Annotated in this window: 59 protein-coding genes and 1 pseudogene (2 of these 60 cut by a window edge); 29 read left to right on the top strand and 31 right to left on the bottom strand. The window is 68.0% G+C overall.

Annotation, left to right across the window (positions count from 1 at the left end; translation table 11 throughout):
- From ON23_RS25145 to ON23_RS25155, 3 genes and pseudogenes are all read right to left on the bottom strand, one after another.
- Positions 1–55 carry the start of a sugar phosphate isomerase/epimerase family protein gene (locus tag ON23_RS25145; protein WP_051043306.1) on the bottom strand. 809 nt of this gene lie to the left of the window's left edge, so only the first 55 of its 864 coding nucleotides appear in the window; the start codon lies at positions 53–55; its stop codon lies beyond the left edge, outside the window.
- A 50-nt stretch (positions 56–105) separates the two neighbouring features.
- Positions 106–354: pseudogene (locus ON23_RS39970) on the bottom strand (Rv0497 family membrane protein); the annotation flags it as partial.
- A gap of 1464 nt (positions 355–1818) precedes the next feature.
- Positions 1819–2814, bottom strand: a complete 996-nt coding sequence (locus tag ON23_RS25155) for a Ppx/GppA family phosphatase (RefSeq protein WP_051043288.1) — start codon at positions 2812–2814, stop codon at positions 1819–1821.
- 154 nt (positions 2815–2968) lie between these two features.
- On the opposite strand from ON23_RS25155, the gene ON23_RS25160 reads away from it, so the two are divergent.
- From ON23_RS25160 to ON23_RS25170, 3 genes are all read left to right on the top strand, one after another.
- The gene (locus ON23_RS25160) at positions 2969–3790 is read left to right on the top strand and encodes a DUF3109 family protein (RefSeq protein WP_174376525.1); all 822 of its coding nucleotides are present in this window, start codon (positions 2969–2971) and stop codon (positions 3788–3790) included.
- 99 nt (positions 3791–3889) lie between these two features.
- Complete coding sequence (locus tag ON23_RS25165) at positions 3890–4456, top strand: NADPH-dependent FMN reductase (protein ID WP_039781265.1); 567 nt, start codon at positions 3890–3892, stop codon at positions 4454–4456.
- 78 nt (positions 4457–4534) lie between these two features.
- Positions 4535–4849: a hypothetical protein gene (locus tag ON23_RS25170; protein ID WP_157170289.1), complete on the top strand. Its 315-nt coding sequence runs from the start codon at positions 4535–4537 to the stop codon at positions 4847–4849.
- A 115-nt stretch (positions 4850–4964) separates the two neighbouring features.
- Here ON23_RS25170 and ON23_RS25175 read toward each other — a convergent pair whose 3' ends face one another.
- The 6 genes from ON23_RS25175 to ON23_RS25200 all read right to left on the bottom strand — a co-directional run bounded on the left by ON23_RS25175 (position 4965) and on the right by ON23_RS25200 (position 11860).
- On the bottom strand, positions 4965–5654 hold the full coding sequence (locus ON23_RS25175) for a response regulator (RefSeq protein ID WP_030516181.1): 690 nt from the start codon (positions 5652–5654) through the stop codon (positions 4965–4967).
- On the bottom strand, positions 5651–6901 hold the full coding sequence (locus ON23_RS25180; RefSeq protein WP_030516180.1) for a sensor histidine kinase: 1251 nt from the start codon (positions 6899–6901) through the stop codon (positions 5651–5653). The genes ON23_RS25175 and ON23_RS25180 overlap by 4 nt, the downstream gene beginning before the upstream one ends.
- A gap of 405 nt (positions 6902–7306) precedes the next feature.
- Positions 7307–9358 carry a CocE/NonD family hydrolase gene (locus tag ON23_RS25185; RefSeq protein WP_039781194.1) on the bottom strand — a complete coding sequence of 684 codons (2052 nt, stop codon included), beginning with the start codon at positions 9356–9358 and terminating at the stop codon, positions 7307–7309.
- Positions 9359–9780: 422 nt separating this feature from the next.
- Positions 9781–10518 carry a phosphoglyceromutase gene (locus ON23_RS25190; protein ID WP_039781266.1) on the bottom strand — a complete coding sequence of 246 codons (738 nt, stop codon included), beginning with the start codon at positions 10516–10518 and terminating at the stop codon, positions 9781–9783.
- A gap of 78 nt (positions 10519–10596) precedes the next feature.
- Positions 10597–11391 (bottom strand): hypothetical protein, encoded by a 795-nt coding sequence (locus ON23_RS25195; protein ID WP_039781195.1) that lies wholly within the window; start codon positions 11389–11391, stop codon positions 10597–10599.
- Positions 11392–11476: 85 nt separating this feature from the next.
- Complete coding sequence (locus ON23_RS25200; RefSeq protein ID WP_030516176.1) at positions 11477–11860, bottom strand: hypothetical protein; 384 nt, start codon at positions 11858–11860, stop codon at positions 11477–11479.
- A gap of 149 nt (positions 11861–12009) precedes the next feature.
- Here ON23_RS25200 and ON23_RS25205 point away from each other — a divergent pair, with 149 nt between their 5' ends.
- The 5 genes from ON23_RS25205 (at position 12010) to ON23_RS25220 (ending at position 15254) form a co-directional block, all read left to right on the top strand.
- Entirely contained in the window at positions 12010–12546 is a 537-nt protein-coding gene (locus ON23_RS25205; protein ID WP_157170290.1) for an SLATT domain-containing protein, read from the top strand.
- Between the two features lie 114 nt (positions 12547–12660).
- Positions 12661–12822 (top strand): hypothetical protein, encoded by a 162-nt coding sequence (locus tag ON23_RS38565; protein ID WP_167331894.1) that lies wholly within the window; start codon positions 12661–12663, stop codon positions 12820–12822.
- A gap of 5 nt (positions 12823–12827) precedes the next feature.
- Positions 12828–13934, top strand: a complete 1107-nt coding sequence (locus ON23_RS25210; RefSeq protein ID WP_039781267.1) for a YeiH family protein — start codon at positions 12828–12830, stop codon at positions 13932–13934.
- Between the two features lie 92 nt (positions 13935–14026).
- A complete protein-coding gene (locus ON23_RS25215) occupies positions 14027–14947 on the top strand; it encodes an alpha/beta fold hydrolase (protein ID WP_039781197.1) in 921 nt (306 codons plus the stop codon).
- A gap of 85 nt (positions 14948–15032) precedes the next feature.
- A complete protein-coding gene (locus ON23_RS25220; protein WP_039781198.1) occupies positions 15033–15254 on the top strand; it encodes a DUF4287 domain-containing protein in 222 nt (73 codons plus the stop codon).
- Positions 15255–15319: 65 nt separating this feature from the next.
- Here ON23_RS25220 and ON23_RS25225 read toward each other — a convergent pair whose 3' ends face one another.
- The 4 genes from ON23_RS25225 to ON23_RS25240 all read right to left on the bottom strand — a co-directional run bounded on the left by ON23_RS25225 (position 15320) and on the right by ON23_RS25240 (position 19131).
- Positions 15320–16276, bottom strand: a complete 957-nt coding sequence (locus tag ON23_RS25225) for an ROK family protein (RefSeq protein WP_039781200.1) — start codon at positions 16274–16276, stop codon at positions 15320–15322.
- Positions 16277–16355: 79 nt separating this feature from the next.
- Entirely contained in the window at positions 16356–16859 is a 504-nt protein-coding gene (locus ON23_RS25230) for a type III secretion system chaperone family protein (RefSeq protein WP_369974801.1), read from the bottom strand.
- Positions 16856–18208: a D-inositol-3-phosphate glycosyltransferase gene (mshA, locus tag ON23_RS25235; protein ID WP_039781202.1), complete on the bottom strand. Its 1353-nt coding sequence runs from the start codon at positions 18206–18208 to the stop codon at positions 16856–16858. The genes ON23_RS25230 and mshA overlap by 4 nt, the downstream gene beginning before the upstream one ends.
- 98 nt (positions 18209–18306) lie before the next feature.
- A complete protein-coding gene (locus tag ON23_RS25240; protein ID WP_039781203.1) occupies positions 18307–19131 on the bottom strand; it encodes an alpha/beta fold hydrolase in 825 nt (274 codons plus the stop codon).
- Between the two features lie 58 nt (positions 19132–19189).
- Here ON23_RS25240 and ON23_RS25245 point away from each other — a divergent pair, with 58 nt between their 5' ends.
- Positions 19190–19924 (top strand): SDR family NAD(P)-dependent oxidoreductase, encoded by a 735-nt coding sequence (locus ON23_RS25245; RefSeq protein WP_039781205.1) that lies wholly within the window; start codon positions 19190–19192, stop codon positions 19922–19924.
- Positions 19925–19946: 22 nt separating this feature from the next.
- Here ON23_RS25245 and ON23_RS25250 read toward each other — a convergent pair whose 3' ends face one another.
- The gene (locus ON23_RS25250; RefSeq protein ID WP_245556103.1) at positions 19947–21188 is read right to left on the bottom strand and encodes a L,D-transpeptidase; all 1242 of its coding nucleotides are present in this window, start codon (positions 21186–21188) and stop codon (positions 19947–19949) included.
- A 69-nt stretch (positions 21189–21257) separates the two neighbouring features.
- Positions 21258–22298 carry a UDP-N-acetylmuramate dehydrogenase gene (locus ON23_RS25255; protein ID WP_051043308.1) on the bottom strand — a complete coding sequence of 347 codons (1041 nt, stop codon included), beginning with the start codon at positions 22296–22298 and terminating at the stop codon, positions 21258–21260.
- Between the two features lie 92 nt (positions 22299–22390).
- Here ON23_RS25255 and ON23_RS25260 point away from each other — a divergent pair, with 92 nt between their 5' ends.
- The 3 genes from ON23_RS25260 to ON23_RS25270 are packed head-to-tail and all read left to right on the top strand — an operon-like array spanning position 22391 to position 24249.
- Positions 22391–22876 (top strand): DUF2505 domain-containing protein, encoded by a 486-nt coding sequence (locus ON23_RS25260; protein ID WP_039781208.1) that lies wholly within the window; start codon positions 22391–22393, stop codon positions 22874–22876.
- Positions 22877–22913: 37 nt separating this feature from the next.
- Complete coding sequence (locus tag ON23_RS25265; protein WP_039781209.1) at positions 22914–23429, top strand: DUF2505 domain-containing protein; 516 nt, start codon at positions 22914–22916, stop codon at positions 23427–23429.
- Positions 23430–23463: 34 nt separating this feature from the next.
- Positions 23464–24249 carry a hypothetical protein gene (locus ON23_RS25270; RefSeq protein WP_039781210.1) on the top strand — a complete coding sequence of 262 codons (786 nt, stop codon included), beginning with the start codon at positions 23464–23466 and terminating at the stop codon, positions 24247–24249.
- 42 nt (positions 24250–24291) lie between these two features.
- Here ON23_RS25270 and ON23_RS25275 read toward each other — a convergent pair whose 3' ends face one another.
- Positions 24292–24915 carry a hypothetical protein gene (locus ON23_RS25275; RefSeq protein ID WP_039781211.1) on the bottom strand — a complete coding sequence of 208 codons (624 nt, stop codon included), beginning with the start codon at positions 24913–24915 and terminating at the stop codon, positions 24292–24294.
- Between the two features lie 115 nt (positions 24916–25030).
- On the opposite strand from ON23_RS25275, the gene ON23_RS25280 reads away from it, so the two are divergent.
- Positions 25031–25786, top strand: a complete 756-nt coding sequence (locus ON23_RS25280; protein ID WP_083904222.1) for an LmeA family phospholipid-binding protein — start codon at positions 25031–25033, stop codon at positions 25784–25786.
- A 10-nt stretch (positions 25787–25796) separates the two neighbouring features.
- On the opposite strand, the gene deoC is transcribed toward ON23_RS25280, so the two are convergent.
- The gene (gene deoC, locus ON23_RS25285; protein ID WP_039781212.1) at positions 25797–26471 is read right to left on the bottom strand and encodes a deoxyribose-phosphate aldolase; all 675 of its coding nucleotides are present in this window, start codon (positions 26469–26471) and stop codon (positions 25797–25799) included.
- 109 nt (positions 26472–26580) lie between these two features.
- Here deoC and purU point away from each other — a divergent pair, with 109 nt between their 5' ends.
- Complete coding sequence (purU, locus tag ON23_RS25290) at positions 26581–27468, top strand: formyltetrahydrofolate deformylase (protein ID WP_039781213.1); 888 nt, start codon at positions 26581–26583, stop codon at positions 27466–27468.
- A gap of 217 nt (positions 27469–27685) precedes the next feature.
- Here the strand turns inward: purU and ON23_RS25295 are convergent, their stop codons facing one another.
- The 6 genes from ON23_RS25295 to ON23_RS25320 all read right to left on the bottom strand — a co-directional run bounded on the left by ON23_RS25295 (position 27686) and on the right by ON23_RS25320 (position 33153).
- The gene (locus ON23_RS25295; protein ID WP_039781214.1) at positions 27686–28702 is read right to left on the bottom strand and encodes an alpha/beta fold hydrolase; all 1017 of its coding nucleotides are present in this window, start codon (positions 28700–28702) and stop codon (positions 27686–27688) included.
- 255 nt (positions 28703–28957) lie between these two features.
- Positions 28958–29986, bottom strand: coding sequence for an alpha/beta fold hydrolase (locus tag ON23_RS25300; protein WP_039781215.1), 1029 nt, complete (start codon positions 29984–29986; stop codon positions 28958–28960).
- 84 nt (positions 29987–30070) lie between these two features.
- Entirely contained in the window at positions 30071–30367 is a 297-nt protein-coding gene (locus ON23_RS25305; protein ID WP_030516156.1) for a DUF2516 family protein, read from the bottom strand.
- A gap of 117 nt (positions 30368–30484) precedes the next feature.
- Positions 30485–31165: a heparin-binding hemagglutinin gene (locus ON23_RS25310; RefSeq protein ID WP_039781216.1), complete on the bottom strand. Its 681-nt coding sequence runs from the start codon at positions 31163–31165 to the stop codon at positions 30485–30487.
- Positions 31162–31779 (bottom strand): helix-turn-helix domain-containing protein, encoded by a 618-nt coding sequence (locus ON23_RS39425; RefSeq protein WP_051043290.1) that lies wholly within the window; start codon positions 31777–31779, stop codon positions 31162–31164. The genes ON23_RS25310 and ON23_RS39425 overlap by 4 nt, the downstream gene beginning before the upstream one ends.
- Before the next feature lie 117 nt (positions 31780–31896).
- Complete coding sequence (locus ON23_RS25320) at positions 31897–33153, bottom strand: DUF445 domain-containing protein (protein ID WP_086006981.1); 1257 nt, start codon at positions 33151–33153, stop codon at positions 31897–31899.
- A gap of 318 nt (positions 33154–33471) precedes the next feature.
- Between ON23_RS25320 and ON23_RS25325 the strand changes: the two genes are divergently transcribed.
- The 3 genes from ON23_RS25325 (at position 33472) to ON23_RS25335 (ending at position 37004) form a co-directional block, all read left to right on the top strand.
- A complete protein-coding gene (locus tag ON23_RS25325) occupies positions 33472–34194 on the top strand; it encodes a TetR/AcrR family transcriptional regulator (RefSeq protein ID WP_039781217.1) in 723 nt (240 codons plus the stop codon).
- 99 nt (positions 34195–34293) lie between these two features.
- On the top strand, positions 34294–35736 hold the full coding sequence (locus ON23_RS25330; RefSeq protein ID WP_039781218.1) for an ABC1 kinase family protein: 1443 nt from the start codon (positions 34294–34296) through the stop codon (positions 35734–35736).
- Between the two features lie 20 nt (positions 35737–35756).
- Complete coding sequence (locus tag ON23_RS25335) at positions 35757–37004, top strand: saccharopine dehydrogenase family protein (protein WP_039781219.1); 1248 nt, start codon at positions 35757–35759, stop codon at positions 37002–37004.
- On the opposite strand, the gene ON23_RS25340 is transcribed toward ON23_RS25335, so the two are convergent.
- A complete protein-coding gene (locus ON23_RS25340) occupies positions 36952–37974 on the bottom strand; it encodes an AurF N-oxygenase family protein (RefSeq protein ID WP_063821330.1) in 1023 nt (340 codons plus the stop codon). The two genes, ON23_RS25335 and ON23_RS25340, sit on opposite strands and share 53 nt — an antisense overlap.
- Positions 37975–38134: 160 nt before the next feature.
- Between ON23_RS25340 and ON23_RS25345 the strand changes: the two genes are divergently transcribed.
- The 8 genes from ON23_RS25345 to ON23_RS25380 all read left to right on the top strand — a co-directional run bounded on the left by ON23_RS25345 (position 38135) and on the right by ON23_RS25380 (position 43381).
- Entirely contained in the window at positions 38135–38458 is a 324-nt protein-coding gene (locus ON23_RS25345) for a DUF4873 domain-containing protein (RefSeq protein WP_039781221.1), read from the top strand.
- Entirely contained in the window at positions 38455–39090 is a 636-nt protein-coding gene (locus ON23_RS25350) for a class I SAM-dependent methyltransferase (protein WP_039781222.1), read from the top strand. Before ON23_RS25345 ends, ON23_RS25350 begins: the two co-directional genes overlap by 4 nt.
- A 139-nt stretch (positions 39091–39229) precedes the next feature.
- The gene (locus tag ON23_RS25355) at positions 39230–39616 is read left to right on the top strand and encodes a hypothetical protein (protein WP_039781224.1); all 387 of its coding nucleotides are present in this window, start codon (positions 39230–39232) and stop codon (positions 39614–39616) included.
- Position 39617: 1 nt separating this feature from the next.
- Positions 39618–40190 (top strand): hypothetical protein, encoded by a 573-nt coding sequence (locus tag ON23_RS25360; RefSeq protein ID WP_039781226.1) that lies wholly within the window; start codon positions 39618–39620, stop codon positions 40188–40190.
- The gene (locus tag ON23_RS25365; RefSeq protein WP_039781228.1) at positions 40190–40915 is read left to right on the top strand and encodes an ESX secretion-associated protein EspG; all 726 of its coding nucleotides are present in this window, start codon (positions 40190–40192) and stop codon (positions 40913–40915) included. The genes ON23_RS25360 and ON23_RS25365 overlap by 1 nt, the downstream gene beginning before the upstream one ends.
- A gap of 54 nt (positions 40916–40969) precedes the next feature.
- Positions 40970–41818, top strand: a complete 849-nt coding sequence (locus ON23_RS25370) for a polyphosphate kinase 2 family protein (protein WP_039781230.1) — start codon at positions 40970–40972, stop codon at positions 41816–41818.
- Positions 41819–42032: 214 nt separating this feature from the next.
- Positions 42033–42818, top strand: coding sequence for a DsbA family protein (locus ON23_RS25375; RefSeq protein WP_223273544.1), 786 nt, complete (start codon positions 42033–42035; stop codon positions 42816–42818).
- The gene (locus ON23_RS25380; protein ID WP_051043292.1) at positions 42815–43381 is read left to right on the top strand and encodes a vitamin K epoxide reductase family protein; all 567 of its coding nucleotides are present in this window, start codon (positions 42815–42817) and stop codon (positions 43379–43381) included. Before ON23_RS25375 ends, ON23_RS25380 begins: the two co-directional genes overlap by 4 nt.
- Here the strand turns inward: ON23_RS25380 and ON23_RS25385 are convergent, their stop codons facing one another.
- Positions 43382–44494: a S1C family serine protease gene (locus tag ON23_RS25385; RefSeq protein ID WP_051043294.1), complete on the bottom strand. Its 1113-nt coding sequence runs from the start codon at positions 44492–44494 to the stop codon at positions 43382–43384.
- An 82-nt stretch (positions 44495–44576) separates the two neighbouring features.
- A complete protein-coding gene (locus ON23_RS25390; protein WP_039781280.1) occupies positions 44577–45308 on the bottom strand; it encodes a ZIP family metal transporter in 732 nt (243 codons plus the stop codon).
- A 133-nt stretch (positions 45309–45441) separates the two neighbouring features.
- Here ON23_RS25390 and ON23_RS25395 point away from each other — a divergent pair, with 133 nt between their 5' ends.
- Positions 45442–46494 carry an NAD(P)-dependent alcohol dehydrogenase gene (locus ON23_RS25395; protein WP_039781234.1) on the top strand — a complete coding sequence of 351 codons (1053 nt, stop codon included), beginning with the start codon at positions 45442–45444 and terminating at the stop codon, positions 46492–46494.
- Here the strand turns inward: ON23_RS25395 and ON23_RS25400 are convergent.
- Positions 46472–47782, bottom strand: coding sequence for a phthiocerol/phthiodiolone dimycocerosyl transferase family protein (locus ON23_RS25400; protein WP_039781235.1), 1311 nt, complete (start codon positions 47780–47782; stop codon positions 46472–46474). The genes ON23_RS25395 and ON23_RS25400 overlap by 23 nt on opposite strands.
- An 85-nt stretch (positions 47783–47867) precedes the next feature.
- Between ON23_RS25400 and ON23_RS25405 the strand changes: the two genes are divergently transcribed.
- Entirely contained in the window at positions 47868–48431 is a 564-nt protein-coding gene (locus ON23_RS25405; RefSeq protein ID WP_039781236.1) for a TetR/AcrR family transcriptional regulator, read from the top strand.
- A gap of 85 nt (positions 48432–48516) precedes the next feature.
- On the opposite strand, the gene ON23_RS25410 is transcribed toward ON23_RS25405, so the two are convergent.
- Positions 48517–49488 carry an SMP-30/gluconolactonase/LRE family protein gene (locus tag ON23_RS25410; RefSeq protein ID WP_157170291.1) on the bottom strand — a complete coding sequence of 324 codons (972 nt, stop codon included), beginning with the start codon at positions 49486–49488 and terminating at the stop codon, positions 48517–48519.
- Between the two features lie 449 nt (positions 49489–49937).
- Between ON23_RS25410 and ON23_RS25415 the strand changes: the two genes are divergently transcribed.
- Both ON23_RS25415 and ON23_RS25420 read left to right on the top strand, forming a co-directional pair.
- Entirely contained in the window at positions 49938–51569 is a 1632-nt protein-coding gene (locus ON23_RS25415) for a GMC family oxidoreductase (protein WP_039781237.1), read from the top strand.
- Entirely contained in the window at positions 51566–53065 is a 1500-nt protein-coding gene (locus ON23_RS25420) for an aldehyde dehydrogenase family protein (protein WP_039781238.1), read from the top strand. The genes ON23_RS25415 and ON23_RS25420 overlap by 4 nt, the downstream gene beginning before the upstream one ends.
- Positions 53066–53135: 70 nt before the next feature.
- Here the strand turns inward: ON23_RS25420 and ON23_RS25425 are convergent, their stop codons facing one another.
- The 3 genes from ON23_RS25425 to ON23_RS25435 form a co-directional block, all read right to left on the bottom strand.
- Positions 53136–53333 carry an Rv0909 family putative TA system antitoxin gene (locus ON23_RS25425; protein WP_036506129.1) on the bottom strand — a complete coding sequence of 66 codons (198 nt, stop codon included), beginning with the start codon at positions 53331–53333 and terminating at the stop codon, positions 53136–53138.
- A gap of 43 nt (positions 53334–53376) precedes the next feature.
- The gene (metE, locus tag ON23_RS25430; protein ID WP_039781239.1) at positions 53377–55680 is read right to left on the bottom strand and encodes a 5-methyltetrahydropteroyltriglutamate--homocysteine S-methyltransferase; all 2304 of its coding nucleotides are present in this window, start codon (positions 55678–55680) and stop codon (positions 53377–53379) included.
- Between the two features lie 286 nt (positions 55681–55966).
- On the bottom strand, positions 55967–56719 hold the 3' portion of the coding sequence (locus ON23_RS25435; RefSeq protein WP_039781282.1) for a 3-hydroxybutyryl-CoA dehydrogenase. 114 nt of this gene lie beyond the right edge of the window; the window shows 753 of its 867 coding nt (coding positions 115–867); its start codon lies beyond the right edge, outside the window; the stop codon is at positions 55967–55969.

Here is a 56719-nt window from a genome sequence, read left to right on the forward strand (position 1 = left end):
ACCGGAACGCCGCCTCGGTGTTCTCCGGATAGACCGACGCCGTCGACAACCCCACCTGAACGGTGGTCCCCACCTGACCGCTGTACCCCACTTGCTGCTCCCTGCTCAGTTCGTGCTGAGAAGAAAGGCTAGCGGTCCGAGCGTCACGAAGATGCCCACAACGACCGCGATCACCGTGCTGAGGATGTCGTCGGTGCGGCGGAGCACCCGAACCAGCGCGACCAGACCGAGGATCACGACCATCGCCAGTACCAGGGCCACGAACGGCATGATGTCCCACATCTGCTCGAAACCCTTGAACAGCAACATTCCCGCGACCGCCGCGCCGACGGCCTGGCCGCCGAGGATCATCCACTGCCGGCGGTTGAGATCCTCGACCGAGCCACGGCGCGGAGCCGGGCGGCTCAGCTGCGGCAGTTTGTCGCGCAGCGAGAATCCGCGCGGCGCGGCCCGGCGCCGACGCGGGGTGGCCTCGATCTCCTCGTCGTCGAGCAGATCGTCGTCGTAGTCGTCCTCGGGTTCGTCGAGTTCGACCGGTGCGTAGAACTCGGTGCGCGCCTCGGCCGGATCGAGCAGATCGATGACCCCGCGACGCGGCCCGCGATCCCGGCGCGCCGCGGCTTCGCGCCGCTCCTCACGAGCTCCGGCGTCGCGCAGCAGATCTCCGGCAACGGTCTGGCCGGACAGCAGCGGCTGCTCACGAGCGGCCAGCGACCATCCCGGCGACCGATCCTCGGCCGGCTCGTCCTCGTGGCCGCCCGGTCCGGATTCGTCGAAATCACGAGGAGCCGAAACCGGAGCACCCGGCCGCCGCCGCGCCGACCACGCGGGGAGACCCCCGCCCGCGTCGGCGCCGTTGCGACCGCCCGCGGGACCGTCGGGCGCATCGGCTCCGTCGCGTCCCGGCTTCGCGCCGTTGCGGCGCGGCAGGTCGGCGCGACCCGGTGTGGGGTACTCGGGGGCACCGAATTCGCGGCCTGCCGGAGCCCCGAATTCGCGGTGCGGCGAAGGAGTTTCGGGCGGGCGCGGCGGCGCCCAGGCAGCAGTCGGCGGCGTGGCGTCGGTTCCCATTCCGCCCCGGAACGGCGGCACCATCACGGTGTTGCGCTCGTCGGGCTCCGGCCGATGCCGGCGCCCCGACCGGCCCGAATCCACCGGCGCCTCCGGTGGGGCGAACGACCCCGCCGCCTCCCGCTCGGCCAGCGCCTCCCGCAGTTCGCGGCGGGCGCGGCGGCCGGTGGGCGCCGGCGCGGAATCCACGCCGTAGGGGGCGGGCGAGCCCTCCGGCGCGGCATGCCGGGTGGAATCGGGCTGGACGTCGTATCCGGGAGCGGCGTATCCGGGAGCCGCGTATCCGGGAGCCGCGTATCCGGGTGCCGCGCCGAACTCGGGCGACGAGCCGTATCCGCCCGGCGATTCGAACGAGGCGGGCGGTAAGCCGGTCGCCTCGTATCCCGGCTGCTCCCAGGAGTTCGGCGCGCTCGGGGCCTCCGGAGCGGCGGCCAGGGGATCGTAGAAGCTGATCGGGCCCGACAGCGGTGACTCGGCTTCGTACCCGGGTACCGAGAGTTGGAAGTCGGGCATCGGTTCCGGATCCGGCTCGGCCTCCGGGGCGGCGTGCGAGGAGGAACCCTCCCGGACCGCCGGCAGGTCGCCGGTCAGGTCGGTGACCGCGATGCCGCGTCCGCCTCTGCGGCGCCGTCCGCCGCCCGACGCCGGAACTCCCTGGCCGTTGCGCGCCAGCAGTTCGGCGACCGACAGCTGGGTCGAATCCTCACTCATGCCGGCTCCTTTCCGATAGACCGCTGCCCGAATCGATCATCCCGATACGGCCTCGGTCGGGCCCGGCACTCCGATGGGCCGAGTACTACCCGGACCCGGATCGGTACCCAGGTCGGTATCCAGTTTGCGCAGGATCAGTCCTTCGCGCAGCGCCCACGGGCAGATTTCGAGCGTATCGAGGGACAATGCCCGCATACTCGCCTCCGCCACGAGTGCGCCGGCCACCAGTTGCTGGGACCGGTCGGAACTGACACCTTCCAATTCTGCGCGATCGGCGGCGGTCATCCGAGAAATGAATGCGATCAACTGCCGCAGACCGGAACTGGTGAGACTACGCCGCACGCGCGGTCCCGCGGCCGAAGGGGCGGCTCCGGTCAGCCGGGCCAGCGAGCGGAAGGTTTTCGAGGTGCCCACCGCCAGATCCGGGCGCCCCACCTCCAGCAATTGTTTGGCCGGGATCACCAACTCGGCGTCGAGCCAGTCCCGCAGCACCGCCACCCGCCGCTTCCCCGGCGGGTCGCCGTTCAGCCAGTCCCTGGTCAGCCGGCCGGCACCCAACTGCAGCGACAGCGCCGCATCGGGCGCCTCGTCGCAGCCGTTGCTCATCTCGAGCGATCCCCCGCCGATGTCGAGATTCAGAATGCGCCCCGCACTCCACCCGTACCAACGCCGCACCGCCAGGAACGTCAGCCGGGCCTCGTCGACGCCCGACAGCACCCGCAGATCGACACCCGCACGCGCGCGGATCTGTGCCAGCACGGCATCGGAATTGGCCGCCTCCCGCAGCGCCGAGGTCGCGAAGGGCATCAGCTCCACACAGCCGGAAGTCTTTGCGATACTGGCGAATTCGGTGATCGTCTTGGTGAGCTTGGCCGCGCCCTCGGGCGTGATGCAGCCCGCGTCGTCCATATTCTCCGACAGCCGCAGGGTGGCCTTCGTCGAGCTCATCGGCATCGGGTGCCCACCCCGATGCGCGTCCACCACGAGCAGGTGGACGGTATTACTTCCCACATCGAGAACACCGAGCCGCACATGAATACGGTACCGGGGTCGGTGCGAGCACCGGAGGACGAATCCGAACTCCCCCGACCCAGCAGCCCGGGAGTGGGCTCGAGCGGGGAAGCTGTTAGCGTCTGGCGATGTGACCGCAGGAGCATCGCCGACCGGGCTGCGACCAGCTGCGAAGATCGATCCGGCACCGGAGGTCGATCTCGACTTCCCGCGGGAGTGGATCGAATTCGTCGATCCGGCAAATGCCGAGCATGTGATCGCGGCCGACCTCACCTGGCTGCTGTCGCGCTGGACCTGTGTCTTCGGCACGCCGGCCTGCCAGGGCATCATCGAGGGCCGCCCGGACGACGGCTGCTGTTCGCACGGCGCCTTCCTCTGCGACGACGACGATCGCAAGAAGCTGGCCAAGGCCGTGAAGATGCTCACGCCGCAGGACTGGCAGCTGATGGACGAGGCGCGCGACCGCGACGGCAAGGTCCGCAAGAAGCTGTATCTGGAAGAGGACGAACTCGACGACGAGCCGGCCATCCGCACTCGCCGCTACGAGGGCGCCTGCATCTTCCTCAACCGTCCGGGCTTCGCCGGCGGAATCGGATGCGCCCTGCACACGATGGCCCTGCGCAAGGGCATCGAGCCGCTGACGGTGAAGCCCGAGGTGTGCTGGCAGCTGCCGATCCGGCGCACCCAGGACTGGGTCGACCGGCCCGACGGCGAACAGATCCTGCGCACCACCATCACCGAGTACGACCGGCGCGGCTGGGGCCCGGGTGGCCTGGATCTGCACTGGTACTGCTCGGGTTCGCCCGACGCGCATGTCGGGAGCCGCCCGGTCTGGCAGTCCTACGCGCCCGAACTGATCGAATTGATCGGGCAGCCGGCCTACGACGAACTCGCCCGGCACTGCCGCCGGCGCGAAGGGCTGGGACTGATCGCGGTGCATCCGGCCACGACCGCCGCCCGCGAGAAAGCCGAAACCGACCAGGCCGGGAATATCTGATCCGCCAACCCATTTCGTACGAATATGGGTATTGCGCCGGGTACGCCGGCATCCGAGTCCTCCGTCGCCGATTCCGACTCCGCGGGAAACGATTCCGCGGTGGCATCACGCCCCGGCGCACCTCGAATCCTGTTGATTTCCGGAAGCACCCGGCCGGGATCCACCAACACCGCCGCGTTGCGCACCTTCGCCGAAATCGCCGCACCGGACTGCACCGCGGAATTGTTCACCGAATTGGTCGATATCCCGGCCTTCGTGCCCGGCGATCAGCCCGCCCCGCCCGCGGTGCGCGCCTTGCGTGAGCGACTCGCGGCCGCCGATGCCGTGGTGTTCTGCGCACCCGAATACGCCGGCTTCATTCCCGGCAGTCTGAAGAATCTACTGGAGTGGACCGTCGGGGCCGCGGATCTGCACGAGAAACCGGTGGCCTGGATTTCGGTGGCGGCCCCGGGCCGCGGGGAAGGTGCGATCACATCGCTGCGCACGGTGCTCGGATATGTCGGCGCGGTGGAAATCGAATCCGCGTGCCGGCGAATGACCGTGCTGGGCAGCATGGTCGGCACCGACGGAACGATCGCGGACGCGACGGTGCGACAGGCTCTGGCCGAATCCGTCGCCGCGCTCGGCGCCTATCTTTCGGCCGCGGCAGCGGCACGGGAATTGTGAAGTATCTCTGTACGGTCATCGCCTCGCCATGCGCGCTTCACGTACCCGTGATAGGCATAAGCCATGATGAGGAAATTCTTGGCTACTGCAGCACTCGCCGCCGGTGCGGCCCTGACGCTGGCTCCCGCCGCGCACGCCGACCCCGCCACCGATCCGGCGCACTACTCGCTGCAGAACGACAACTTCGTCGTCTACAACGACCCGTCGGTGCTGTCCGCGAAGGAGAACGGCAAGCAGGTCATCGTGAGCCCCTACGGCACCTCCCGCCCGATCGCGTGCCACGACGACACCGCGCCGCTGGACGACTGCTGGCAGCGTGACGACTTCGGCTGGTTCCAGCTGCAGAAGCAGGAGCTGCCGCAGATCGGCACCGCGTGGGTGCACGTCGTCTAGCGGACGGCACCGGCGTCGATTCGAGAAGTCGGCACGAAACTCGATACGGAAAAGCCGCGAGACCCGTCGGGCCTCGCGGCTTTCTCGTTTCCGCGACGTTCTCGTTTCCGGGAGATCAGGCCTCGAGCTTGTACCCGAGTCCGCGCACGGTCACCAGATGTTCGGGCTTGGCCGGATCGGCCTCGATCTTCGACCGCAGCCGCTTGACGTGGACGTCCAGGGTCTTGGTGTCGCCGACGTAATCGGCGCCCCAGACACGGTCGATCAGCTGGCCGCGGGTCAGCACCCGGCCGGAATTGCGCAGCAGGTATTCGAGCAGATCGAATTCCTTCAGCGGCAGCGTCACCGACTTGCCGTTGACCTGCACGGTGTGGCGATCCACATCCATGCGCACCGGGCCTGCCTCGAGCACGCCGCTCTCGCCGGACCCGTCCATCTCCTCGCCGGCGCCGCGGCGCAGCACGGCCCGGATGCGGGCGATCAGTTCCCGTGAGGAGTACGGCTTGGTGACATAGTCGTCGGCGCCCAGTTCCAGCCCGACGACCTTGTCGATCTCGCTGTCACGCGCGGTCACCATGATCACCGGCACACTGCTGCGGGTGCGCAGCTGCTTGCACACATCGGTGCCGCTCATCCCGGGCAGCATCAGATCCAGCAGCACGATATCGGCACCGGAGCGGTCGAATTCCGACAGCGCGGATGGCCCGTCGCCCACGACCGTGACCTCGAAGCCCTCCTTGCGCAGCAGGAACGCGAGCGGATCGGCCAGCGACTCCTCGTCCTCGACGATCAACACACTGGTCATCGGGTTGCCTCCACACCGTTTTGTCCGGTCCGCCGGCGCGGACCGTCGTCGTTCTTGCCCACCCCGATTGCGGTGGGGCTCTTCCTCTCCGCCGGGGCGGCGGAATTCTGGTTGCCGGATTCGACCGCGGGAATACGCAGCGTGAACGTGGAACCGGTACCCAATTTGCTCCACAACGTGATTTCCCCATTGTGATTGGCGGCCACGTGCTTGACGATAGCCAGCCCGAGTCCGGTTCCGCCGGTGGCGCGCGAACGCGCCTTGTCCGCGCGGAAGAAACGTTCGAAGACCCGTTCCTGGTCTTCCTTGGCGATGCCGATGCCGCGGTCGGTGACCGCGATATTGACGTGGCCGTTGCGCAGCGAACGGCTCACCGACACGTGCGAACCCTTCGGCGAATAGTTGATCGCGTTCTCGACCAGATTCGACAGCGCCGTCACCAGCAGGGTTTCGTCGCCGAGTATCTCGAGGCCGCTGTTGGCGTCGGTGCTGACGGTGATGCCGGCGGCCTCGGCGGCGGTTCGCGACCGTTCGATCGCGGCATTGACCACGGTGTCGACGTCGACCGCCTCGAGCTGTGGCAGCTTCTCGGCCCCCTGCAGCCGCGACAGCGCGATCAGCTCGGTGACCATCTTGCCCATCCGGTTCGACTCGCTGACCAGCCGCTGTCCGAAATGCCGCACCGAATCCGGATCGTCGGCCGACTCCAGCATGGCCTCGGCGAGCAGACTCATCGCGCCGACCGGGGTCTTGAGCTCGTGACTGACATTGGCGACGAAATCGCGGCGGGTGGCCTCCATACGGGCCTGTTCGGAGTCGTCGTCGGCGAACAGCACGACGAAGTTCGAATCGCCGCGCGAGAGCGGGCGGGCCACACCGCGCACGGCGATGCTGTTGCGGCCCGGCAGCGGATTCTTCAGCGTCTGGTCGAACTCGACGTCCTCGCCGGTCGCGATCACCTTCTCCACCGCCGCCCAGGCGCGTTCGTCCAGCAACCGGTTGCGGACCAGGCCCAGTTCCTCGGCGCGCGGGTTGACCAGCACCACGTCGCGATATTCGTCGACCACGGCGATGCCGCTCTCCGAGGCCAGCACGATCAGATCCAGTACCTGCGACATGGTCAGGCCGGATTCGGCCGCGCGGCGCTCGGCTTGCCGGGCGTTCATGTACGGGATGACCAGGCCACCGACGGCCAGACCGACTACGGCCGCGAGGACTGCAAGCAGCACGGCCTGGGGAACGCTCACATAGAGAATCGTACGGTCGCGGACACGTACTCCAAACCCGGGTTGACGAAGTTTCGCGCAGGTCACGGCTGATTCCGCGATCGTTGGCCGGGTGTTCACACAAAGTTGGCCGAGCCCCGGATCGGCCTCGACCGGCGGTTTTCGGCCGCCTGGCAATGATCGCGCGAACAGTTTGCCTTGCGGCACCGCACATCTGGAGGTCGCGCGAATCGCGAGTGAACACCTCCGGCGTGTCGGTCGGCCGAGTCGCTGGGCCCCGCGGCATACGCCGGTTGTGAGGTGCGCCTCAATTCCGCGCCGCAGGCACCGGCGGCAGACGCGTCGCGCGGACCGGCGGAAAACGAAAAGTCCCGGGTACGTACGCCGTTGTACGTTCCCGGGACCGTCGGGGAGTCCCCTACCGGATCACCAGCCGGAGTCTCCCTCGAGCGGGATGTTCACGAAACTCGGGGCATTCGGATCCAGTTGCAGATGCTCGGGTTTCAGGCCGGTGTCGGCGAGCATCGGCGCGATCGGCAGGCCCTTGGGGAAGTTGCCGGCGAACACGTCCACCCGCAGCCGATGGCCCGGCGCGAGCACGGCCCGGGTGGCGGGCAGGGCGATGTTCAGCTCGGTGACCTCACCGGGAACCGTGGGCAGGCGCTTGTCCAGCGAGGTGTAGGCGCGCGGATCGGTGTAGTCGCCGTTCTCGGAACGCGTGCTGTTCGCCTCGTCGACCTCACGCAGCGAGGCCATCAGCTGTCCCGAGGACAGCACCGTCGACTGCCCGTCGGGCGCGACGTCGTTCACCGTCACCGTCCAGTAGCCGTCGGCGGCGTCCTGAACCGTGTTGAGCCGCACCGCGATCGGGCCCGAGATCGTGGTCTCGCCCGCGACCGGCGCACTGGTGAAGGTGAGCGCATCGGTTTCCGCGATGCGCGAGTCCGCGGCGCAGCCGTTGATGATCGCGAGCACACCGGCGGTGGCCTGCGCGGCATCGTTGGAGCACACCGTGGTCAGACCGGGCGCCACCGTCAGACGCGCCGGCGCACCGGTGAATTCGGCGGTCAGCGAGCCGTCGTAGACGCTGTTCGCGGTGCCGCTGCGATCAGCGGACAGGTACATGCGGCGATACTTCGCCGCCTCCTCGGCCGGCGCCGACGGCCCGAAACCGCCCTGGGTGACCCAGCCGCCGCCCTGTTCGCGCAGCGTCACCGGACCGTAGGTGTCGATGCCGTTGTCGATTCCCTTGAGCCACTTGTCGAACCACGCGCGCTGCAGCACGTCCAGCCGCGGCGGCAGGCCCGGTTTGCCGTACTCGTTGCCCGAGTTGAGGTGGTAGGTGTTGCCCATGAACAGCTGCTTCTGCCCGGGCGGCAACGGGATCTGGTTGTAGATCTTGGATTCGGAGTAGGTGAACAGATCGTGCCAGCCGCCGGTGACGAAGGTCGGCACCCGGATTCGGCCCGGATCACCGATCCACGCCTGCCGTTGCGCGGACATGTCGTTCAACATGTCCTTCACCCGCGGATCGAGGGTGTTCATATCGGTGTTGGTGTAGGCGTTCAGCAGGACGTCCATATAGGTGTACGGATCGCTGATCCGGTCGTTCAGCCACGTGGTGTCGAATTTGCCGGTCACGATCGACTGCACGTCCGGAACCCATTTGAGGGTGTTGATCGCGGTGAGCCACAACGGAATGAAGTTGAAGCCGAAGCCGCCGCCCGGAGCGAGCACATCGTCGACCAGATCGCTGCCGGGCACCACCGGGAAGATCGCCTTCAGCGCGGGCGGCTGCTTCTCCGCGACCTGGACCTGATTGATGCCCGAATAGGAAATGCCGGTCATCCCGACCTTGCCGTCCGACCACGGTTGCCGCGACGCCCAGTCGATCACCTCGACGGTGTCCTGCTGCTCGCGCTGCCGCAACATATCCCATTCGCCCTGCGAGAAGCCGGTGCCGCGGACATCGACGACGACCTGGGTGTAGCCGCTCTCGATCAGCTGCCGGTCGACGGAGAAATTGCGGAGCTCGCCGCCGCCGAAGGCCTTGGTCAGATCGGTGACGCCGGACAGCGGGGTGCCACTCATATCGATCTGGCGGAACAGTCCCAGCAGCGCGTCGGACAGACCCGGCACCGAGCCCGCGTGATCGGCCAGATTCGACACCAGCTTGGTGTAGGGCGTCATGTTCACGACGACCGGGGTACGGGTGTCGACCGGGCGGCTGGCGGCGTCGGCGGGGCGGTACACATTGCCCTTCAGCACCGTGCCGTCGCTCATGGTGATCGGCACATCCCAGTCGATGTGGATGTTCGGATACTGCTGCGGGCCGTCCTCGGTAGCGGTCCACGCGGCGCCGGCGGCGCCACCATCGGGGCCGGTCGCGACGGGTCCGGCCTGAGCCCCGGGGGCGAAGAACGGGACGGTCACCGCGGCGGCGACGGCGGCAACTGTGGCGCGTAGCGCGTACTTCATCGAACGTGATCCGCCTCTCGAAATGGTCGAACGACCGAGAGTGTATCTACTGCGGAGTAAGTTGCAAACCAGCGGTTACAACTTCTGCACGAAGAGTTTCTCAACTTCTCAGCCTCTCATCCACGTCGATGACCAGCGGAAAGCCCGGCGGTTTACCTGCCGGGAGTTATCCACACCACTCCTCACCGGCCCGGACGCCACTATCGGCAGGGCAATTCGGAATACGAACCGCCACAGGGGCAATTCGATAGCTACGAATCGGCAGAAGAGATGCAGCTCACAGAATGCCGAGTATCGCATATTCGCAGGCGGCAGCGGCGGAACTTCGACATCCGGAAATCGTTCGCACGCAGCGCCTTCGAGATACGACGATGCGCCGCGGTCGATAACCGCGGCGCGTCGGAAAGTGCGAAGAATCCGGCCTATTTACCGCCCTGGCTCGCGACCGCCGCCGCACCCGCGGCTGCCGCCTCGGGGTCCAGATACTCGGCCGGACCGATCGGACGCAGATTTTCGTCCAGTTCGTAGCGCAGCGGAATACCCGTGGGAATGTTGAGGCCGGCGATATCCTCGTCGGAAATCCCGTCCAGATGCTTCACCAGCGCGCGCAGTGAATTTCCGTGCGCCGCAACCAGAACGGTCTTTCCGGCCACCAGTTCGCGGGAAATCGTGGACTCCCAATACGGGACCATGCGGGCGACGACGTCCTTCAGGCATTCGGTCGCCGGCACGTCGATGCCGGCGTAGCGCGCGTCGCCGTTCTGGCTGTATTCGCTGTCGGCCTCGATCGGCGGGGGCGGGGTGTCGTAGCTGCGACGCCACATCATGAACTGGTCGTCGCCGTACTGATCGCGGATCTGGGCCTTGTTCTTACCCTGCAGCGCGCCGTAGTGCCGCTCGTTGAGCCGCCAGTCCCGCACCACCGGAATCCAGTGCCGATCCGCGGCGTCCAGGGCGATATTCGCGGTGCTGATCGCCCGGCGCAGCAGCGAGGTGTAGACGATATCGGGCAGAATGCCGTGTTCGGCCAGCAGCTCACCGGCCCGCTTGCCCTCGGCGACACCCTTGTCGGTCAGGTGCACATCCACCCAGCCGGTGAACAGATTGAGAGCATTCCATTCGCTTTCGCCGTGGCGCAGCAACACGAGGGTGTACGTCATGCAGGTCATGCTAGCGGTGCCGTGCCGGCGAATTTCAGCTGCGCCGGATCGCAGGCTTCCGACCGCCGCGGACGCGACCTACCAGCTCACGGTGAGATCGTAGGCGGTCAGGATCGCCTGCAGAGCGGGGTTGATCGGCGGGGGCAACACCTCGGCGCCCGGATCCGCCGATGTGACGAGTCCGTTCGAGGTGTGCGCGAGACCGGTCCGGCGCAGCCAGATGGCCCAGCAGTCCCATTCGCTCCCGTGCCGCGAACCGTAGGCGATGCCGTGTGCGAGGCTGTCGTCGTCGAGTGTGATCTGCCAGATCCGCGTGGAGATCGCCGTGGTGAGCCAGCGTTCGCCGCCGCGCAGTTCGGCCACCGTGACCTCCCGCAGACCGCGCTCCACGAGTGCGATCGGGGCATACCGCGCGATCGCCGACAGGCTGGAGGCCGCCTCGATATCGATGAACCATCCGTGCGTCGGCAGCGTCAGGTGGTAGAGCCGGTATTCGCTGAGCCACAACATGTTCAGCTCGCGAGGCGGCCGATATCCCGAGCTCTGCCATTCCTCTTTGATCAGCGATTCGAGCTCGTCGTCGGAGGCGACATCGTCGAAATAGTGGGACGCGCGCCGGGGAAGTTTGGGTTTGAGCGGCGCGAGAAGCTCACCGTACGCGCCCTGTTCGGTGCTGGCGGCGTACACGGTCTGCTGGCCTTCGACGTCGTAGCGGTTCCAGTCCGCCCGTGATTCGTCGCTGGAGATCCCGCGCTGGAGCGGATTGAGCGGCCCGTAGGACGGTTTCGCCAGCCGATAGACCTCCCGAGAGGCTGCGGGCAGAAGCGCGAATCCGGTCTTGGCGCAGCGCCGAGCATTTCGGATTTCGCGCACAGACACCGGTCTCCCTCTTCCGATAGCTTCCCAAAGAGAAAAGTTTATCGAAAGAGGGCTTCACCGCGCGCCTCGGTCGACCCGCTCAGTTGTCCGAGCCGTCGACGAATGCCACTGCGGCAGCGATGGTCTCGCGAAATCGGTCCGCACGGATGGCCAGCGCGGGCGACTCCTCACCCAGTCGCGGATTGGCTCCGATGAACCACGACCGCGCCACATCACTGTCCTCGGCGGTCGCCAGGATGATCCAGCAACGATGCGCGACCTGCAGGCGAGCCAGGGCGGCATCCCTGGGCGTCGGACCTTCGGCATGGGACCACTTGTGCGGCAGCTTGCGGTCTCGGACCCCGGCGATCAGCGCCACCAGGGTCGGACCCAGATGCTGTACGAGCTGCCGCGCGAGCTCCGCCGGACGCAGCTTGGCCGTATCGACATGACTGGTGATGGCGAGAGCGTTCGCAACGGTCATCGGTCTCAACCCTCCAGTGCACGAGCCTGCCGCAACACGGCGGTGAGATCAGTGTAGCTGAAAATGCCACCCAAATGCAACCACTTCTGCTACCTTATCCACCTCCGTATCAACCCAGCACCGCACTCCCGCTAGGACCTCCCTGTTCCATGCGACTGTCGAGAAATACGCGCGGAAGTCACTCCTCGGGGCTGCACAGTCCCCCTTCGCCACCCAGCGACGCCGACGCCCTGACCGTGAGCCTGCACTATCTGATCTATTACCGGAACGAGTACGAACGCTCCCGCCTGGTCGTCAAGACCCGGGCCAAACGGGTGGTCGTATGGACCGCCGTCGCCAACGGTGTCATCGCCGTGCTCGGTACCGCGGTGGCGGTCTTCCAGGCGCCGTGGATCGGCCTGCTCAGCACGGGACTCGCGGCCTCGATCGGCGTGGTCACCGCCTGGGACGGTCTGTATCGCCATCGGGAGATGTGGATCCAGCGCAGTGTCATCATCGGCCAGCTCCAGACATTGCTGCGCGGCGTCGAACTGCGGCGAGCCCAGCACGAGGACCGCGACCTGCTCGCCCGCGAGGCGATGATCGAACTCAACGCGATCCTCGCCGAAGATCTGGAAGCGTGGACCTCCATGCGCCGAACCCAGCCGCTGGCACGCGAAGTCACCGACCCGGGCAAGGAACGCTAGTCCCGTCCTTCTCGAATCTTGTTGATTCGATTACTTTCCCGCCGACTCGACGCCGCTCATGATGACGCCTGATCGCCGAAGTCACCGCGATCGACGGCTATGAGGGAGTCGGCCATGAGTGAACCGGGTGTGGTACCCGACCGGGAAGGTTCGGGGGCATCGGCCCCGGAACCTTCCGTCTTCCGGCGGATCGGTGTCGACTGGTGGGCGGTGATCGTCGCGGGCGCGTTCGTGCTGCTCGCCGTCGCCAACGCCCTGCCGAAGATTCCGTGGTGATCGCCATGGCTACCGAAACGACAACCGCGACAGAGGAATCGGCAAATCTACGCGGCGCTCTGGCCTATCTGCCGGGCATCGCCCTGCTGGTGGCGGTCGGCTTGCTCGGCAAGTACACCCAGATCTGGGTGAACGACTTCGTCCACGATCACCACTGGCGCTTCCCCGATATCGAATATGTCCTCTGGGCCATCGTCTTCGGGTTGATCATCGCCAACACGGTTGGGGTGCATCGGATTTTCAAGCCCGGTATCGGCACCTACGAATTCTGGTTGAAGGTCGGCATCGTGGCGCTGGGATCCCGTTTCGTCCTCGGGGACGTGGCGAAATTGGGTGGCACCAGCTTCGTGCTGATCCTCATCGATATGACGGTGGCGGGCGCGATCATTCTCACCGTGGCACGGCTGCTCGGCCTGTCCGGCAAACTGGGATCACTACTGGCCGTGGGCACTTCGATCTGCGGCGTCTCGGCGATCGTGGCCGCGCGCGGAGCCATCCGGGCCCGCAATGCGGACGTCGGCTACGCCATCGCGGCGATTTTGACGCTGGGCGCGGTATCGCTGTTCACGCTTCCCGCGATCGGCCACGGCCTCGGGCTGACCGATCACGAATTCGGCCTCTGGTCGGGTCTGGCCGTGGACAACACCGCCGAAACCACCGCGACCGGCTACGCCTACTCCGACGCCGCCGGCAAACTGGCGGTGCTGGTGAAATCGACCCGCAACGCGCTCATCGGATTCGTGGTGCTGGGCTTCGGCCTGTACTGGGCCTCCCGCGGTGAGGCCGACACCATCGCGCCCGGTCTGCGCGCGAAGGCGGCCTTCGTGTGGGCGAAGTTCCCGAAGTTCGTCCTCGGCTTCCTCGCGGTCTCCGCGCTGGCGACCGCCCACTGGATCGACAAGGCGCAGCTGGCCAACCTGGCCAATCTGTCGAAATGGGCCTTCCTGCTCACCTTCGCCGGCGTCGGTCTCAACACCGATTTCCGGGAACTGGGGCGCAGCGGATGGCGGCCCCTGGCGGTGGCGGTGGTCGGCCTGGTCGTGGTCGCGACGGTCTCGCTGGGGCTGGTGCTGTTCACCGTCCGGGTGTTGCACTGGGGCGTGGTCGACTGACGGACAGCCGGTAGCGGCCGACATTTCTACAAGACGCGCACCCGCGTCCTCCGGGACAGTCATGGCATCCGCCATCGTCCTCAGGAGGAGATATGAGAACTGCCGCTGCCGGAAGAGCGAAACGCGCGATGCTGCTGCTGGTCACCGCGCTCACCGCACTGCTCGTCGGGAACACCGCAGGGGTCGCGACGGCCGCACCGGACGATTCCGTGGACCGGACGGTGCGGCTACCGGACGGCGATATCCACGTCGTCACCAGCGGGGCGCCGAGCGACCGGGCGGTGGTGCTGATCCACGGGACCGGCGGCTCGGTCTCGTGGTGGGATCCGGTCCTGCCCGCGCTGACGGACTTCTACGTGGTGCGCGTCGACCTGCTGGGCCACGGCCGATCGGCCAAACCGGACAGCGGTTACGGCATGGCCGAACAGGGACATCGCGTCGGAGCGGTCCTCGACCGGCTCGGCGTGCGGAGCGCGATCGTCGTCGGGCACTCCACCGGCGGATACGTGGCGACCGAACTCGCCGCCCAGCGCCGTGACCTGATCACCGCGATCGGACTGATCAGCACCGGGTCGCGACTGGACGCCTTCACCGACAACGGTCCGCTCGGCAACCTGCTGTTCGTCCCGCAGATCGGGCAACCGCTGTGGCCGCTGCTCCCGGATGCCGCCATTCGATACGCCATGAGCAGCGCGTTCACTCGCGACGTCGCGATTCCACAGCGGCTCGTGGACGACTTCCACGGCATGACGTACCGCAGTATCACCGCGACCTCCGACGCGTCGGACGTCTATCTGCGCGAACGCCGGGAACCGGACCGCCTCGCCGATCTCGGGCTGCCGAGCCTGGTGCTCTACGGCTCCGGAGACCACCGCTGGCCGGCGGCATCGTTCCAGGACTACCGGAACGTGCCGGGAGTGCGGATCGAATCGCTCGACTGCGGGCACAGCCCGATGATCGAGGAGCCCGGGCCCACCGGAGAACTCCTGCGCGACTTCGCCGAACAGCACTGAGCCACCCGATCGGCAGTGCGGCAGATGTGTCTCACATCACTTTCCAGCGTGGATGAGTTCCGCCGGTCGAGACCGTCAACCCACCATGAGCACACAGAGCACCCCCGCGGTGAAGGGGCCCGCGTCCTACTTCCCCGCCATCGAGAAGAAGTACGGACGGCCCGTCGAGGACTGGTTCGCGATCATTCGCGGCTCCGAGCTGGCCAAGCATATGGAGCTCGTCGCCTGGTTGAAGAGCGAGCACGGCCTGGGGCACGGGCATGCGAATGCGCTTGTGGCGCATGTGCGCAGTATCGACAACGGATAGCGGCGCAAGACCGGCGCGGCATCGCGGGGCGTGAGTGGCGTCGGCCCGCGAACGGTCACCGGTCCTCACTCGCTCGCGAGAGCCGCCGCGCCCACCAGCGTAGCTCCGTCCGTGATCGGCGATTTCAGGATTTCCAGCTCGCGGATGAAGCCGAGGCGGGCATGTCTCGCCACCGCCGCGCGCAGGGGCTCCCAGAGCGGGCCGCCGGATTCCGCGAAACCGCCGCCGATCACCACACGGTCGATGTCGAGCGTCGCGGCCGCCGACGAAATAGCTTGTCCCAGTGCGGTTCCCGCGCGAGACAATGCTGCCAGGGCGATCGGGTCACCGGCTTCGGCGGCACGCGCCAAATCCAACCCGGTGGTCCCCGGCCAGCCTTGTTCGCGCGCCCAGCGGACCGACGACATCCCGCTCGCGACAGCCTCCACACATCCGGCCCCGCCGCAGGCGCACGGCACATCCCAGCCGGGCACCACGATATGCCCGACGTGCCCGGCATTTCCGGTGCGCCCCGACACCACTCGGCCGTCGCTGATGATGCCGCCACCGATACCGGAGGAGACCGTCATCGCCAATCCCGAACGGACACCGCGTAATCCGCCGACCCGATACTCCGCCAACGCCAACGCCGCGCCGTCGATCACGAATCGAATATCGGCCGCGGGGAACAGTTCCCGCACGGCGGCGACGATCGGGAATCCGTCGCGCCACTCGGGAATGTTCAGCGGTGCGGTGCTGCCGGTACGGACATCCACCGGTCCGGCGGCGGCGATACCTACCACCGTCACCTCGAAATCCGCACCGCCACACGCCTCGTCGGCCGATGCGGCGCCGACCACCCGGCGCAGCAGCTCACGGCAGGTCTCCCACACGTCGCGCGGGGGGACGCCCACCTGGTGGATATGCCGCAGTGCAGCCGGTCGCGCGGCGGTGGACTCGTCGCCCGGCACCGCGCCGATCGGCGATATCGCGACGGCGGCCGCGAATTTGGTCGCGCCGATATCCACAGCCAGCACAGCCATTTCGCCACCGCCTCCTCAGCGCATCACCCGATCGGATGCACGGTACCCGGCGCCGGGCATCGGGCGGGGCGGACGGTCCTCAGGATTCCTCGGTGTCGACCAGATGCTCGAACGCCCGCAGATTCTTCAGCGATTCGCCACGCGAGACGCGCCATTTCCATTCGCGCCGAATGGATTCCGCGAAACCGAGCTCCAGCAGCACGTTGAAGTCGCCGTCGACCGCCTCCAGGATCTGACCGAAGACGCGGTCCAGTTCGTCCGGGGTCACGGCATGGGTCGCGATGCGGCCGACAAGATAGATGTCGCCGACCCGGTCCAGGGTGTAGGCGACACCGTAGAGGCGGCGGTTGCGGCGCAGCAGATATTTGTAGACGCCCTCGAAGTTCTCGTCGGGCTTGCGGCAGACGAAGCATTCGACGCGCACGCCGTGCTTACCGACCGTCAGCATGACCGTCGTCTTCAGCTTGCGCTCACCGGGCAGCACCACGACGAAGGTGTCCCGGCCCTCGCGGGTGTAGTCGATCTCGCGCTCACGCACGGTGTCGTCGATCAACTGCGCGGTCTGCGCGATGGTGTCACTCACCGGCGTACCACTCCCATCCGGCGCCGCCACAGCGCCCGCGACCTGGCTTGACTGCCCTCTGTCAGCAACGTACCCGGCATTCGCGAACGCACACCCCGAGGTCCGGCCAACGCCTCGCCGTAGCAGTCGAGCAAACCGTCGGCCGTGTGTTCCCAGGAAAAGCCGGCCGCATGATCCACCGCGGCCGCGCCCATCCGCCGTAACCGTTCCGGATCGTCGAGCAGTCCGCGCAGGGCCGCCGCCCACTCGTCGGCCTGGTGGCCCGAGACCAACGTGCCCGAAACTCCGTCTCGCACAGCCGTACTCAACCCGCCGACGTCGGCGGCCAGCACCGGCGTGCCACTGGCCTGCGCCTCGATGGCGACCAGGCCGAACGACTCGTTGTAACTCGGCACCGCGACCATATCCGCGGCCCGGTACACCTGCACCAGACGATGCGGCGGCTGCGGCGGCAGGAACGTCACCCGATCCGAGATACCGAGCGTGGCGGCCAGCTCGATCAACGCGTCGGGACGATCCAGACCCGTCCCCGAGGGCCCGCCGACGATGAGCACCCGCAGTTTGCGCTCGGGTTCGGCGCGCAGCACCTCGGCCGCGGCGAACACGAGCACATCGGGGGCCTTGAGCGGCTGGATCCGGCCGACGAAGGCCACCACCTGCTCGTCCGGCGCGATACCGAATTCAGCGCGCGCGGCCGCCCGGTCACCGGGCCGATAGCGGGACAGATCCGCACCCGGCGGCACCACGTCGATCCGCCCGGATTCGGCGCCGTACAGCTCGACGAGCTGGCGGGCCTCCTCCGCGGTATTGGCGACCAGCCGATCCGATTCGGCGATGATCTGCTTCTCGCCCACCACCCGCGACAGCGGTTCCGGCGCATCACCCTCGGCCAGGTATGCGTTCTTCACCGCGGCCAGCGTGTGCGCGGTATGCACCAGCGGCACCCGCCACCGATCCCGGGCCAGCCAGCCCACCTGCCCCGACAGCCAGTAGTGCGAATGAATCAGGTCGTAGTAGCCGGGCAGCTGCCGGGCCTCCTGGCGCAACACCTCCGCCGCGAACGGACACAGCTGAGTCGGCAGATCGTGCTTGTCCAGCCCCTCGAACGGTCCCGCCACCACATGCCGGACCAGCACCCCCGGCGCGGCCTCGACCACCGGCTCGTCATTGGAGGACGTCGCCCGCGTGAAGATCTCCACCTCCACGCCGCGGCGAGCCAGCTGGAGCGCCGACTGCAGCACATAGACGTTCATTCCGCCCGCATCGCCGGTACCCGGCTGCGCGAGTGGAGAGGTGTGCACCGACAACACCGCGATCCGATGCGGACGTTGATCCGGGCGATAACTCACACACTCCAGTGTGCACGCCTCGGCGCGTCAACCGTTATGCGCGCGGGGCTCGAGTGAGCGTAGTCACACCCAAGGCTGGGAGGTGGGTGTGCGCGGGATCACCGTAGCGACGCAACGAATTCGGTCAGTTCATCGGCGAAGCGCCGGGGGTCCTCGACGAACAGGCCGTGCTGGGCGTCGTCCCAGAACGAGGTGCGCGACTCGGGGGCCTGTTCGGCGATGTAGCGGCCGTTCTCGACGGGCACCACCGGGTCCGCGGTGCCGTGCATGACGAAGACCGGAACGTCGAGGTTGCGCAGCGTCTCGGTGTTGTCGACGGTGCGGTAGAACAGCGCCTTGCGGACCCGCGGCGGGGTCGCAAGGCTGCCGCCGAACAGGCGCTGGGCGTCTTCGCCCTTGTCCCGGCCGGGCCCGGTGTTGGCATTGCCGAAGGCGGCGAATCCCCGCATCGCCCGGCCCGCGCTCTCCTCGAAGACGTCCGGAATCGCCTTCTGCATCGCCGGCCCGGGCTGGGAACCCTCGACGCCCCGGCCGATACCCGCCTGCGATCCGCAGTACACGACCCCGGCCAGGGCACCGGTGCCGTACGCGGTCAGATAGTCGCTGAGCACGATGCCGCCGTAGGACCAGCCCAGCAGCACCGCGCCGGCCGTGATGTCCTCACCGGCCAGCACCGCGGCGACGTCGGCCGCCCAGTGCTTCGGATCGTCGTAGCCGGCCTCGGGGGCACCGGAGTAACCGTGCCCGCGCAGATCGACGGCGATCACCCGGAACGTCTCGGCCAGAATCTCCGCCGCACGACCCCAGCACCGCAACGTGCCGGCCCACCCGTGCAGCAACACCAGCGGACGTCCCTGCTCGGGCCCGGAGACCTGATACACGATATTGGTTCCGTCCGCGCTGACCACTTCCCGAATCGCCATGCTCGTCAGGCTAACGGGCCGCGATTGCGGCAATGCCCGCACGCTAGGCTCGGTTCCCATGAGCACCCGTCATGCCGTCGTCACCGGAGCGAGTTCGGGAATCGGTGAGGCTACCGCCCGCGAGCTCGCCAAACAGGGCTATCACGTCTACGTGGGAGCGCGCCGGATGGATCGGCTGCAGGCACTGGCCGACGAAATCGGTGGTACCGCAATCGAATTGGATGTCACCGACGAGTCGTCGGTGCGCCTGTTCACCGATGCGGTCGAACGCGCCGACGTACTGGTCAACAATGCGGGCGGGGCCAAGGGGCTGGCACCCGTCGCCGAGGCCGATCTCGACGACTGGCGGTGGATGTGGGAAACCAACGTCCTGGGCACGCTGCGGGTGACCAAGGCGCTGCTGCCGAAACTGATCGACTCCGGTGACGGGCTGATCGTCACCGTCACCTCGGTCGCCGCCCTGCAGCACTACGACAACGGCGCCGGCTACACCTCGGCCAAGCACGCGCAGGCCGTGCTGCACCGCACGCTGCGCGGCGAACTGCTGGGCAAGCCGGTGCGGCTCACCGAAATCGCGCCGGGCGCGGTCGAAACCGAATTCTCGCTGGTCCGGTTCGGCGGCGACACCGAGCGCGCGGCCAAGGTCTACGAGGGTATCGACCCGCTGTTCGCCACCGACATCGCCGAGATCATCGGCTTCGTCGCGAGCCGCCCGCCGCATGTCAACCTCGACACCATCGTGGTGAAGCCGCGCGACCAGGCCGACGCCGGCCGCTTCGCCCGCCGCAGCTGAGCCGGGGCGGTGAGCGGGTTCGCTAGCTCCCGCCGCGAACCGGCCCCGGCGCCACCGGGGTCGCCGACACCACCGGTGCGGGCTCGCCCTGGATCGCCGACATGGTCTTCCAGGTGTCCCAGTCGATGGTCCAGTCGTAGAGGTCGCCGTCGGCGGCGGACAGGGCGATCGATGTGCCGGTCACCTCGACCGGATCGCCGTACATGGCCGTCGGGAAGTACTGCTGGGCGTCGCCGGTGCTCAGGTTGATGCAGCCGTTGGTGACGTTGGTATTGCCTTGTGCGGACGCCGATTCCGGGTTCGCGTGGATGAATTCGCCGTTGTTGGAGATGCGTACCGCCCAGCGTTCGCGAACGTTGGTGTAGAACGGCGGATTCGACATCAGGAAGTCTTCGTACTTCTCGGTCACCACGTGGATACCCGAACGCGTCACATTGCGCGCCTCGTTGCCCTCGCCGTAACTGCACGCGAAGTCGAACAGCGTGGACCCGTCGCGGATCACCTGCACCCGATGGCTGGGGGCGTACCCCTTCACGATCTGGCTGCGGCCGATGGTGAACTGCGAGGACAGATCCGAGTTGCCGTAGGCGCCGCCGCCCAGATCCAGGCCGTACAGCTTGGCCGCGAAGGCCACCGTCGTGCCGGGCGCCCAGTAGTTGCGCGGGCGCCAGTGCGCGCGGGAGCCGCCGTTCTCGTCCGGCAGCCAGGCCCAGCCGCCCTCGGCTGCCGGGGTGGTCGTGACGGTCAGGGCCTTCTCGACCGCTTCCTTGTTCTCGACGTGCTTCTTGAACTGCAGGATGATCGGCGCGGCGATACCGACCTCCTGACCGTCGCCGATATTGATGGTGGCCGGCACGGTCTGCTTGGGGGCGAGGGTGGTGAATTTCGACTCGATCGTCACCGGCTTGTTGTCGGTGCCGACCGCGGTGCCCGACCAGGTGTAGGTGACGCCGTAGCCGAGCGGCTCGGTGACCTTGAAACTGCTCCCGTCGGGCGACAGGGTGCCGGTGACCTGCTTACCGTCCGGATTGGTCAGCGCGACCCGGTCGATGCGGCCGCTGGTGATCGTCACCGAGACGGGCGCGACCGGGTTGACGTCGGCGGCTCCACTACCGGGCTCGAATGTCAGCTTCGCGACCGGGCCGGACTCCTTCGGCGCGGACGAACCGCTGCCGCCACTGCCCGAACATCCGGCCACCAGCGCGGCCACCGCCAGCTGGCCGGCCCCGGCCAGTACGGCCCGGCGGCCGGCAATTCCTCGAATGTTCACTTCCGCGAATTTACCGCGCTCCTCCGACAGCCCGGCCCGATCGCGACGTGGCGCACGCCACCCCTAGAGCTGGAGACCGACGGTCACCGGTTCGGGTTCCAGCCTGATTCCGAAGCGCTGTTCGACGCCCGCCCGCACGATGCGCGCCAGGTCCACCAGGTCCGCGGCGCGGGCAGAACCCCTGTTGGTCAGGGCGAGCGTATGTTTCGTCGACAACCGGACGGGAGCCTCCGGACCTGGGAAACCCTTACCGAAACCCGCTCGTTCGATCAGCCAGCCCGCGGAGAATTTCACCCCGCCCTCGGCGGCATAGGTCGGAATAGTGATATCTCCCACATGCGCCCGGATCGCGTCGAGGACGGCCGGCGCCCGATCGTGCGCCACGACGGGGTTGGTGAAGAACGAACCGGCACTCCAGGTGTCGTGGTCGGCCGCATCGAGCACCATGCCCTTACCGGCCCGCAGCGCGAGCACGGCCTCGCGCACGGCCGCGGCGGGACGGGATTCGCCGTCGGTGGCGTCGAAGGCGCGGGCCAGTTCGCCGTATCGCAGCGGAGCGCTGGCACCGTCCGGATTCACCGCGAACTCCACCGCCAGCACCACCGCGCGATCGGAATGCTTGAGCACGGAGGTGCGATAACCGAAGCCGAGTTCCTCCGGTGCGGCCCAGCGGATTTCGCCGCTGGCGCGATCCAGCAGCCGAATCCGGCGCAGCACCTGGGCCACCTCGACGCCGTAGGCGCCGACGTTCTGCACCGGCGTCGCGCCGGCCGAACCCGGAATTCCGGACAGGCATTCGAGTCCGCCGAATCCGGCCGCGACCGTCGCGGCGACCACACCGTCCCAGTCCGCGCCCGCCTCGGCCGTCACGCTGCCGGATCCGAGTTCGACGGCGTCGGTGGCGATGCGGACGACCACGCCGTCGAACCCGCCGTCGGCGATCAGCAGATTGGAACCACCGGCGATCAGCAACACCGGAACGCCCGCGGCGTCGAGGGTGCGCACCGTCTCGACGAGTGCCTCCGTGGTGCGACATTCCGCGACCGTCGCGGGTCCGCCGACCCGCAGCGTGGTCAGCTGCGCCAGCGGCACCGATTCGCGCACCTGCGCGCCGGTCGCGCTCAGCAACTCACGCACGTTGTCGAATGCCACCACTCGAGATGTCTGCACATCGAAAGACGGTAGCGTGTCACACCATGGCGACACCCCTGGCGTACACAGCTCACTACGCGCACCCCGCCGCGGCGGTGCGTGCTGCGCTCGCCGACGAGCAGTACTGGAAGGACCGCGTCGAGGAGGTCGGCGGGCCCGGTGCGCGGCTGGACTCCTTCTCGGCCGACGGTGATCGGCTCCGCGTGGAGATGGTGCAGACCATCCCCGCCTCCGAACTGCCCCCCGCCATCACCTCGGTGCGCCCGGGCGATCTGATCATCCCGCGTACCGAGAACTACGAGGGCCTGTCCGGCGTTTTCGAAGCCCACGTCGAGGGTGCGCCCGCGAAGGTGCGCGGCACGGTCACCCTGACCGGTTCCGGCACGGCCTCCCAGGCTGTCGTCGACGGCTCGGTCGAGGTGACGATCCCGTTGTTCGGCAAGAAGATCGAGGCCGTGGTGGCCGAGAAACTGCTGGAACTGCTGGCCTCGGAGACCGAGTTCACCAACACCTGGATCACCAACCACTGATCCGGACGCGCGCCGGGGACCAGTACCCTGGTCCCCCATGGCCCGCCGACTGGACTATTCCGCTCGCTACCCGCTGCACACCACCGAAGAGGTGTACGCGGCGCTGTCCAACCGTGCCTACTGGGACGCGCGGATGGAGGAGATGCGCAAACACTCGCCGAACGAGGTGGTCCACCTGCAGGCCGACGGGGACGGCATCGAACTCGAACTCCGCCACATCCTGCCGCGCGACATGCTGCCCGAGATCGCGCAGACCGTGATGCGCAAGGATCTCGTGATCACCCGCAAGGAGAGCTACGGGCCGTTCGGCCCCGAGGTGGAGGGCGAGTTCAGCGCGTCGGTTCCGGCCGGTCCGGGCACGCTGACCGGCACCGTGCGCTTGTTTCCCACCGAGACCGGCTGCACCCTGCGCACCTCACCCGTGGCGAAGGTCTTCATTCCGATGCTGGGCCCCAAACTCGAGCAGATGATGCTGGTCAACCTCGTCGACCTGTTCCGCGCCGAAGCCGAATTCACCCAGCAGTGGCTGGAAGAGCAGCGCCCGACGGCCTGAGTTCGTTGTTCCACCGCACACCCGCGTCACCGCGATGAGACCGCATGCCCGGACCGCGCCGGTGGGCGCCATCACGCGCGGAACCACCGGAATCAACCGGCTGCGCCGCAGCGACCGCTGGCTGATCCACGACCCGCTGGTGGTGCGGCGACTGCGATCGGCCGCGGATCCGCTGGTGGTCGACCTGGGCTACGGGGCGAGTCCGGTGACCACGCTGGAGTTGGCGGCGCGGCTCCGCCGGGTTCGCGGCGATATGCGCGTGGTCGGTCTGGAGATCGATCCCGCACGCGTCGTTCCCGATCGCGACGGCGTGCGCTTCGCCCGGGGCGGATTCGAACTCGCGGGCCTGCGGCCGGTACTGGTGCGGGCGTTCAACGTGCTGCGGCAATACGACGAGAGCGAGGTCGCGGGAGCGTGGGCGACCATTCTCGGCGGATCCGCGCCCGAGGGTCTGCTGCTCGAAGGCACCTGCGACGAACTGGGCCGGCGCTGCGCGTGGATTCTGCTCGACCGCGAGGGCCCGATCTCGCTGACGCTGGCCTGGGATCCGTTCGCCGTCGACAAACCCTCCGATATCGCCGAACGCCTGCCGAAGGCGCTGATCCACCGCAATATCCCCGGCGAACGCGTGCACACGCTGCTGACCGCCGCCGACCGGGCGTGGTCACATGCCGCGCCGATGGCGGTGTACGGTCCGCGCGTGCGCTGGCGGGCGGCGGCGCAACTGTTGCGCGAGCAGGGTTTTCCGGTCCGGAACTATCGCCGCCGGATGCGTGACTGTGTGCTCTCGGTCCCGTGGGAGTGCGTGCGGCCCGGCTGATTTCGTGTCTCCCGCGGCCGCACGACGAGGGTGCTGCTCGCCCTAGGCCGCGGCGAGGGCGCGGCGCACCCGCGCGGCCGCATGCGGCGCCAAACCCGCACTCGCCGAAGCGATTTCGTGTGGAATGCAGCGATGGATGGCGACCGCGTCGGCGACCACCTCGTCCAGCGCGCCCTGACCGATCCCGGTCTCGGCGAGATCGAGGACGGTCCGCACGGGCGTGGTCACCAGGAACGCACCGGCCGATTCCACATCACCGCGGTGCAGATCGCGGCGCAGGACCACCAGCCGGGGCGCCGCGGGCGGGCGGCCCGCACTCGCGGACAGGTGCAGGAAGCGCGGGCGCAGCCGGCCCAGGCCGTGCAGTTCGGCGGCACTGTGGTGGGAGACGGCCGCGGCGCCGTCGAACCAGGCCGCCCACATGGCGTATTCGTCGAGTGGGCCGTCCGGCCAATCGGCCATGCGCAGGATGCCGAGGCCGACGCGGATCACCGAACCGTCGGAGAGGGCGCCGCGGATGCGCTGCTCGCATCCGGCACGCAATACGATGCGCGTGGTGAAGTATCCGGCGTGCCGATCGGCGAGCCGGCGCAGCACCCACCACCCTTGCTCGGAATCCCCCGGTCGGCGCGCAGCCGCGGCATCTCCTGGATCGTGCGCGGACATGGGGACCAGGTTACGCCGGACCGATGTGCCGCATGTCACAATCGGAACTCTCTGCATGACAAGCCTCACAGGCTCCACAGAGCGGGCTCAGAAAGCTCGGGAAGAATCGGTTGCCATGACCACTCCGGACACCGCGGTACCCGCTCCCGCACCGGCGGGTGAACCCCGACGCCGCAACGGGCGGCGCATAGCACTGATCGTCGGACTCGTCGTGCTGCTCGCACTGGTCGGCACCGCGGCGGGCGCCGAAACCTATCTGCGGCACAAGAATCAGCAGTGCATGGCCTCCCAGGTCGAGAAGGAGCTGGGGTCGAAGGTCGATGTGGGATTCGGGCCGAAGCCGTTGCTGCTCACCGCTGTCGACCACAAGGTCCAATACATCACCGTCGACAGCGACGATGCGAAGTTCGGCCCGGCCGTGGACATGAAGGTGCACGCCAAGCTCAACGACATCACCCTGCTCGACGGCGGGCGCGGCGGCGCGAAGGTCGGCAGCAGCTCCGCCGACGCGACCTGGAGCAACGAGGGCATCGCCCAGACCCTGACCGGTCTCGTCTCCGGCGTGGAATCGGACCCGGCCGGCGGCACCCTGGACGTCAAGGTGCTGGGCGGGATCGCCGATCTGAAGGTTCAGCCGCACATCGTGAACGGCAAGATCGAGGTCAGCACGCAGTCGGCGTCACTGCTCGGGCTGGGGCTGCCCACCGATCTGGTCGACAGCATCGTGCAGTCGATGACGCAGAGCCTGCAGAACTACCCGCTGGGTATGCAGCCGACCAGCGTGAAGGTCACCGACAACGGGATCTCGGTGTCGTTGCGCGGCGGGCCGACCACCCTGCAGGGCGGTGGCGACACTCAGATCCGCTGCTGATCGCCGGGCCCTACTCCGGGAAGCCGGCGAGGACGTCCGCCGAGCGGGACAACCCCAGCCGGGTCGCACCGGCGGCGATCAGTTCGGCGGCCGCGGCGGCGGTGCGAATGCCGCCGCTGGCCTTGATGCCGAGCCGCCCGCCCACGGTCTCGTGCATCAATCGCACGGCCCGCACCTCGGCTCCGCCCGCGGGGTGGAATCCGGTGGAGGTCTTCACGAAGTCGGCGCCGGCGCGTTCGGCGGCGCGGCACACCTCGACGATCGCCGCATCGGACAGCGCCGCGGATTCCATGATCACCTTGAGCAGCGCCCGGTCCTCGACCGCCTCGCGCACGGTGACGATATCGGCGAGCACCGCGTTGTAGTCCCCCGCGATCGCCGCGCCGACATCGATCACCATGTCGACCTCGGCCGCGCCCTGCTCCACCGCGAATCGCGCCTCGGCGCCCTTCACCAGGGAGTGGTGTTTCCCCGAGGGGAAGCCCGCGACCGTGGCGACCGCCAGCCCGGGAGCGGTCACCGGCAGCATCGACGGCGACAGGCACACCGCGTAGACGCCCAGTGCGCGAGCCTCGGCGATGGTGTTCGCGACGTCGGCGGCGGTCGCCTCGGGGGCCAGCAGCGTGTGATCGATCATCGCGGCGACCTGGGCGCGGGTGTAGGCGGTGGGGGCGGTGTCGGACATGAGGACCAAGTCTGGCACAGCACGCGAATTCGATTACCCCGGACCGGCTTTGCGGCCCGCCGCCCGGGTGCCGTGATCGAACTGGGCGCGACCTGCGAGGATCGTGCGCATGAGTGGCACCGTGTCAGCCGATGATCGGCGTTTCGTCCTGAGCCTGGGCTGTCCCGACCGACCGGGCATCATCGCCCGCATCACCTCGTTCATCGCCGAATTCGGCGGGTCGATCGTGGAGGCCGGTTATCACTCCGACCCCGACACCGGCTGGTTCTTCACCCGCCAGGCCATCGCGGCCGCGACGGTGCCGTTCGGCATCGACGAGTTGCGCGAGCGGTTCACCGTCGTGGCCGCCGAACTGGGCCCGCAGACCGACTGGCAACTGCTGGATTCCGGGCGCCGCCGTCGCGCCGTCCTGCTGGTCAGCCGCGACGGGCACTGCCTGCACGATCTGCTCGGGCGGGCCGCCAGCGGTGAGTTGCCCGCCACCATCGAAGCGGTGATCGGCAACCATCCGGATCTGGGCGAGATGACCCGCGCACACGGTATTCCGTTCCACCACGTGCCCTTTCCCGCCGATCCGGCCGAACGCGGCCCCGCCTTCGAGCAGGTACGCGAGCTCACCGACGCCCACGATCCGCATGCGGTGGTGCTGGCGCGGTTCATGCAGGTGCTGCCGGCCGACCTGTGTGAGCACTGGGCCGGGCGGGCGCTGAACATCCATCACAGCTTCCTGCCCTCGTTCGTGGGGGCGCGGCCGTACCATCAGGCCTTCGCGCGCGGCGTGAAGCTGATCGGCGCCACCTGTCATTACGTCACCGCCGATCTGGATGCGGGGCCGATCATCGAACAGGACGTCAGCCGCATCGACCATGCCGACACCGTGCGTGACATGGTCCGGCAGGGCCGCGACATCGAACGGGTGGTGCTGGCGCGCGGACTGCGCTGGCATCTGGAGGGGCGAGTACTGGTGCACGGGCGGCGCACCGTCGTGTTCTCCTAGCGGACCTTCTCGTTACGCGGCGGGCCAAGACCGGGCGCCCTTGACCGGCCTTGGCGGACAACACGATTCAGCGTCGTGTTGCCGTCCTCGCCGCGCGGAGCCGGCAGCGCGGCTCCGCTACGACAGGTCTCGTGGCGACTTCCCGATCCGAACGTGGGTCACCAGGATGCACCCGCGTCGCGGGTACGTCCAGCCCCGGCGGGCCGTCGCCGGGCGCTCAGCCCGCCACCGCACGGCGGCCGAAGCGAGTGACCTCGATCAATCGGCGCAGTTCGGCGTTGAACTCCGCGCTCGCTTCGATATTCGCCAGGTGTCCGGTGGCGAGGACCGAATAGCGATCCAGATTTCCCGCCGCGGCGAGCTCGTCGGCGATCTTGCGCGACATGCTCTCCGGCAGCAGATTGTCGTAGGCGCCGGCCATGACGCTGGTGGGGACGCACAGATTCGCTGCGGCGCCGTGGATTTCGAGTTCGATCAGCGCCAGTGCGTATTTCGCCCGCACCAGCGGACGGCACGAGCGCACGATCGAGAGGCCGAAATCCACCTGGTCCGCCGTGGCGTACCGATTCATGATGCGCGCCTTGAAGATTCCGCGCACCGGGGCGCCGGCCGGGAACGGCACGGGCTGGCCGAACAGGGCACGTCCCAGCCAGTTGGGGGCGGGGACGATGTCGTTGAAGATGGGGAGTACTCGCGTTTCGGCGGCGATATCGCCCGCCGTCGTGGTGAGCAGCAGGGCCGCGCTCGCGCGCTGCGCCACCTGCTCCGGGTGGAATTTGGCCCAGGCCTGAATCGTGATGCCGCCCATACTGTGTCCCACCAGCACGGCCTTACGTCCCGCGGGCACCGCCGCGTCCAGGACGGCGCACAGATCGTCGGCGAGTTGTTCGGCGTCGAACCGGCCCGTTCCCAGGGTGCTGGCACCGTGACCGCGCTGGTCGAACGCGATGACGCGGTGGTCGCGGGCGAAGGCGTTGATCTGCGGGTTCCAGTACTCGAGGCAGCAGGACCAGCCGTGCACGAAGACGATCACATCGCCGTCGGCCGGGCCGTACGCGTGGACGCGCAGCCGGGCACCGTCGGTGGTCGTGACCGAGAGGACCTCGGCGTCGGGTGCGCAGTTCAACTCGGCCGTGCGGTAGGTCCGCGAACGCATCTTCGCGCGATATCCGCCGGTCAGCGCGCCGATGCCGGTCCGTAGATCGGCAACGTTCTCGGGCAGGTTCACCAGCATGAGCACTCCTTTGTGTCCTACCGCACGTTACCGCGCTAGCAACGGCGCTTGCTAGTGCAAGCAGCGAAGAATTTCCGGTTTAGCCCTTTTGTCCGGCAAAGCGGCACCTCAGCGCTGCTCGCATCCCCGCACACACCGAATACCCATTCCGCCCAACGGCATTCACGGCCGCCGGCGCAACGTCCCACTACCCGCATCTATCGCCCGGCGCCACGCAAGTGCTACGCAGAATTCGCTACATGATTGCCGAACTCGCTACGCGGTGGCCTCGCGCATGCGCCGCGCGGCATAGGTTTCGGCCAGCACCTCGGCGAGTTCGTCGTTGAACGCCTCGTATGCCTCGACGTTGCCCAAGTGTCCGGTGGGCAGCTCGACCAGCTTGCGGAACGCGCCGACCGAGCGCAGTTCCTCGGTCAGGCGCTCGGAGTGCACCGGCGGCGTCATATCGTCCGCGGAACCGGCGATCACCGTGGTCGGCACCGTCAGGCAGCGGGTACAGCTCTGCAGGGCCAGTTCGGCCAGGAGGAAACCGAAGTGCGAACGCACCATCGCGGGGCACGAGCGCACGATCGCCAGGGCGAAGTCGACCACCTCACCGGTGGAGGCCAGACTCATGATCTGGCGGCGGAAGATCCACTTCACCGGCCCGATCGGCGGGAACACCACCGGCAGGCCGAGCCCGAGGCGACCGACCGGGAACGGCAGCGCGAGCGGACCGCGGTTGAACCGCGGGACCACGGTGGTCTCGGCGATCAGATCGCCGGAGGCGGTATTGGCCAGCACCACCGCATCGGCCCGCGCGGCGACCTGGCGCGGATATCGGCCGGCCCAGGCCTGAATGGTCATCCCGCCGAGACTGTGCCCCACCAGGACCGCACGCTGACCGGGACGCAGGGTGGCGTCCAGCACGGCCGCGAGATCGTCGGCCAGCAGGTCGGTGGTCAGCGGCGCGGTGCCGGATTCGCTCTCGCCGTGACCGCGCTGGTCGTAGGCGATCACGCGGTAGTCGCCGGCGAAGGCGTTGATCTGGGGATTCCAGTATTCGATGCAGCAGGTCCAGCCGTGCGCCAGCACGATCGCCTCGCCGTCGGCGGGACCGTAGCTGTGCACGCGCAGCCGGGCACCGTCGGAGGCGGTCACCGTGGTCACCTCACACGGCACCGCGGGCGAATTCAGTGCGGGCAGGTCGTAGGACCGGGTGCGCAGGGCGGCGCGATGGGCGGACAGCAGCCCACGGAGACGCTCCGCGATCCCCGCCACCGTGCTGGGCAACGTTGCCTGCATGAGAACACTCCTTTGTGTGTTACTGATCGATACAGTAACCCGAAGGAGTGGGTGCTTGCTAGTGCAAGCGCGGGGACGGCGGGTTCACCAGCGTGGACCGCGCTGAATTTCGTCGACCTTCGGCCGCACATCGGCCAGATAGATGCCCGTGGCGATCACCGCGGCGATCCCCAGCAGGCCGACCGGCGTGCGGGCGAGCAGCAGGAAGCCGAGGGCGACCGCGAGGATGGAGACCCAGATCGGCTTGGTGAGCTTGTCCACGGCCGTGAACGCGTCGGCACGCTGCCGAATCGCGTGCACCAGCGCGAAGATGGTCGCGGCCATCGCGGCGAGCCAGAGCAGCCACAGGATTGCACTAGTCAGCTGGTACACAGCACCCATGATAGAAGCAACGCCCGCATGCGGCAGTGCGCATGCGGGCGTTGCGGGATCCGGTACGACCCGGATCCGTGTGACGGTTCCGGATTACCCCTCGGCCGGTCTTCTCCTGCGGCCGAATTACTTCTTGGCCGGAGTGGTCTTCTTCGCGGCGGTGGTCGTGGCGGGCTTGGCCGGTGCCTTCTTGGCGGGAGCCTTCTTCGCCGGGGCCTTCTTCGCCGGGGCGGGCTCCTCCGCGGCGGCCTCGGTGGTCACCGCGACGACCTCGGCGTCGACGACCGCGGCGGCCTCCTCGGCCTCCTCGGCCGCTTTGCCCAGAAACCCGCGGGCCTGATCGGACACCTTGGTCAGCACGTCCTCGGCGCGAGTGACGACATCGGTGTAGATGCCCTCGACCTTGTCGAACCGCTCGTCGAAGCCGGGGTTGGAACGCAGCCGGTCGACGGTCTCCTCACCGCGCACGGCCAGATCCGAGTACAGATCCACCAGCTGGCGGTAGTACTGGTCGACCAGCTTGCGCAGCTCCTCCGGGGTGAACTTCTCGCGCAGTTCGGCGAGGTCGTCCGGCAGCTCGGAGGGCAGTCCGGTCAGGCGACCGCGCAGCGTCTCGATCTGGTCCTGCACATCGGCGGGCAGATTCGACAGGCGCTCGCGAGCCTCCTCGACGCGGGCGTTCACATCGACGGTGGCGGCGCGGTCGCGGACACGGTCGACGATGTCGTTGACCGCTGCGTAGAGCGCGTCACCGGCTCCGACGGTCGCGTAGATCGGCTTGGTGACAGTGACGTTGGGCTGGGTCATGGTTGTTCGTTCTCCTGGCGTGGCGAGATTTCGGTAGTACTGCCATCGGTGGCATGGTGCGGAACCTCGTTGTCCCTTGGGCTTTCGGGTGCACCGCCCCTCGGGCTCTCGGGCACACCGCCCCTGCTCCCCCCTGGAACGCCCCCCTCGGATTCCCCCTGAACGGATTCCGAGACGTTCCCTCCGTTGTCGTTCCCACCGTTTTCGCGGCGGAACGACTCATAGATGTCCAGGAGCACCTGCTTCTGCCGCTCCGTGATGTCGGTATCGGCCAGCAGTGCGTCCCGCACCGGGCTGTGCTCCCTCTGTTCGAGGTAGCCGGCCCGGACGTACAAGACCTCCGAAGACACGCGCAGACCCTTGGCGATCTGCGTGAGTACCTCGGCGGACGGGTTGCGCAATCCGCGCTCGATCTGACTCAGGTACGGATTGCTCACCCCCGCCAGCTGTGCGAGCTGACGCAACGAGACCTGAGCGGCCTCCCGCTGCGCCCGGATGAAGCCTCCGATGTCGTGCGCCGCGTTGGCTACGCGACCCACCCGGTCTCCGGGAACCGCAGACGTCTCTGCGGTTTCCCCCGTGTTCCGATCAGAAACCTCTGGTTCCTGTGCCATCACACTGCTCACCTTCCGGCGGTTGTACGGTCGATTCTAAATGAGGGTGCTAACTCTTGCAAGCACCCCTGTTAGCACTATTTCGGCAAACTTCCGGCGCGGTTGCCGGAAGGGTTGTCAGAAGCCTGGGAACAGTAAATGCGATACGGCGTAAATCGCCAGGCCGGCAAGTGATCCGACCACCGTGCCGTTGATCCGGATGAATTGCAGATCGCGCCCCGCCTGCAATTCGATCTTGCGACTCGCCTCATCGGCATCCCACCGGGCAACCGTGTCGCTGATCAGGGCCGCGATCTCGGAACCGTAGTTGGCGACGAGATATCTCACACCGCGTTCCACCCAAGCGTCCACTTGTTTTGTCAGCTCGGGCTCGTCGACCAGACGCTGACCCAACTGCTGCACATTCTCCGAGATCTTGCGGCGCAAGGTGCTGCCCGGATCGTCGGCCGATTCCAGGATCATCCGTTTGGCCGCGCGCCAGGTCGCGCGCGCCATTCCGGTAATTTCCTCGCGGCCCATGATCTCGGTCTTCACCCGCTCGGCCTTGGCGATCATCGCCTCGTCGTACTGCAGATCGCGGGCGAAATCCTCGAGAAATCGGTTCGCCGCCAATCGCACCTCGTGATCGGGTTGCGAGCGAATCTTCCAGGTGAATTCCACCAATTCCCGGTAGATCTTCTCCGACAACAGGATATTGGCGAATTTCGGTGCCCAGGACGGGGCATCGCGCATGACGATCCGGTCCAGAGTCTCCTGACTCGCCAGGGCCCACTGGTGGGCGCGCTCGGCCAGCAGATCCAGCAGCGGCTCCTGCCGGTTCTCGGCCAGCAGCTCGGCGAGCACCCGCCCGATCGGCGGCCCCCACTGCGGTTCGGCGATGCGCTTGACGATGGTCTGGTCGATCACCTGCTCGACATCGGAGTCGCGCAGCGCGCCGATCACCGCCCGCAGAATGGTCGACGACTCCTCCGACACCCGCGCGGCGTGCCCGGGATCGGCCATCCACGTCCCCAGGCGCAACGAGATCTGCGCCGAGTTCACCTTCGTCGCCACGGTGTCGGGCGAGAGGAAATTGGTGCGCACGAAATCGCCCAGGCTGGTGCCGAGTTGATCTTTCTTCTTGCGGATGATCGCCGTATGCGGAATGGGCAGGCCGAGCGGATGCCGGAACAGCGCGGTGACCGCGAACCAGTCCGCCAGCGCGCCGACCATGCCGGCCTCCGAGGCCGCGCGCACATAGCCGACCCAGCTGCCGCCGATATCGCGCGAACCGAGCCAGCAACAGACCAGATAGACGACCGTGGCCGCCGCCAGGAATCCGGTCGCGACCATCTTCATCTTGCGCAGATCGCGTTTCTTCCCGGATTCGTCCATCAGATCGGCGAACGACGACGGTGGTTCCGGCGCGCCCCGGCTCGCGGGCCGTGTGGCATTTCCCACTCCCGCCCGGGTCTCGGGGTGCGCGTTCGCTTCCGCCAGGACGGGGGCGCTGCCGGCAGATTGCTCCATATCCCCATTCTGGCTGGAATATCGGCGCCGCCGACGTGCGCCCGCTCACCCGGAGCCCGTCCGCGCCTCGGGTGAACGGCCCCGGGCCGAGAGCCGGCCCACTCGGCGAACCGGGAACATCACCTCCGCGGAGGACTTAAGCTGGTGGTGCCCATATCCCCGGATCCAGGAGTCCCCTCGAGCATGACCACACATCGTGCCGCGAGCGCTGCCGTCGACACCCCTGCGGTGCGCCCCGGCCGGGTGGACGGTCGCAAGCGACGCTGGCATCAGCACAAGATCGACCGCCGGGAAGAACTCGTCGACGGCACCCTCGCCGCTATCCGCAACCGCGGCGGCGATGTCGGGATGGACGAGATCGCCGCGGAGATCGGCGTATCCAAAACCGTCCTGTACCGCTACTTCTCGGACAAGTCCGATCTGACCCGCGCCACCATGGAGCGGTTCATCGAGACCACACTCATGCCGCGGATCTACGAGGCGATCAGCGACGACGCCGACGAATATCAGCTCGTCCGCAACACTCTCGCCGCCTATGTGCACACCGTCGAGGCGGATATCGACGTGTACCGCTTCATCATGGGCAACGGCTCCACCACCGACAAGTCCAGCCTCGCCGACTTCGAGAAGCTGTTCGCCGACGTGGTGTCGGTCGTGGTGCAGACCAAGGCCTTCGATCGCGGCGTCGACACCGAGGGTGTGCAGCTGTATTCCTATGTCATCGTCGGCGGTGTGCAGCTGGCCACCGACTGGTGGATCAGCAATCGCTCGATGTCGGCCGATCGCATGCTCGACCACCTGGCGATGATGGTGTGGAGCGCCATCGAGGGCATGGTCCGCGCGGGTGGTTCGCCGGAGAAGTTCAACGCCGTGCCGCACGAACTTCCCGAGGCCGACCTGGGCTGATTCGCCCGCGAAGGAATCCGTGCTCGCCGTCTCTGGGCCGACGGCTCACGCTTGGTTACGCTGAAGACCGGCCAGGCGGGGCATCAACGGAGGTCATCAATGGCGAAAGAGCTGCCGACGTCGCGGCTGGCGCGGGGGACGAAGCTGGGTGTGGCCGTCGCCGGCAACGTCTTACGTGCGCAGAAGACCCGCCGTTCCATGCGCGGACGTTCCGAAGCGGTGCGCGAGCGGATGGCCGAGGAGTCGATGATCCGCGCCACCGAGCAGATGGTCATGGTGCTGGGCACCATGAAGGGCGTGGCAATGAAGCTCGGCCAGATGCTCTCGGTGCTGGATCTGGATCTGGTTCCGCCGGAACATCGCGAACGATTCCAGCGCCGGCTCGCCGTACTGCGCGACAGCGCGCCGAAGGTTTCCTTCGACACCATGCGCGGCGTCATCGAGAAGGATTTCGGCCGCACCCTCGAGGAGTTGTTCGCCGAATTCGACGCCGAACCGATCGCGGCGGCCTCGATCGGCCAGGTCTATCGGGCGCGGCTGCACGACGGTCGCGCGGTCGCGGTGAAGGTGCAGTATCCGGGCATCGACACCGCCGTGCGCGCCGACCTGAAGAACCTGGCGATGTTCCGCCGCGTCCTGCAGTCGGCGATGCCGTGGGTGACGCCGGCGGTCCTCGACGAACTGCGCCTGAACCTCGAGAGCGAACTGGACTACGTGGCCGAGGCGCATACCCAGCGCGAGGTCGCCGCCCTGTTCGCCGACCATCCGTTCATCGTGGTACCGGCGACCATGCCCGAACTGTCGAGTACGCACGTGCTGGTCAGCGAATATTTTCCCGGTCGCGGTTTCGAGGAGATCCGGCGGTTGCCGGAGGCCGAACGCGACCGGGTCGGCGAGATCATCTACCGCTTCTACGTGGGCTCGCTGTTCACCTTCCACGAGTTCTGCGGTGACCCGCATCCGGGCAATCTGCTGCTCGGCGAGGACGGCCGGGTCGCCTTCCTCGATTTCGGGCTGTTCAACCGGATGGACCCCGAACACGTCCGCTTCGAGGCCACCTGTATTCGCGCGGCGGCCGAGGAACGCGCGGAAGATCTGCGCCAGTTGATGATCGACCACGGCATCATCGATTCGCCGGAGGAGATCAGCCCCGAGGACTGCCTGGAGTACGTGCTCGCGGCATGTGAGTGGGCGCTGATCGACCAGGATCTGACCATCACCCCCGAATTGGCCAGCGGCGCCTTCGTGCTGGCGGTCGATCCGCGCGCGAGTGAATACGCCGGGATGAAACAGCAGAATCTGCCGCCGGAACATCTGTTCTCGCGGCGTGCGGATTTCCTGACGTTCGGGGTACTCGGCCAGCTGGAGGCGACCGCGAACTGGCATCGCATCGCCCGCGAATGGCTCTACGGCGACGAGCCGGTGACCGAGCTCGGTAAGCAGCATCACGCCTGGCTGGCCCGGCGCGGCCTGCCGCGCAAACCGGCGAAGCGCTCGGCCCCACGCAAGGCCGCCGGCGGAAAACGTACCAGCACAAAGTAATCGGCCACCACGAGAATGGGATGGGCATGACCGACAGGGAATTCGACCTCGTACTGTTCGGCGCGACGGGGTTCGTCGGCCGGCTGACCGCGCAGTATCTGGCCGAGGCCGCGCCCGAGAACGCGCGCATCGCCCTCGCGGGCCGCTCACCGGAGAAGCTCACCGCGGTGCGCGACGAACTCGGCGGCGCCGCGGCGATCTGGCCGCTGCTGGTCGCCGATTCCTCCGATCAGGCGGCGCTGGACGCGCTGGCCGCGCGGACCAAGGTCGTGGTCACCACCGTGGGCCCGTACCTGCGCTACGGACTGCCGCTGGCCCAGGCCTGCGCGAACGCCGGCACCCATTACGCGGATCTGACCGGCGAGCCGCTGTTCATCCGCGAATGTATCGATCGGTTCGGTGAGCGGGCCGCCGAAACCGGCGCGAAGATCGTGAATTCCTGTGGCTACGACTCGATTCCGTCGGATCTGAGCGTGTATCGGCTCTTCCGGCGCTCCGTCGAGGACAACACCGGTGAACTCACCGACACCACGCTGGTGGCCTGGCTCAAGGGCGGCGCCAGCGGCGGCACCATCGATTCCGGGCGGGCGATGATGGAGGCCATCGCCACCGATCCGGCCAAGGGTTCGGTGCTCTCGCACCCGTATTCACTGAGCCCGGACAAGTCGATGGAACCCGATGTGGGCCGGCAGTCCGACCAGGCTCTCTCGCGCGCCTCGGCCATCGATCCCAGCCTCGACGGCTGGGTCGCCACCTTCGTGATGGCCGCGCACAACACCAAGGTGGTGCGACGCAGCAACGGCCTGCTGGGCTGGGTGTACGGCAAGAACTTCCGGTACCGCGAGGTGATGAGCGCCGGGAGCTCACCGGCGGCGCCGCTGGTCGCCGCCGGAATGGCCGGCGGCATCGTCGCCGGCCTGACCGCCGGTGCGCTGCTCTCCCGTGTGTCGGCGGGGCGCCGGCTCCTGGACCGGATCCTGCCGAAGCCGGGGACCGGCCCCGGCGAGGAGGCCCGCCGCAGCGGCTGGTTCACCATGAAGACCTTCGCCGACACCACCTCGGGCGCGCGGTACGTCTGCACCTTCTCCGGGCAGGGCGATCCGGGCTATCAGGCCACCTCGGTGATGCTAGGCGAGGCCGGACTGTGCCTGGCCTTCGACGAACTACCGGAGCTGGCGGGCATCCTCACCCCCGCCTCCGCGATGGGCGATCCGCTCACCGATCGCCTGCGGCGGGCCGGGCTGACCATCGAGGTCGAGCGGGCCTGAACGACGGATTCGCTTGCGGCGCAGGCCCGTTCACAGACCGCCTGCACAGGTCGTCGGGCAGTGAACGGGTCAGCCGCCACAGCGTGTGCACCGCCGCGCCGTCGAGCATCCCGACCTCGTCGAAATAGCGCAGCATCGGCTCGGACAGGAAGCTCATCGTCCGCCGGTACTGCGGTCCGGTGAAGGCCGCGGCGAATCCACGCCGGGGGTCGATGCCCACCGCGCGATAGACCTGCGGATTGACGAGCATCGGATACAGCACCAGCGCGAAGTAGGCCAGCAGCAGTTGATGCGGCAGCCGCTGCCACCGCGAACGCCGGGCCATCCCGCGGGCCAGCGCATCGCGGGCGAAGCCGATGTGCCGCGCCTCCTCCAGTACGTGAATGCGCATCAACTGCCGCACATGCGGCTGAATCTCGCTGTCGGCCATGGCTTCTCGCTGGCCACGATCGAGAATCTCCTCGATCAGCAGCGTGCCGGCGTAGACGACCGGGCCGATCGGGAAGTGTTCGGCGACGCGCAACTGCATCCGGTTCAGCGCGACCGGCCGATACGGCGGTATTCCGGTCTTGTCGATGAGCCGCGCGAACATGATCGAGTGGCGCGCCTCCTCACTCAGTTCGGTGAGCGCGTACATCGCGTGCTGCGAGGTCGGATTGCGCGCGACGATGCGCAGCAGATATTTGCTGAGCAGCCCCTCGGCGACGATCCCGAACGACAGCAGGCTCACCAGTTCGTGTTTGCCGAGTTCGATGCGCTGTTCGGGCGTGAGCCGATCCCACAGCGGGGTGCCGTAGAGGGAGATCCGATGTTCGGGCAGCCAGGCCTTGTCCGGCTGCCACGGCTGCTCCCAGTCGATATCGATATCGGCGTCGTAGAAGTGTTCCGCCGACGAGCGGAGCAGCCGCTGGGCCACGCGCTCGCGCCCGTCGGAAGCGTCCCCCGCGAAATTCTCGGTGTGCTGTGCCATCGGCTTCACCGTCCTGCCGCTGGACCGCGGCCCGCGCGTTGTGCTCACCCCGGCGCATTTGCCGACCGATGTGAGCGGTGGCACACTCGATATTACCTATTACTCATTGTCACGGCTATAGCGCGGACAGGACGCTCTCGCGCAGCTCAGGAAGGCGATCATGCGGCAACCCGAAGCGGATTACCAGGGGCCGGCCGTCGTCGTGCTCGGCGATCGGGAATTCGCCGTCCGGGTGCGGCTGCGCGGCCACCGCCAGCCGATCGACGGCATCTACCGCTGGTACGGACGCCTCGATCCGGATGCCGCGCTGGATGCGGCGGCCGGCAACCGGAAACAGCGCGTCGAGGTGCGAACCACCGCAAGCACCGCGGCGGCGATCCTGGGTGATCGCGACTTCTGGGGGCGACTGCGGCTGCTCGGGCACGGCGCACCGCCGTATCGAATCTCGACAGTGGACGACCTCGACGCGAGGATGACCCGGTGAATCTCGCACGCCGCACCATGAACAACCCGGTCTTCGCCCTGCTCTACGAGCGGGCGTGGCGGCCGACCAGTTTCCTGCTGGCCACCGGGCGGACCATGCACGCCGATCGCCGTGACGCGGTGCGCACCCTGGGCCTCGGCGCGGGCGACCGGGTGCTCGACATCGCCTGCGGGCCGGGCAATTTCACCCACTACCTCAGCGAACACATCGGTGACGGCTATGCGGTGGGCATCGATTTCTCGGTGCCGATGCTGCGGCAGGCCGTCGCCGACAACTCCGGACCGCGAGCCGGCTACGTCCGCGGCGACGCACGCCGGCTTCCGTTCCCCGACAACAGCTTCGACGCGGTCTGCTGTTTCGGCGCGCTGTATCTGATTCCGGATCCGCTGACCGCCGCCGCCGAGATGATCCGGGTGCTCGCGCCCGGCGGCCGCATCGCGATCAGCACCAGTCACCGCCCGCAGGGCTGGGTGGGGCAGGTGTCGAGCGCGGTGGGCGGCGCGGGCGGGCTGCGCGTATTCGACCTCGACACCTTCCCGAAGCTGTTCGCCGAATACGGATTGGTGGATATCGAACAGGAAGTGCACGGCCTGCTGCAGTACGTGAGCGCCCGGGCGGCCGAGGCGGCGTGAAACCGGCAGCGCCACAGTAATTTACACATTTTCGTCCCGTATCGATGTGCGGATTCACAATGCGCCGCCGCGCGCCGGGCACCGGCCGCTCCGGTAAGCTCGCCGAGGGAAACTCTCGGGGCGGAAGGGGATCATCACGGTGCCGATTCCGGAGACCGGTCAACAACTGGCGCGCGAATTGTACGCCGCGGCAACAGGTTCCGGAGCCGAGGTGTTCGAGATCGCCGAGGACACCGCCCGCAATCTCGCGGCGGCCTGCGACCGGCTCGTCGAGGATCTCCACGCCGCCCGCAGCGGCGGTGCGGTCCCCGCCGCGGTGCGCGGCTTCGGCGAACTCGCGTCCGGCCGGGCCCTGGCACGCGGATTCTCCCGCAAGAGCGGCGAATACCTCGACACCGTCCTCTCGTTCCAGCAGACGGCGCTGCTGTTCAAGGCCGCCTACCTGGCCGCGGGGAAACATTTCGACGAGGCCGAGGCAGCCAACCGCGCGGCGCTGGCACTGATCCGGCCCGAACCGGGAGCCTGACGTGGCCGACGCGTCCTACTTCGATCCGCCCTTCGTCGCGGACCGGGAGGTCTACGGCTCCTACAGCCACCGGCAACTCTGGGAACTGGTGCACGAGGCACTGGACCCGGCCGCGCTGGGCGAGGCGGCGGCGGCCTGGCAACGGCAGGCGGACGCCGTCGCCGCGGCGTTCCGGACCTTCGCCGACACCACCCACGCCGAATTCGAGCGCTGGTCCGGGCATGCGCGCGCGGCGGCCGAACCCGCGACGGCGGCATTCGTCGAACGGGGCGCCGCCGCCGCCGAGGTCTGCACCCGGCTGGGGCAGCTGCTGGAGGCCGATGCCGAAGCGGCGCAATCCATTCGAGACGCGCTACCGGCACCGTCGAATTATGTCCCGCTGCCCGACCCGGTGGCCGAGGTGGTGCATGGCGGCGCCCGCCGGATGACCCACGACATCGCCGCCGCCGCGGCCCTGGCCGACACCCGCGACATCATGACCTTCCGCTACAACACCACCCTGGCCGCCTCCGGCGATCGGGTGCCGCGCTTCGTTCCCGCACCCCGTCCGGATTCGGGTGGGGGTCACCCGTAGTGAAGTGGGTGCTGACGCCGGACGAGTTCGCCCACGTCTGGGCCACCGAAACCGATCTCGACCGCCGCCCGTATCCGGTGAACATGATCCCGGAATCCACCGTGCGCACCGAAATCGAATATGCCGCACTGGGTTTGCGCACCCGCTACGCGCGCAACACCGATCCGGATCTCACCGCCGCGCTGCTGCTGTGCACCCGGCCGGACGCCACCACGATCACCGTCTCCGGGCGGCGCTCCACACCGCCGGACGAGCCGGAACTGATCCTCGCCTTCGCCGCCGTCGTCCACCGGCACGCGGGATTGCTGATCGCGCGGCCCGACGCCGTCACGGTCGCCGTCTGCCATGCGCGCGGCCTCGGGGAACGGCTGGTGGCCGCGATCGGCTCGGCGCCGGCGGGCAGATGCGGGCCGATGCGCGAACCGCAGCAGGCGGTACTCGACACCGGAACCGACGCCCGGCCCGGCGGCGATATCGGCACGCCGCAGGATCCCGGCGCCGCCCGCTTCCGCCGCACCCTGCGCGCGCCGGTCGACGCGCGCGGATTCATCACCGTCACCGTCGCACCGGACAATCCGATGTCGCCGCCGACGCGGCATCGCACCTGGCTCGACATCACCGGTGACGGCCGCTATCTGCTCACCACGGCCGCCGAGCTGGTGCTGACCCCGGTCGACGACGCCGAATTCGCGGCACAGTTGACGAGACTGGCCGGAATCGGCTGACTCACGACCCGATCACCGCCCGGCTGTCGGGGCCGCCGACCATACTCGACGGTTATGGCGAAATCTTCGTGGACCGAACCTGCCACCACCGCGTTGCGAGCAGCCGGGGTCCGGCTCGATTCCTACGATCCCTCCGGTACCCCCGGATTCACCGGCGACAAGAAACTCGGCGAGCAATTGCTGCCCGAACGCGGCGAGGTGCTGTCGGATCTGCAGGAGATGCTGTTCGCGAACGGCCGCTCCGGCGACCATCGCAACCTGCTGCTCATCCTGCAGGGTATGGATACCGCCGGGAAGGGTGGCGTGGTGCGCCACGTGATCGGCATGGTCGACCCGCAGGGCGTGCGGCATGCCGCCTTCGGCGTTCCCACCGACGAGGAACGCCGTCACCACTATCTGTGGCGAATCCGCCACCGGCTGCCGGCCGGTGGGCAGATCGGCGTCTTCGACCGATCGCATTACGAGGACGTCCTCGTGGTGCGGGTGCAGAACCTGGTGTCGCGCGAGGTGTGGGAGCCGCGCTACGACGAGATCAACGACTTCGAACGGGAGCTCACCGCGGCCGGCACGACGATCGTCAAGGTCGCGATGTTCGTCTCGCTGGACGAACAGAAACGCCGGCTCGGCGAGCGGCTGGAACGCTCGGACAAATACTGGAAGTACGACCCGAGCGATATCGACGACCGCGCCCTCTGGCCCGAATATCAGCGGGCATATCAGGACGTGCTGGACCGCACCGATACCGAGCACGCGCCGTGGTACGTCGTTCCGGCCGACCGGAAATGGTTCGCCCGGCTGGCGATCACCGAATTACTCATCGACGCCCTCAGCGGCCTGAAGCTGACCTGGCCCGCGCCGCATTTCGACATCGAGACCGAGAAGGCCCGGCTTGCGGAGAGCTGATCCGCACGCCGGACACCGTCACGGCCGCGAAGTTTTCGTCCGGAATCTCGGGGATCTCTCAGGTTGAGCGGCAATCATGTGGTGCCGAGTGTGCCCGGTGCGACGGCCCGCTGATCATGCGGCCCCGCGACGGCGCGGCGGACGGCCCGTACGATCGCAGGCGGCGCCCGGCCGCACGATGTCGCACACATACACGTAACACAGGAAAGGCGTGGTGAACTCCGAGGTGAGCAAGAATCCGCGTGGGAAGAACTCGCTGACGGCGGTGCGAGGCGGAGATCGCACGCGCACGATCCTGATTCAGGTGGGCGTCGCCGCCGTGCTGATCGCGCTCATCGCGGCCATCGGCATCAGCATCGCCGTCAAACAGTCCAACAAGAACGACACCGGGCCGGTGCCCTCGGTCGCCGCGCAGCCGGCCGCACCGGACGCGGTCACCGGATCGATCACCGACAAGGGCGAGATCAAGATCGGCAAGCCCGGCGCCAAGGTCGACATCCGCGTCGTCGCCGACCTGCAGTGCCCGGCCTGCAAGATGTTCGAGAGCGCCAACGCCAAGGCCATCGAGGACGCGGTGAACGCCGGTACGGCCAGCGTGCGCTACAACATCATCGCCTTCCTGGACCAGTCCTCGGGCGGCACCCGCTACTCCTCGCGCGCGGCCAACGCCGCCTACTGCGTGGCCGGCTCCGATCCGACCAAATTCCTGCCGTGGCTGAGCACCATGTACGAGCAGCAGCCCCCGGAGGGCGGCACCGGCCTGCCCGACGAGAAGCTGGTGCAGATCGCCCAGGCCGCCGGATACACCGATCCGGCCGTGGCCGAATGCATCACGTCGGACAAGTACGACAAGTACGTGCAGAAGACCACCAAGGACGTGCTCAACAGCGGCATCAAGTCCACGCCGACGGTGTACGTCGACGGTAAGCAGATCACCAGCTCGCAGCAGCTGATGCAGCCCGACGGTCTGCGCCCGGTGATCGAGGCCGCGGCCAAGTGATCACCGCCCGGCCCCGCCCCGCGTGGCTGCTCCTGCTCGGCACCCTGCTGGGCTGGCTGGCCGCGGTGACGCTGACGATCGAAGATTTCAAACTGCTGAAGGATCCGTCCTATCGGCCGTCGTGCAGTATCAATCCGATCCTGTCCTGCGGTTCGGTGATGGCGACCCATCAGGCGTCGGTGTTCGGATTCCCGAATCCGATCATCGGCGTGACGGGATTCTCGGTGGCGGTCACCATCGCGGTGCTCGCGGTGGCCGGTGTCGCCCTGCCGCGCTGGTTCTGGGGCGGACTGTGGATCGGCCTGATCGCCGGGATGGGCTTCGTCTTCTGGCTGATCTTCCAGAGCCTCTACCGCATCGGCGCGCTGTGCCCGTACTGCATGGTGGTGTGGACGTTCACGCCGATCTGCCTGGCGGTGGTCACCGATCAACTGTGGGGCGGGGCCCGCGGGATCATGGGGATCATCGCGCAGTGGCGGTGGACGATCGTGGTGGTCTACTACGCGATCGTGCTGCTGCTGGTCTTCCTGCGCTTCCAGGACTACTGGCTCTCGCTGTTCTGATCAGTTGGGCGGGCCGGCGGCCAGCGTCACCGCGAGCGCGCGGTGGGTGCCGTCCGGCTCGACCAGATCCAGCCGGATCACCTCGTCCGGCCGGCGCACATTGAGTGCGGCCTTGAGGGTCTGCGCCGACGTGACCGGTGTGTCGTCGACCGCGACGATCACCTCGCCGGAATTCAGCCCGGCCGCGAAGGCCGGCAGCCCGTAGATCGCCACGTCCACCCGGGCGCCGGTGGGTTTGGCATCGGAGGTCAGCACACCGAGAGTCGCGGTCGGGCCGACGTGGACGGTATCGGTCGGAATGCCGGTGCGGATCTGGCGCACCACGCTCAACGCCCGATCGATCGGCACCGCGTATCCGCTGGCCTGCCCCTGCTGCCGGGACAGTTCTCCCGAGGCGGCCGTCACCACGCCGATCACCGCCCCGGACCGGTCGACCAGTGCGCCACCGGACTGTCCGGAGACCACCGGCGCGGCCACCTCGATCATGCCGATCAACGCCTTGCGCGACAGATCGGCGGCATCACGCGCGACGATGGAGGCATCCAGTGCGGTGACCGTGCCCGGTGTCGCGGTCGGCGAACCGGTTCCGCCCGCATTGCCGATCGCCAGCGCCTGATCGCCGACCCGGACCCCGGCGGAGCTGCCGATGCGGGCCACCGACAGCGCCGCCGCGCCGGTCAGCGACAGCAGCGCGATATCGGCATCGGAGTCGTAGCCGAGCACCGTCGCCGGATAGTGCCCGCCGTTGCCGAGATCGCCGACGGTGATGGTCTCCGCCCCCTTCACCACATGGTGGCTGGTCAGGATCTCCCCGTCGGGACTGAGCACGATGCCCGAACCGGCCGCGCCCATACCGCTGGGCCGGATCGACACGTTGATGTTCACCAGTTCGGGTTCGACGGCCGAGGCCACCGCCGCGGGATCCATCGGCGGGACCGGCGGTCCGAACAGCGCCGAGGTGGAGTGGCCGGCGGGTACCGCCCAGCGCGGCAGATCGCCGCGGTAGCCCAGGAACGCCGCGCCGACGAGGGCCATGACGAGCACGAAGACGACCGTCGACAGCCACCCGCCGCGAGCCGGACGCGATTGCCGGCCCGAATGCTGCTCGTCCATCGCCGCTCCCGATTCTGCATGCCCGGGGTGGGCTGGCGGAGTTTGTGCTTTTATGTGTATCAAATCGGCGGGGCGCCCGGTATCACTCCTGCAATGCCGCCACCGCGAACATCAGCGCGGCGCCCCCGATCGTGCAGAACAGCACGGCTCGCGACGGTCGGCCCGAATGTGCTTCCGGCAGAATGTCACTCGTTGCCAGATAGAGCAGGAATCCGGCGAAATATCCCAGGTACAGGCCCGCGACGTCGGCGGGCACCCGGATCACCGTGCCGATGATCGCGCCCGCCACCGGCGCCAGCGCGTCCAGCCCCAGCAGGGTCAGCGCCCGCCGCCGCGCGTTGCCGTACAGCGTGGGAATGGTGAAGGCGTTGAATCCGTCGGCGAAATCGTGCGAGATCACCGCGATCGCGACCGAGACGCCCAGTGCCGTCCCGGTCTGGAACCCGACGCCGATGCTCAGGCCGTCGAGCATGCTGTGGAAGATCAGCCCTCCGGTGGCGACCAGGCCGACCGAGGGAAAGTCGTGGGTGTGGCGGCCGAAATCCTGTTCGTGACCGACATGGATCGCCATCTCGCGTTCGATGATGTGGATGGTGAAGAAGCCGATCACCGCGGCCACGAGCACCCCGGGCACCCCCGCGACGAGCCGACCGGATTCGGCCAGCGCATCGGGAATCAGGTCGAAGGCGACCACACCGAGCATGATCCCGGCGGCCAGCCCGAGGATCAGCCGCTTGCGCTCGCCGATGCGCGCGGCCACCAGCCCGCCTGCCAGCGTCGAACACATCGAGAGCAAGGCCAGCAGGATCGCCACCGGATCAGCATCCGATATCGGCGCGAGCCCGCCGAGCACATCCGACCGGCGGGTCGCTCGGTGGGGATGGACCGGCGGGTCGCCTCGTGCGGATAGTTTGCATAGGCAACCATGCGGGGGTAGGCATGAACGCATGACCACAGCTGCCGCGTATTCCGTGTCCGCGCCCGACGGGCGGTTCACCAAGACCACCATCGAACGCCGCGCACTCGGCCCGCACGATGTGCTGATCGATATCAAGTACGCGGGCATCTGCCACTCCGACATCCACACCGCGCGCAACGAGTGGCACGGCACCAGATACCCGTGCGTCCCGGGGCACGAGATCGCCGGTCTGGTCGCCGCGGTCGGTCCGGAGGTGACCAAGTTCGCGGTGGGCGACCGGGTCGGCGTGGGCTGCATGGTCGATTCGTGCGGACAGTGCGAGCCCTGCCTGGCCGGTGAGCAGCAGTACTGCGTACGCGGCGCCACCATGACCTACAACGGCACCGTCCCGGAGGAGATCCAGGCCGGCGGCTACACCCTGGGCGGGTATTCGACCCAGGTGGTGGTGACCGACGGCTTCGTGGTGGGCATTCCGGAGGGCATCGGACTCGACGAGGCCGCGCCGCTGCTGTGCGCGGGGATCACGCTGTTTTCGCCGCTGCGGCACTGGAACGCCGGTCCCGGCAAGCAGGTGGCCATCATCGGCATGGGTGGCCTGGGCCATGTCGGGGTGAAGATCGCGGCCGCGATGGGCGCCGAGGTGACGGTGCTGAGCCATTCGCTGAACAAGGAGGACGACGGCCGGCGGTTCGGCGCGCACCACTACTACGCCACCACCGACCGCCAGATCTTCCGCGATCTGCGCAACCGATTCGACCTGATCGTCAACACCGTCTCGGCCGATCTGCCGATCGACACCTATATGCGCCTGCTGAACCTCGACGGCACCATGGTGATCCTCGGCCTGCCCGATCAGCCGCTCGCGGTGCGGCCGTTCACGCTCACCGGAAACCGCCGGTCGCTGGCCGGCTCGAATATCGGCGGCATCCCGCAAACCCAGGAGATGCTGAACTTCTGCGCCGAACACGGCATCGGCGCGGAGATCGAGGTCATCTCCGCCGATCGCATCGACGAGGCCTACGAGCGCGTGGTCGCCAGCGACGTGCGGTACCGGTTCGTCATCGACGCCGCCACCATGTGAATTTCGGGGCGACGCCGACGTCCGCGGCGGTGCGGTGCAACAACTCCGCGAGGTTGCGGCGCACCCGGCCCATCTGGGCGCGGCTGTGATCGTTGGTGTCGTATTCGACCTGCACCGTCAGCCGCTCCCCCAGGGTGAAGGCGGTGAGCTTGGGCGGCATGCCGGGCCCCATGGCGAGCAGGTTGTCGCGCACCAGCCGCACCCCCTCGGGAACGATGTGGTCCGGCACCCTGCCGATGTTCGACAGCGCGATACTGGGCTGTTCCGCGAGCATCCGGGCGGTGGCCTCGTCGCGAATGTATCTGCCCGCCAACGCCACCCGCGCGGGGTCGCGACGCTCGAGCGCCGCGCGGACGTCGGCGTGCACCACCCGCCCCAGGTCGAACGGATCGGCGGATTCGGCCACCGCCAGGAGCGTGCCCCAGCCGGAGGCGCAGTTGAGCACCGTCTCGTCGGGCAGCCACGGATCCAGGGCCGACCGCATATCGGCGGCATAGCCGCAGACCATCGGCAGGGCGCCGACCCCGCCCAGTTCGGCTCGCACCGCGGCCAGCGCACACCCGCTCAGCAGGGCGTTCACCCCGATTCCGGCCGCGCGCGCCGACGCGGCGAAGGCCGCGGTCACCTCCGGTTCCAATTCGATCCGCTCGGCGACGAAGAGTCCGCGTCCCGATCCGGCCGTGCCGTCGCGCGGCAGGCGCGCGGGCGGATCACCGATGATCGTGCGCATCGCCGCGAGCAGTTCGGTGACCTCCGCCTCGGAGACGACGGCGGTGAGGCGCTCGTCGACCGCTTGCGGCAGTTCGTGATTCGCGCGCACCGGCATCGGCGCGCCGTGGTGATGCGCGGTGTAGCGCCGCCACATCTCGTCCAGTAGCGCGAAAGCCGAACGGCCGTCGGTGATTCCGTGGTGGATGACGAGCACGATACGGGTCCGGTCGTCCTCGCGGAACACCCGCGCGAAGAACAGACCGTCGTCCCACGGTTGCGGCTGGTTGACGAAATCGACGTATTCGATATCGCCACCGGGACTTTCGGTGACCGGGGGACGGTAGCCCTCGACGTGGCGGAGCACGAGCATCCCGCCGTCGTCGACTCGGCGGCAGCTGAGCAGTGGATTTTCGGCGGCCAGTTCGGCCAGCACCGTGCGGAGCAGTTCGGTGTCGAATTCCCCCTCGACGGTCGATCCGATGAACAGCGCCATTCCGCCGACCGGCACGGAACCGAAGGTGGCGTGTTCCTGGAAGTAACCCGACTCGAAGGGCGATATCGGACGTTGCGTGACCATACGGAGAACCATACAGCCGTTTCAAACAATTGTCACAAACATTTGTTTGAAACATGCGTCAGCGAGCACTTGCTACCCTGCCGACGTGGGAACACGCGAGGATCTACTCTCAGCCGCCAAACACTGCCTGGCCGAACGCGGCTACGCCCGGACCACGGTGCGCGATATCGTCGCCGCCTCGGGCAGCAACCTCGCCGCGATCAACTACCACTTCGGCACCCGCGACGCGCTGCTCACCCAGGCCATGATCGAATCGTCCGCCGAGGCCGTGCAGCAGATCCTCGACGCGCTCGCCGAGAGCAGCGAACCGCATCCGGCCGAGCGGCTGCTCACCTTCCTGAGGCGTCTCACCGCCACCTTCACCGACCAGCGGGCGCTGTGGGCGGCCAATATCGAAAGTCTCGCCCAGGCACTGCATTCCGGTGAGGTCAAGGCCGACATCGCGGCCAGACAGCGCGAGGGGAAGGCCGCACTGACTCGAATGTTGTTGCCCGCCAGGGATATCGAGGACGACGACGGCGGTCCGATCGGCGTGCTGCTCTGGACGCTACTCGACGGCCTGCTCGTCCAGTGGTTGCTGGATCCGAAGTCCGCCCCCTCGGCCGAGCAGCTCGTCGCCGGTCTGCGCACCCTCGCCCCGATGCTGTAGCCGCCGGGAACGTCGCGGGTATCGACCGATCGCGCCGGTCACCCGGGCCGGCCTCCGCTCATCGGCGTACCGGCACCGGCGAACCTCATCCGCCGAGGACCACGCGAAGCACGCTCCCGGTTCCCGTGGTGACCAGCAGCGCGCGATCGTCGGTGGGGATTCTCGAGACCGAGGTGGCCGGCACACCCAGGTCGGCGACCGTGCAGACCCCGCCGGTGGCCGGGTCGACGCGGACCACACGAGCGGTCGTGGTCGCGACGTACAGCATGCCGTCCGGCCCCACGGTGAGATCGTCGGGCAGGGCGGTCAGCGGGAGCGCCCCGACGGTGACCGACGCGACGGTCGTCTGCTCCTGCGGAGCGCCGATCGGGAGGCGGACGATGCGACCGTCGAGACTCCGGTAGAGCGTCGCATAGAGCACATCGCCTTGCGCCACAATGCCGTTCACGCCGGAGGCCACCGCGCGTGCGGTCCAGTCCGCGTCGACGGAGCCGCCGGGCCGTACCTTCACCACGCCGTGTGCGGTATCGGCGACATACAGATTGCCCGCCCCGTCGAAGGTTGCGCCGTTGGCCATACCGAGACCGGAGACGTAGACCTGCGGCACCGGATGGTCGGCAGCCGGATCGAACCGCACCACGCCGGAGTTGTGCGCGCCGGGCAGCAGTCCGGCCGACGAGTCGCCGAAGACGACGTACAGCGCACCGTCGGGACCGAGCCGGATCGCGCCGGGCGCGTCCACCGGCACCTCCGCGGTGACATGGCCCGCGGAATCGTAGCGCTGGACCACATTTCGGAAGACCCGCGAAATCCAGAGGTCGCCCTGAGCGTCGTAGCCGAGGTTCTCCGCGAAATCCAGCAGCGGAGCCGAGGCGGGCACCATCTGCTCCACCGAGGTGGCCGCGCAACCAGGCGCCTCGGCGTGCACCGGGGCGAGCGCGGCCGGGAGCACGGCCGCGGCGCTCACCCACGCCGTCGCGAGAACACCCACCCCCACGACGGGCCGAGAGATCCGTGGCAGACCGCGGCGTGCACCCCACGGGAACGAACCACCCATCACGGCCCTCCTGCCGTTCGCCTGCATACCGGTGCGCCCGTCTTCGCGCCGGGCGTCGACGCCACCCGGAAGGATCGGCGGGTCCGGCCGAATCCTACGTGCCGCGGTCCGGATACGCCCGGGCTCGCGCACACCGACCCACCCGCTCGCCGGCCCGCCGCCACACGGCGGTAGGGGCCGAGGTCGACCGCCGTCCGGCCCGAATGCGTCACATGACCTGTAAGCGCCTGTGTACCTTGATATTCCGAGGCGCTACGACGCAGCGTCCGCGCCGCGCCCGACCTCGCCGGCTCCCGCCTCGATTCGCCGCACCGAACTCCGCGCCCGACCGCCCCGCACAGCGTAAGGTCGACCCTGGAACCGGCTCCGGGACGGTCTCTACGGCTATCACCGCAGGTCGGCCCGGCCGGATCCGTGTCGTGTTCGGCAACCGTGCTGGAGGTCCTCGCGTGCCCGACCGTGAATCGTTCGACTACATCATCATCGGAGCGGGGAGCGCGGGCTGCGTCCTCGCCCATCGCCTCACCGAGGATCCTCAGGTCTCGGTCCTGCTGCTCGAGGCCGGTCCCGAGGACCGCGCCGACGAGATCAAGATACCGGCCGCGTGGGGGAAATTGATTCGCACCCAATGGGATTGGCGATACGAGACCACACCACAGAAACATCTCGGCGGGCAGCGCGCGTACTGGCCGCGGATGAAGGCGCTGGGCGGCTGCTCGTCGATGAACGCGATGATCTTCATCCGCGGCAATCGCGCCGACTACGACGGCTGGCGGCGCGACTTCGGCGCGGTCGGCTGGAGCTATGAGGACGTCCTGCCCTATTTCGTGCGGTCGGAGACCAACACCGGCCTGCGTTCGCCCTATCACGGCACGGACGGCCCGCTGCACGTCGAGAACCGCCGCTTCACCCACGAACTGACCGATGCCTGGATCGCCGCCGCCGCGGCCGTGGGCCTGCCCCGCACCGACGATTTCAACGGTGCGACGCAGGAGGGTGTGGGCCGCTACCAGGTCACCCATCGCAACGGGCGCCGCTGGTCCACCGCCGACGGCTACCTGCGACCGGCGCTGGACCGGCCGAATCTGACGGTGCGGACCGAGGCGCACGCCACCGCGCTGGTACTCGACGGCGCCCGCGCGGTCGGCGTCACCTATCGCCGCCACGGCAGCGAGCACACCGTGCGCGCCGAGGCCGAGGTGCTGCTGTCCGGCGGTGCCATCAATTCGCCGCAGTTGCTGATGCTCTCCGGTATCGGGCCCGCGGCCCACCTGCGCGAACTGGGCATCGAGGTGGTGGTGGACCTGCCCGGCGTCGGCGAGAATCTGCACGACCACCCGGTCACTCCGATTCTGTGGCGCACCCGCGGCGTCTCCGATCTCGCCGATTTCGAGACCCCGTTCCGGCTCGCGCAGTGGCAGGCGCTCGGTCGTGGGCCGCTGACCTCCAATGTCGGCGAGGGCGGTGGATTCGTGCGCACCCGCGAGGGCCTCGAGGGCCCCGACATCCAGTACCACGTCGCGCCGACGGCGTTCTACGACAACGGTTTTCACGAGAACATCGCGCCGATGTTCACCGCCGGCCCGACGCTGGTCGACGTGCACAGCCGCGGCCGGTTGCGGTTGCGGTCGGCCGATCCGCTGTGGAAGCCGGAGATCGATCCGGCCTACTTCTCCGACCCGCGCGACGCGGATGCCCTGCTCGCCGGCTGCCGCCAACTGCTCGAGATCGCGCGGCAGCAACCGCTGGCCGCCCACCTCGACCGCTCCTACCTGCCCGAAGACGCCGACCGGATCGACGAGGACGGCTGGCGGGCCCATATCGCCCGCTGGACGCAAACGCTGTTCCATCCGGTCGGCACGTGCGCCATGGGCACCGGCGAGACCGCGGTGGTCGACCCCGAACTGCGCGTCCACGGCGTGAGCGGACTGCGCGTGATCGACGCCTCGGTCATGCCCCGCATCGTCCGCGGCAACACCAACGCACCGACCGTCATGATCGGTGAGAAGGCGGCCGACCTGATCCGCGGCCGCACCCCGTCGTCCAGCACCGGCACCGCTACGAAGGAGGCCACCCGATGACGACCCTGAACGAGATCGGTGAGATCGGCACGCACGCCACCTTCGATGTGCACGATCCCGGTACCGGCGAGGTGGTGGGCACCTACCCGATCCACACCGAGGCCGATGTGGAGGCGGCGGTGGCCCGAGCCCGCGCGGCATTCGACTGGTGGTCCGGCCTCGACTACGCCGAACGGGCGCGGCGCCTGGCCGGTTTCGCCGGACTGCTGGCCCGCCGGATGCGTCAGCTGGCCGCGGTGATGCACGACGAGACCGGTAAACCGTATTCCGATGCCGCACTCGAGGTGGCGCTGAGTCTCGACCATCTGAAGTGGGCGGGCCGCAACGCCCCGAAGGTGCTGGGCCGCAAGAGCGCTCGGGTGGGGCTGCTCACGATCAACCAGGCCGCATCGGTGGAATACAAGCCGCTCGGCGTCATCGGCGTGATCGGCCCCTGGAACTATCCGGTGTTCACGCCGCTGGGTTCGATCGTGTACGCGCTGGCGGCGGGTAACGCCGTGGTGTTCAAACCCAGCGAATACTCCCCCGGCGTCGGTCGCTGGCTGGTCGACATGTTCACCGAGGTCGTCCCGGAACAGCCGGTGCTGCAACTGATCACGGGCGAAGGGCCGACCGGTGCCGCGCTGTGCCGATCGGGTGCGGACAAGATCGCCTTCACCGGCTCCACGGCGACGGCCAAGAAGGTGATGGCCGTCTGCGCCGAGAGCCTCACGCCGCTGGTCGCCGAATGCGGTGGCAAGGACGTGCTGCTCGTCGATGCCGACGCCGATCTGGACGCCGCGGCCGACGCCGCGCTGTGGGCCGGGATGGCCAACGCCGGCCAGTCCTGTATCGGCACCGAACGGGTCTACGTCCACGAGCGCGTCTACGACACCTTCGTCGACACCTTGGTGACGAAGGCGAAACAACAACGCGCGGGCAATGATTCGGGTGCCAAGATCGGCCCGATCACGATGCCGAAACAGCTCGAGGTGATCCGCCGCCACATCGAGGACGCCGTCGCGCGGGGCGGACGGGCGCTGACCGGCGGCGCCGACTCGATCGTCGGGCAGGTGGTGCAGCCGACCGTGCTGGTCGACGTGCCCGAGGACGCCCCGGCCGTCACCGAGGAAACCTTCGGACCCACCCTGACCGTGGCGAAGGTGCCCGACATGGATACCGCGATAGCCCGTGCCAACGACAGCCGCTACGGGCTGTCCGCGGCCGTGTTCTCGAAGGCGCGCGGGCGCGAACTGGCCGACCGGCTGCGCACCGGAATGGTCAGCGTCAACGCGGTTTTCACCTTCCCGCAGATTCCGTCGCTGCCCTTCGGCGGTGTCGGCGACTCGGGCTTCGGCCGCATCCACGGCCCCGACGGCTTGCGTGAGTTCACCTACGCCCACGCGGTCGCGCGACAGCGCTTCCCCTCGCTGCTCGCTCTGACGACCTTCGATCGCACCCAGAAGGCCGACGACACCATGGCGACGCTGATGGCACTGCTGTTCGGCCGGCACTGATCGCACAGCACGAAGGCCACGTCCGGCGGGGAGCCGGGCGTGGCCTTCGCCCGTGTACGACCTGTGTGGACTACTTCCCGGTCTGCTCGTGCAGCGCCTTCTTCGCGGCCTGCTGTGCGGCGTCGACCTGCTTTTCGAACTTGCCGCTGGTCTGCTTGTCGACCAGATCGCCGACCTTGTCGATCACCGGGTCGAGTTTGTCGGCATTCTTGGCCGCCAGGTCGGCTGCCTTACCGGCGGCATCCTTGAGCTGGTCGAACATACCCATGAGCGGTTCTCCTGATCTCGAAACAGTATTCGTAGGCTAACGCCTAGTCAGCCGCTTCGGCGCGGCGCCGCACCCGGCGAGCCGCGGCGACCATATTGCGCAGCGACGGGTCCAGCTGCCAATAGTGGCGGGTCTTCAAACCGCCGTCCGGATTCGCCCACAGCCGCTGCGGTGTCACTGCTTCGGCTGCGGCGGTGAGCAATTCGTCGATCTCGTCGATGTCCGGAATGCGCGCCGAACGGCTCTCGTACACACCGGGACCCACGCCGTGGCTCAGGCCGTGCCCCTCCTCGACATCCTCGGTCAGCGCCTTGAGCACCCATTCCAGCGAGCGGGTCGCGACGATGGCGGTGACATCGGCATCGAGTTCCTCGATGGCACGCACGATTTCGGAGCGAGCCGAGTAGGCGATGTGGGTGTGGATCTGAGTGTCGGGCCGCACCCCGGAGGTCGCCAGCCGGAACGCGTTGACCGCCCAGCGCAGATATTCGGTGCGCCCGTCCGGACGCAACGGCAGCAGTTCCCGCACCGCCGGTTCGTCGACCTGGATGATCGCCACCCCGGCCTTCTCGAGATCGGCCAGTTCGTCGCGGATCGCGAGCGCCACCTGATCGGCGGTCTCGTACAGCGGCTGGTCCTGGCGCACGAACGAGCGGGCCACCATCGTCACCGGACCGGTCACGATGCCCTTCACCGGTTTGTCGGTGAGCGACTGCGCGTAGGTGATCCACTCCACCGACATCGGCTTCGGCCGCGACACGTCGCCGTAGATGATCGGCGGCCGCACACACCGCGAACCGTAGACCTGCACCCAGCCGAAGTGGGTGGTGGCGAAACCGTCGAGCAGTTCGGCGAAGTACTGGATCATGTCGTTGCGTTCGTGCTCACCGTGCACGAGCACGTCGAGGCCGATGTCCTCCTGCAGGCGGATGGTCGACTCGATCTCGGCCTCGATCCGCTTGCGGTACTCCTCGTAGGACAGCCGGCCTTCGCCCAGGTCGTAGCGGGCCTGGCGCACCGCGTCGGTCTGCGGGAAGGAACCGAGCGTGGTCGCCGGAACCAGCGGCAGATTCAGCCGCTCCCGCTGCGCCTTCGCCCGCACCTCGTACGGTTCGCGCTCGCGCATCTGCGGGGTCACCGCGTAAACCCGTTGCCGCACAGCGTGTTTCTGCTTGAAGTGCACCGAGGTCGGCCGCTTGGCCCACTTCTCGGACGGTCCTTCGGTCAGTGCCTTCGCCAGCGAAACGACTTCGAGCACTTTCTGTTTCGCGAAAGCGAGGCGGTCGGCGACGTTGCCCTCGATATCGTATTCGACCAGCAGGTCGTAGGGCACGTGCAGCAACGTGGTCCCGGTGGACACGACGAGATCCGGGCACACCTTCGACAGCGCGTTGAGGTATTCGAGGGTGACCAGCCGGTCGGCCCGCCAGACGTTGGTGCCACTGATCACGCCGGCGTAGAGCCGCTTGCGCCGGATTCCGGGAATCTCGGCGAGTTCCTCGGGCCGGATGCGGTGGCTGGCGAGGTCGAGCCCGATCGCCTCCACCGCGGTACCGGCCAGAATCCGCACGGCCTCACCGAAATCGCCGTACTGGCCGGTGACGAGGATGCGCGGACGCAGCGCGGACGTCGACAGTCGCTGGTAGGCGCGCTCGAACGCGGCCAGTTCCTCCGGCGTGCGCTCACTGGTGAAACACGGCTCGTCGAACTGCACACAGGTGGAACCGCGCTTGGCCAGGATCTCGAGCAGCTGTTCGTAGACCGGCAGCAGCTTGTCCAGCAGAGTCAGCTGGTCGAATTCGGTCTCGCCCGGCACCTGCCCGGCCTTCGACAGCAGCAGCAGCGACAACGGTCCCAGCACCACCGGCCGCAGTTCGATACCGCGGTCCATCGCCCGATCCCACTCCTCCAGCAAGGCTTCGGGATGCAGCGAGAATTCGGTATCGGCGTCGAGTTCGGGCTGACGGTAGTGGTAGTTGGTGCCGAACAGGCGGACCAGCTCCAGCGGCGGCAGATCCGGCCGCCCGCGGGCCATCAGGAAGTAGAAGTCGAGCGGGTGCAGCTCCTCGCGATACGGCTCGAACCGCTTCGGGACCGCGCCGAACAGCAGCGCGTTGTCGAGGATGTGGTCGTAGAAGGAGAAGGTGTTACCGGGTACCTGCGTCAGTCCGGTCGCGGCCAGCTCGGAGAACTGGGTGTCCTGGATGTCGCGCCCCACCGCGAGCAATTCCTCGCGGGACAGGGTGCCGTGCCAGTAGGACTCCAGTGCGCGCTTGAGCTCCCGGTGCGGACCGATCCGCGGGTAACCCAGGATGCTCGATCCGAAACCGTCGGTGACGTTGACCATGAGCGGGACTCCCTTTCGAGCTGCGGTCGAGGACCTCACTGCAGCTTATGCCTGTGTTTTTTGGCCTCCGCTTCGCTCCGGCGTGTTCGCGGCCCCTAGGGCTCGTCGTTCGGGCACCGCTGCTTGCTCCTTCGTCGCTTGCGCAGCGGTACCCGAACGACGAGCCGGCCGCGAACGGCCGCTCGTAAGACTCGCTCCGTGTCGGTCGGGTGGTCGGTAAGTTCGACCTTCCGTCAACCGTTTGCGAGTTCCGCGGGGCGAAGCTCTGTGTGGTGAGCCCGGCCGGTCAGCGGTTGTACTGGTAGAAGCCCGCTCCGGTCTTCTTGCCCAGCAACCCGGCCTCAACCATGCGCATCAGCAGCGGGGGGGCCGAGTAGAGCGGCTCCTTGAATTCGGCGTACATGGAGTCCGCGATCGACTTCACCGTGTCGAGGCCCACCAGGTCGGTCAGGGCGAGCGGGCCCATGGGGTGGGCGCAGCCGAGCACCATCGCCTTGTCGACGTCTTCCTTGGTGGCGAAACCGGATTCGACCATGCGGATGGCCGAGAGCAGGTACGGCACGAGCAGCGCGTTGACGACGAAGCCGGAGCGGTCGGCGGAGCGCACGACCTGCTTGCCGAGGATCTCACCCGCGAAAGCCTCGGCGCGCGCGGACACCGCTTCGCTGGTCTTGAGGGTGGTCACGAGTTCGACGAGCGGCAGCACGGGCACCGGGTTGAAGAAGTGCATACCCACGACCCGCTCGGGGTTGTTGGTGGCGACGGCGATCTTCATGATCGGAATCGAGGAGGTGTTGGAGGCCAGCACGGCATCCGGGTCGGTGACGACCTTGTCGAGTTCGCTGAAGATCGCGGTCTTGACGTCTTCGCTCTCGACGACGGCCTCGACGACCAGCTGCCGGTCGGCGAAGTCACCGAGGTCGGAGGTGAACCGCAGCCGCCAGGCGGCCTGTTCGCGCTCGCGCTCGGTGATCTTGCCGCTGCTCACACCGCGATCCAGTGATCGCAGGATGCGGGCGCGGCCGGCGGCGGCCAGTTC

The sequence above is a fragment of the Nocardia cerradoensis NBRC 101014 genome (genome assembly GCF_000308535.1).
In the GTDB taxonomy this organism is placed as follows: Bacteria; Actinomycetota; Actinomycetes; order Mycobacteriales; family Mycobacteriaceae; genus Nocardia; species Nocardia cerradoensis.

Bases quoted from the DNA above. Each gene is read 5' to 3' on its own strand.
- ON23_RS25185 (WP_039781194.1), bottom strand. From the start codon at position 9,358: ATGAAGTACGCGCTACGCGCCACAGTTGCCGCCGTCGCCGCCGCGGTG.
- ON23_RS25295 (WP_039781214.1), bottom strand. From the start codon at position 28,702: ATGCTGGTGAACCTGCCCGAGAACGTTGCCGATCTACGGACCGGCATC.
- ON23_RS25325 (WP_039781217.1), top strand. From the start codon at position 33,472: ATGACCACACATCGTGCCGCGAGCGCTGCCGTCGACACCCCTGCGGTG.
- ON23_RS25300 (WP_039781215.1), bottom strand. From the start codon at position 29,986: ATGCAGGCAACGTTGCCCAGCACGGTGGCGGGGATCGCGGAGCGTCTC.
- ON23_RS25260 (WP_039781208.1), top strand. From the start codon at position 22,391: ATGGCGACACCCCTGGCGTACACAGCTCACTACGCGCACCCCGCCGCG.
- ON23_RS25420 (WP_039781238.1), top strand. From the start codon at position 51,566: ATGACGACCCTGAACGAGATCGGTGAGATCGGCACGCACGCCACCTTC.
- ON23_RS25370 (WP_039781230.1), top strand. From the start codon at position 40,970: ATGGCGAAATCTTCGTGGACCGAACCTGCCACCACCGCGTTGCGAGCA.
- deoC (WP_039781212.1), bottom strand. From the start codon at position 26,471: ATGTCCGACACCGCCCCCACCGCCTACACCCGCGCCCAGGTCGCCGCG.
- ON23_RS25305 (WP_030516156.1), bottom strand. From the start codon at position 30,367: ATGGGTGCTGTGTACCAGCTGACTAGTGCAATCCTGTGGCTGCTCTGG.
- ON23_RS39425 (WP_051043290.1), bottom strand. From the start codon at position 31,779: ATGGCACAGGAACCAGAGGTTTCTGATCGGAACACGGGGGAAACCGCA.
- ON23_RS25175 (WP_030516181.1), bottom strand. From the start codon at position 5,654: ATGACCAGTGTGTTGATCGTCGAGGACGAGGAGTCGCTGGCCGATCCG.
- metE (WP_039781239.1), bottom strand. From the start codon at position 55,680: ATGGTCAACGTCACCGACGGTTTCGGATCGAGCATCCTGGGTTACCCG.
- ON23_RS25210 (WP_039781267.1), top strand. From the start codon at position 12,828: ATGGCTACCGAAACGACAACCGCGACAGAGGAATCGGCAAATCTACGC.
- ON23_RS25320 (WP_086006981.1), bottom strand. From the start codon at position 33,153: ATGGACGAATCCGGGAAGAAACGCGATCTGCGCAAGATGAAGATGGTC.
- purU (WP_039781213.1), top strand. From the start codon at position 26,581: ATGAGTGGCACCGTGTCAGCCGATGATCGGCGTTTCGTCCTGAGCCTG.
- ON23_RS25330 (WP_039781218.1), top strand. From the start codon at position 34,294: ATGGCGAAAGAGCTGCCGACGTCGCGGCTGGCGCGGGGGACGAAGCTG.
- ON23_RS25225 (WP_039781200.1), bottom strand. From the start codon at position 16,276: ATGGCTGTGCTGGCTGTGGATATCGGCGCGACCAAATTCGCGGCCGCC.
- ON23_RS25245 (WP_039781205.1), top strand. From the start codon at position 19,190: ATGAGCACCCGTCATGCCGTCGTCACCGGAGCGAGTTCGGGAATCGGT.
- ON23_RS25310 (WP_039781216.1), bottom strand. From the start codon at position 31,165: ATGACCCAGCCCAACGTCACTGTCACCAAGCCGATCTACGCGACCGTC.
- ON23_RS25335 (WP_039781219.1), top strand. From the start codon at position 35,757: ATGGGCATGACCGACAGGGAATTCGACCTCGTACTGTTCGGCGCGACG.
- ON23_RS25425 (WP_036506129.1), bottom strand. From the start codon at position 53,333: ATGGGTATGTTCGACCAGCTCAAGGATGCCGCCGGTAAGGCAGCCGAC.
- ON23_RS25240 (WP_039781203.1), bottom strand. From the start codon at position 19,131: ATGGCGATTCGGGAAGTGGTCAGCGCGGACGGAACCAATATCGTGTAT.
- ON23_RS25205 (WP_157170290.1), top strand. From the start codon at position 12,010: ATGCGACTGTCGAGAAATACGCGCGGAAGTCACTCCTCGGGGCTGCAC.
- ON23_RS25400 (WP_039781235.1), bottom strand. From the start codon at position 47,782: ATGGTCACGCAACGTCCGATATCGCCCTTCGAGTCGGGTTACTTCCAG.
- ON23_RS25345 (WP_039781221.1), top strand. From the start codon at position 38,135: ATGCGGCAACCCGAAGCGGATTACCAGGGGCCGGCCGTCGTCGTGCTC.
- ON23_RS25385 (WP_051043294.1), bottom strand. From the start codon at position 44,494: ATGGACGAGCAGCATTCGGGCCGGCAATCGCGTCCGGCTCGCGGCGGG.
- ON23_RS25265 (WP_039781209.1), top strand. From the start codon at position 22,914: ATGGCCCGCCGACTGGACTATTCCGCTCGCTACCCGCTGCACACCACC.
- ON23_RS25395 (WP_039781234.1), top strand. From the start codon at position 45,442: ATGACCACAGCTGCCGCGTATTCCGTGTCCGCGCCCGACGGGCGGTTC.
- ON23_RS25190 (WP_039781266.1), bottom strand. From the start codon at position 10,518: ATGACGTACACCCTCGTGTTGCTGCGCCACGGCGAAAGCGAATGGAAT.
- ON23_RS25340 (WP_063821330.1), bottom strand. From the start codon at position 37,974: ATGGCACAGCACACCGAGAATTTCGCGGGGGACGCTTCCGACGGGCGC.
- ON23_RS25220 (WP_039781198.1), top strand. From the start codon at position 15,033: ATGAGCACACAGAGCACCCCCGCGGTGAAGGGGCCCGCGTCCTACTTC.
- ON23_RS25410 (WP_157170291.1), bottom strand. From the start codon at position 49,488: ATGGGTGGTTCGTTCCCGTGGGGTGCACGCCGCGGTCTGCCACGGATC.
- ON23_RS38565 (WP_167331894.1), top strand. From the start codon at position 12,661: ATGAGTGAACCGGGTGTGGTACCCGACCGGGAAGGTTCGGGGGCATCG.
- ON23_RS25270 (WP_039781210.1), top strand. From the start codon at position 23,464: ATGAGACCGCATGCCCGGACCGCGCCGGTGGGCGCCATCACGCGCGGA.
- ON23_RS25275 (WP_039781211.1), bottom strand. From the start codon at position 24,915: ATGTCCGCGCACGATCCAGGAGATGCCGCGGCTGCGCGCCGACCGGGG.
- ON23_RS25215 (WP_039781197.1), top strand. From the start codon at position 14,027: ATGAGAACTGCCGCTGCCGGAAGAGCGAAACGCGCGATGCTGCTGCTG.
- ON23_RS25200 (WP_030516176.1), bottom strand. From the start codon at position 11,860: ATGACCGTTGCGAACGCTCTCGCCATCACCAGTCATGTCGATACGGCC.
- ON23_RS25280 (WP_083904222.1), top strand. From the start codon at position 25,031: ATGACCACTCCGGACACCGCGGTACCCGCTCCCGCACCGGCGGGTGAA.